Genomic DNA, 55888 nt, shown 5'->3' with positions numbered 1-55888 from the left:
TCACAACCGCCCCGAGAACCCACCGTACACCAACTCTAAGAAAAATAAGGCTCTCTTAAGGTCACGGTAAGGGCAATGTCGTATCCCAAGTGTGTTGCCGAGCGACGCGGCCTAACCTGACCTCATGACTGGCCAACGTGTACCCGGTGGGGTGGTGCATAAGTTGCCCGCGGATATGCGCGAGGCCTTGATCGGCAATGACACGGCACTGGCCGCGTGGAAAGACATCACGCCGCTCGCGCGCAACGAGTTCATCTGCTGGGTCGAGGACGCCAAGCAGCAGGTGACGCGCGAGCGACGGATCCGCCGGACGCAGGAGGAACTGGAGGAAGGCCAGCGGCGACCGTGCTGTTGGCCCGGGTGCAAGCACCGCGAGCGCACCGGCAAGTAAGCCGCTCGGCCGCTACCGGATCGACAGACCGGTGAGCGCGCGGGAGATCACCAGGCGCTGGATTTCGCTGGTGCCCTCGAAGATCGTGAAGATCTTGGCGTCGCGGTGCATCCGCTCGACGGGGTAGTCACGGGTGTAGCCGTTGCCGCCCAGGATCTGGATCGCCTCATCGGTCACGTAGACCGCGGTCTCACTGGCCACGAGCTTGGCCATCGACCCCTCTGCGTTGTCGAACGCCTGGTTGTTGCGTGCCATCCAGCCGGCCCGCCACACCAGCAGCCGGGCCGCGTCGATACGGCTCTTCATGTCGGCGAGCTTGAAAGCGACGGCCTGGAACTCGCCGATCTTGCGGCCGAATTGCTCACGCTGGCAGGCATAGTCGAGGGCGTACTCGTAGGCGGCGCGGGCCACGCCGACCGCCATGGCGCCGACCGAGGGACGAGTGCGCTCGAAGGTCTTCATCGCAGCCTGACCGCCGGCCGAGGCGCCCGACTTCACCCGCGCGATGCGTGACTCGAACTTCTCCCGGCCGCCAAGGATCAGATCCTCGGACAGCCGGACGTTGTCCAGCACGACTTCTGCGGTGTGCGAGGCCCGGATGCCGTGCTTCTTGAACTTCTGGCCCTGGCTCAGGCCGTGGGTTCCGGGCGGGATGATGAACGTGGCCTGCCCGCGGGAGCCGAGTTCGGGATAGACCGAGGCGACGACGATGTGGACGTTGGCGATACCGCCGTTGGTGGCCCAGGTCTTCGTCCCGTTGAGCACCCACTCGTTGGTCGCCTCATCGAAACGCGCGCGGGTGCGGATGGCGCCGACGTCGGAACCGGCATCGGGCTCCGAGGAGCAGAAGGCGCCCAGCTGAGGCTCGCCCGGCGTGCCGAACATCGGTGCCAGCCATGTGCCGATCTGCTCGGGAGTTCCGTTGCCTGCCAGGGCTGCTGCGGCCAGACCGGTACCCAGGATCGACAGTGCGATACCCGCGTCGCCCCAGAACAGCTCTTCGAACACGGTCAGCATGCCGAGTCCGGAGGGCTCGGCGGTCTGCTGCGCGAACAACTCAGGGGAGTAGAGCCCCACCTTGGCGGCCTCCTGGATGACCGGCCAGGGCGTTTCCTCGCGCTCGTCCCATTCGGCGGCGGCGGGACGCACGACGTCGGCGGCGAACTGGTGCACCCAGTCGCGGACTTCGATCACGTCGTCGCTCAGTTGCATGGAGAACGTCACGGTTGGCTCCTGAAATATGTTGGTGGTCAGTGTTTTTGAGAGCGGTGTTGCTTGATCGTGCTGACGGTCTGGATGACCCAGGCCTCGAAGAAACGTTCGTGGTCAACGTTGCCCGGCAAGCGTCCGGTCAGCGCCTGCAGCGTCGCGGCATATGAGAGCCCGGCGATGGCAACCGCCGCGGTGGCCTCCGGGTCGGGGATCTGGGTCCGGCCAGAGCGGTTGGAGGCCGCCAATTCATCGGCGAACCGTTGATAGGCGTTGTCGGTGATGACCTGCCACGTTTTCTCGTCGAGCTCACCGAGCTCATCGGGTTCACGCAGCATGACGCGTAGCAGTTCCTCGCTTTGAGTGAGGTTTGTCCAGATCAACTGCCCGGCACTGCGGACGGCCTCTTCGACAGATTTGGGATTGCCGGCGTCGTACTGCTCCCTCGCGGTCACGATGGCGTCGATGCGGTGCGAGACCGCCGACTCGAGCAGTTCCCGTTTGGAGCCGAAGTGCTTGTAGAGCGCACCCGACCCGGGGGCCAGGCCGGCGGCCTGCTGGATGTGGGCCACCGATGTCGCCGCATACCCCTTGGCGGCAAACAGCTTGAGCGCTGTCGCCAAGAGCCGGTCCCTTCCGGATGACATGGTGAGAGAGTACTCACTCACCAATTTGCGGGCAAACAGCCCCCTCGCGTCCGCCGGAACGATAGGTTCACCTGGACTGTTTCGGTCCGACGGGGGAGGCGTGACGATGGCAATGCTCACACGAAACGACAAGATTTTGTGCGGCACCTATGGGGTGGTGGCGGTGGCAGCCCTGATCGCGACCTGGTGGAACAACATCGGCTTTTTCACCACCGAAAGCACGAGCTTGATCGACTTCTTCCGAAGCGGATACGCCAACTACGGGTCATCCTCACTTACCAACGACCTGCTGCTGATGGGCCTGGCGGCGTTCGTCTTCATGGTTGTCGAGGCGCGCCGGATCGGCATCCCGAAGGTGTGGATCTACATCGTGCTCAGTGCGGTCATCGCGGTGAGCGTGGCGTTTCCGTTGTTTCTGATCCGCCGGCAGTTGGTGTTGGCGAAGCGCCGGGAATCCCCTGCAGGTTCAGTGCCAGCTTGAAGCTCAGCCGCCTTCGTCTTTGTCATCGTCGGGTTCGGTGAGTTCCGGCGCGATCTCTCGCGTGGCCATCCCACCTTCGCGGCCGTGATCCGCGGGGCCCGGGGGTGGTTCCTTGGCGTCGCCGGTCGTCCCGTCATTCGGTTTGTCTGCGCTGGACATGGTCGTTGACTACCCGCGGACACTCATTCCGACCCACCCGACGACTGATTCGAGGGCCGGTTTCGGGGGAACGCTGAGCCGATGGCTATTTATCGAGTTCTCAATCCCAAAGGCGAAGTCGTCGACACCAAGGACATCGAGAGTGCCGACAACGCGCACGCCTGGTTCGTCGACCAGAAGGCCGAGCCCGAGTTGGGCTGGCGTATGGAGGTGCTCTCGGCCGACGGCGACTGGGCGTTCTTCGACGACAGCGAGGGCGACCGCAAATACTGACCGGCTGGTTGACGGTCGCCGCGTTGTCAGTCTGTGAGCCCCAGCATCCGGCGGGTCATCCGGTTCAGCTGGACCCGGAGCGTCTCCCCGTCGATGTCGGCGAGAAGCGGATGCATGACGGCGACGCTGATAGCACTTGAGAGCATCGCGGCGTGGAGCCGGGCCTCGACACCGGCTTCGGTGCCCAGGAGGGCTGCGAAGAGGCGTTCGATGAATCGCTGAAACGGCTCGTACTCGGCCTGCAGGCGAATGATGACTGGATCGAACATCGGGATGCTGAACGCGCCGCGGCGGTCGATGGCTTGCTCGATCATCCGGTCCAGCAGCGCCTCGCGGGCTTTTCTGGGAGAACCCTGGGCCTCAGCCTCCTCGAGCGCTTCCTCGAGGAAGCTCATCTCCCGTTCGGTGATTGCGATGACGATCTCTTCTTTGGTCTTGAACTGCCGGTACACGGCGGCCTTCGTGACACCCATTTCGTCGGCGATCATCTGCAGCGACGTACCGCTGACGCCCTGGTTGGCGATCAGTTTCAGAGCCGCGTCCATCACCCGTGTTTGAGCGGCGGTGCGCCTTATCGCGCCGAAGGTGCGGGCCTCCTGGGTGGACGTCACAGCGTCAACGGTAACCGACGATTGACCGGGCGGTTGCCGATCGGCTACCGTCCAAGTTGCCGATCGGCAACCAACGCCACGCATGAAGAGAGTCCGACCATGAGACGACCTGACGGTGAGCTGATCCTCTTAGGGACGTTGCCCGTGGTGGCGATCATCTGGATCGCCGCGTTTTTTCTGTTCCCCGGCTTCGTACATCCGATGTCCCCCAACATGTCTGCCGACCAGGTCGCGATTTTCTATCAGGACAACACCGCGCGGATCCGCTACAGCATGATCCTGTTCAACTGGTTCGGCGTCGGCCTCATCCCGATCGTGATCCTGTTGGCGATGCAGGTACGCCGAATGGCCCACCGCACGCCGATCCTGTCCTACAGCTTGATCGCCGCGGCCGGAGGCCCGCCGGCACTGTTCCTCATCGCCAACATGTTCTGGCTGCTCGGCTCGTTCCGGCCCGACCGCGCCCCCGAGTTGACCCAGGTGCTCAACGACCTCGCGTGGCTCACCTTCACGCTGTTGGTGCCCTACCTGATCGCGCAATGCCTGCTGCTGGCGCTGGCGATCTACTGGGATCAGCAGGAACGGCCGGTGTTCAAACCGTGGGTGGCTTACTTCAATCTTGGCGTCGCGGGAGCGCTGGTACCCGCTACATTCACCGCACTGTCGTTCGACGGGCCGTTCGCCTGGGACGGGGTGTTGTCCTTCTGGCTCAAGAACATTGCCATCGCGATCTGGATTCTGGTGATGGGAATCGTTCTCGCCCAAGCGATCCAGCAGCAGCGCGCGATGGACAAGGTCCCCGCGTGAGCGGCTCACGGTTGAGCAGGCTCAAGTGGAACCTCCGCCACCATCCCAAACGTGAACTGTGGTTCGCGTGGTACGTGATGGTGTTCTTCTACCAGCTCTACGGTGTGCTGTTCTTCTTCGTCACCCGCGTGCAGCCGCCGCCGAGCCCGGCCTGGGACACCCCGACGGTCGTGCATTGGGTTACCGACCATCGCTTCGGCGTTCTCGCCGGCTTCGGCGTCGTCTTTCTCATCACGGGATTGTGCGCGCCGATGAACGCCCTTCTCGCCTACTCAATGCGACGGATGTCGGTCAGTCCGGTCTTCGCATACTCGTATCTGATCATGTACTCGCTGAGCGCAATTCCGGGCATGCTAGTCATGGCCATCGCGATGACCGCTGCCGCGCTGCGGCCAAGCCGCGACCCCGAGATCATTCACTGGCTCTACGAATTCGCGTTCCTGTCGTTCAGCGGGACCATGGGTGTTTTCCTGATCGGCTCCCTGGTGTGGATGGCCGCGGTCCTGCTCGACAAGAACTCCGTTTTCCCGAAGTGGTTCGGCTACCTCAATCTTTGCAACGCGCTGACCGAGGTGGTCGTCGCTCCGGCATGGATCTTCCAGCGCGGCGCGTTCGCCTGGAACGGCGCGATCGCATGGTGGGTCAACATGGTCGTGTTCGTCACGTACACCGGCGTTTTCATCGTGCTGCTGCGCAGGATGATCGAACGTGAGGACTTCGGTACCGGTCCGCTGCCGGACGTTCCCGACGAAGATACCGGGGACCAGCTCGCGGATTCGGTGGAGGCGGTGCGATGACCGAACAAGTCGACGGTGGACGCGTGAAGTCCGTGCCCGGTCAGCCCGACATGTGGATGTTCGTGCTATTCGAATCCCTGCTGTTCACCGCGTACTTCTCGGTGTACCTGGTAACACGCACCCAGAATCCGGACCTCTTCCTGCAGTCCCAGTCCCATCTGGACCTGCGGATCGGTGTGGTCAATACCATTGCGCTGCTGCTGAGTTCGTGGGCCATTGCCCGCTGCGTCCAGGCCTCGCGTGAGGGAAACTACCGATCGGCGTTGACGAATGTGATCCTGACCATCTCGTTCGGTGTCATCTTCCTGGCAGGCAAGATCATCGAGTGGGTCACGCAGATCCGCATGGGAAACACGTTCACCAGCGACGAGTTCTTTCAGCACTACTTCTTCCTGACCTCGATCCACTGCATCCACGTCCTGATCGGCTTCGTGGTGTTGGGTGTCGTCGTCTACCAGTTGTGGAGTCCACAGCGGCGATCCCAACAGCTCGTCGAAACTGGTGCCACCTACTGGCACACCGTCGATTTCCTATGGGTCCTGATTTTCGCGTTGATCTACGTCGTGAGGTGAGCGGTGCGCACCAAAGTCAACACAAGACTGCTGATCGTCTGGGTGATCTTGACGGCGATGACACTCATCTACGTCTGGCTGGACGAAGCCGTCGACCATAACGGCGCGCTGAAGGCCAGTACGGTCGTCACCGTCGGCGCCATCGTCATCGCACTCATCAAGGTGCGCATCATTTTCCGGGAGTTCATGGAGGTGCGCGACGCGCCGGCGTTGCTCTGTCGCCTCACCGACGGGTGGGTCATTCTCATCGGTATCTGTCTGCTCGGCAGCTACTTCGTCGGCTCAGCGGTCTCCGGCTAGGTGCCGTAAAGGTGCAGCGCCCGAGCCGTCACCGTGGCGATGTCGCCGCTCAGCTTCGCGATCGGCGGGCCGCCGCGTTGATGGATGACGTTCGCCAGGACGGCGACATAGGTGTCTGATCCCGGATCCATCCACAGCGTCACGCCGGTGAACCCGGTGTGGCCGAAGCTCCCGACGGGAAAGACCAGCCCGCGCGGTCTCGAATGGGCGGTATCGATGTCCCAGCCGAAGCCGCGCAGATCCTGTCCGTCGATCGCCGGATAGTTCGGCGCCAGTAGGGGATCGGTGGTGTTGGGGGTGTTCTCGACGGCCTGGCGGGTGGCGTTGTCGGCCGCCTCGACCTGCGCGGCGGTGTGTCCGGGCTGCTGCGGTGTCGCCATCAACTCGGCGGTCGCTTGCTTCAGCGGAAACGTGCTGGGACGGCCGGCGAGACGATCGAGCAGGGCTTGGGCGAATCGGCCGACATCGTTGACGGTGGAGAACACCCCGGCGCTCCCGGCCACCCCGCCCATGCGGCGTGCCGTCGGATCGTGCACGGTCCCGCGCAGTGGACGTCCATAGTCGGGGTTGAGGCCCGGGGTGTCTTCGTCGAGCGCCGTCGGTGCGATGCGTGGCAAGAGGTCGGTGCTCCAGGTACCGTCCGGGCAGTCGGTCACCTTGGGGGCGTGGGGGTCGAAAGTGATCGCCGTTCCCCGGACCTCATGTGGGCCACAGGCTTTGGCTGCCGGAAGGTAGCGCGTTTCTGACAAGCCAAGCGGCGCAAAGACATTGTCCTGCACGTACTGATCCAAGGGCTGGCCGGTGATTCGCTCGATGATCGTGCCGACCAGGATGAAGTTGATGTCGGAGTAGTGGAAAAGCTGCCCGGGTTCGTACACCACCCACGCGCCGAGCGCCCGGTGAATGCCTTCTGCTTTGTCTGCTTTGTCGAGCCCCCACGGACCGTCCAGACTCAGATCTCCCGCTATGCCCGAGGTGTGGGTGAGCAACATGCGGACCGTCACCTGCGCGCGGCGTGGGTCGTTAGTGGGGTTGAAGTCCGGCAGGTAGGTCTGCACCGGGTCGTCGAACGTGACCTTGCCCTGCTCGTAGAGCTGCATGAAGGCCGTCGTCGTCGCGATGCTCTTCGACAACGAGGCCAGGTCGAAGATCGTGTCCTCGGTCATCGGCTCGGCGGGCGCGGGCGCCCCGTCCAGCCCCGGTTCGCCGTCGAGTTTGCGTGAGCCGTAGGCCTGGCGGAAGACGACGTTGCCTGCGTGCCCGACCTGGACCACCGCGCCGGGCAGCCGATTCGCCGCAATCGAATCGTTGACCAGTTTCGAGACCGGAGTGAAGTCACCCGTGGGAACGACGGCGGCCAAGGTCGGCACGGGGACGATGGGTGCCGGCGCGGTTGTGGTCTGCCTGGGGCTGCTGGCCACCGGTGGTGGTGCTGGTTGGGCGCATGACGTGATGGCGGCGAGTGTGGACACGACGATTCCGGCGACGCAGAGCCGGGTTGGAAGTGATCGCGACACTGTCACCAGATCGACGGTAGCCGTGGCGAATGCACCCACCGCCTTTGGACCTCGAACCGGCCGTTCCAGGCCGCGGCGCAGGTATAGGCTGCCAGACAATCGCAAGTAGTTGAGATTGCAGATGAGGGCAGGCGCAATGACCACGGTGCAGCATCCCGAGATCGACTTCGCGAGCCCATGGGCACCGCACCGGCTGCGGATCTACACAGGCACCGGTTTGTTCGTCGGCATCATGTTCGTCCTGCTGACCATCGCGGTCAGCGTTCACGTCATTCCGCCGACGTTCACCGTCGATGTCGTGGCCAACCTGGTCTTCGGCATCCCGGTGATGCTGCTGCCGTTCGTGATCCTGTGGGACGCGCCCGGGGAGCACCGCACCCGCGTCGGCAAGGCGGCTGAACTCACGCTTTTCTACATCCCGTTCACCGCGGGCAGCCAGATCGGGTACGAGCTGATGTTCTTGATCGGGCACCCACTGGGGCTGTGGGCACCGACCGATGACCCCGGCTGGAAGTGGCTCTGGTGGCAGTACGGTTTGGCCGACACCCGCTACGTCAGCGGCAACCCGTGGGTCTTCGCCCTGGAGATCGTGGGCGTGTGCACCGGGGCGACGGTGTTCGTGATGTGGACCAAGCTGATCCGGTCCAACTTGCCCACCGAGTCGAGGATCCGGTGTCTGTGGGTGGCGTTCGCCGGCATCGCGGTGCTGATGAGTAGTACCGCCGTCTACTTCTTGAGCGAGGTCGGGGCCGGGTTCGACGACATCGGACAGGGCGCGTTCGGGTTCTGGTTCAAATTCATCGGCGAGAACGTGCCGTTCATCGTCTTGCCGCCACTTGTCCTCTACGCGATCTACCTACAGATCGACTACCTCACCCGCCGCGCCGGTGTGGACGCCGGTGGGCGGACCACCGCCACGCTCTGACGGAAGACGACGTTGCTGCCGTGCCCGAGGGCGTTGTCGGTGGACGGGAGCAGCGTGCTGCAGAACACGTGGATCGGGCGAGCGACCACGATTGCGCCTAGGATTGTGGTCAATATCAAGCAGTAATCCTAGACCTAGTGCTCCGTCGCTTCGTGCGAAGGCGTCCGCGGCTCAAGGTGTTTCGCCCACCCCGATGCGCAGACCGCGGTGCAGATGACCGCCAACACGCCGACCGCGGTCAGCATCACCGGGTAACTGAACCAGTGCGCGAGCGCGGCCAGCGCCGCGGGCAACAGGAACCCGAGATAGGCAAGGGAGTAGTAGACCCCCGAGATTCCGGCGAGTTCGTCGGGCGGCGAAATGCGTTGGATTTCAAGCAGACCCGACACGATCGCGATGCCATAGGCACTGCCCAGCAGCATCGCCACCAGCGGGGCGACGAGCGCGGAGCGGGTGACCGCGGTGGCCACCGCGGCGAAGATGCCCAGCGCCATCAAGGCCATCGACACCACCACGGCCCGGGAGCTCGACACATCGTCGAGGCGTCGCGCGACCGGTTGGATCAACACCCCGCAACCCAGTGTCAGCACCGTCAGGCCGACGGTGTAGAGCAACGCCCACGATCCGAGTTGATCGGCGACCAACGACGGCACCACTGCGTAGGCAATCCCCGCCGAACCAAAGATCCACGGCGCCATGGGAACAACGACATGCAGGAACCGGCGGTGCCCGGCCGCGGGCACCCTGAGCCCATCCAAGAAGGGCCGGGAAGTCATGCGCTCACGCGTCTCGGCAGTCCGGTTCCACACCGCCCACAGCACCGGCACGCACAGGGCCGCGTGGACCAGATAGGTCAGCACCAACGGCAGCGGCGCGTACACGGTGAGCAGGCCCGCAGCCAACGGTCCGACCCCGAAGCCCAACGACAGGCAGATCGAGGCGCGTCGCGCACCGGCGCCGGCCGACGCGTCGTCGAAGGGCGGCCGGGACAGCTCGGCGATCCAGGCCGATCCGACTGCCATCGCGATACCGACGGCCACCCCGCTGAAGAGCCGGCCCGCGAACAGAGCTGGGAAGCCCCAGTAGTCGCCGATCGCCAGGACGAGACTGCCCAGCGCCGCACTGATCACACCGGCGGCCATGACGTTGCGCCGACCGTGGCGGTCGGACAGTGTCGAGGCGATCAGCAGGCCCGGGATCAGGCCGAGTACGTAGGCGCCCAACAGGATGTCGACGTCCACCCGGGTGTAATCGGAGTGCTGGGCGTAGGCGATCAGCAGTGGGGTGAATTGGTTGCCGCCCCAACCGATGAAGAAGACGGCGATGGCCACCGCGAGCCAGGGCTGTAGGCGGTGCCGGGCCTGATCCGGCGCCTCGCGGGAATCAAAGGCGACAGCGGTCATGCCAGCACCACCCGGTAGGTCGCTTCCAGATGTGCCAGGAGCGCGGCCTCAAAGCCGGCCACGTCGCGTCGGCCGATGGCGTCTGCCAGTTCGGCGTGCTCGCCGATCAACTCGGTCAGCCGGGCGGAGTCCGAGCGGGCCGCATCGGCCATCATGCGGCGCTGCCGATCACTGAGTGACCCGTAGAAGCGTCCGGCGATCGTGTTACCGGCGACCTCCACGATCCGGCGGTGAAAAGCGTCGTCGGCAGCGGCGAACTGATCGGCATCGCCGATCGCCGCGCCATGGCGCTGCCGCTCCACCAACTCGGTCAGTTCGCCGAACAGCGTGTCGATGGAATCGGCTGACCGGCACAGCCGGCGCACCGCCGCGGTCTCGAGCGCCAGGCGCATCTCCAGCAGATCGGTGGCCTCCTGCGCGGACACCGGGACGACGATGGCGCCGCGCCTCGGCACCAGATCCAGGAAGTCCTCCGCGGCCAAACGCAGAAACGCCTCGTGTACGGGCGTGCGGCTGACGCCGAGTTGCGTCGCCACTTCGACCTCGCTGAGCAGCTGCCCGCCGCGGAACTCACCGGAGAGGATCTGGTCCTTGGTCATCCGGTACACGCGTTGGCTGTTGCTCGCCTTCTCGTCCGTGTCCACGAAACACCACGATACCCCTTGCATGCAAGCTTGCATGCAAGGGGTCTAACCAGGGGATGTTCTAGAAGGGGCTGCTGTTGGACTGGTACTTGGACGATTCCGGACGCGGTCCGAACCGCCGGATGTAGTCTTCGTGCTTCTGCTGGTCCTTCTTGTACTGGATCTCGTCGACCAGGTTGGGATCCAGGCCGTGCTGTGCCAGCCGGTGCCGCCGCCAGATCTTGTTGAGCGCCAGCGCCATCAAAATGGCCCAGACGTAGATCGGCACGGTCATCTCGATGTGCACATACAGCGAGGCGGGCAGCAGCCACAGCGGCGCCAGCACGAACAACGGCGGGATCGCCATTCGGATCAGGTGCCGGCGCACGGCGCCGTGGTCGGCCAGGTCATGGGCGACCCAATCGCGCATCGAATCGGGCAGCCGCTTGCCGTAGCAGTAGGCAATGTACTGAAAGGGGTTGGGACGGTCTTTGGTTTTCTGGCCGGCCATGGCGGACTCCTCGGGTCAGTCGGTGAGTGAATTGGCCGCCAGCGCGGCCGAGTTGATTCGGGTGAGGACCCGGTGCAGCTCTTCGAGCTCGCCGATGTCGACCCCTAGCCGTTCGACCACCGCGGGTGGAATGGCCACCGCCCGCTCACGCAGCGCGATTCCGGCCTCGGTCAGTTCGACATCGGTCGCGCGCTCGTCGCCGGCACGGCGGCTGCGGGTGAGTAGGCCCAGGGCTTCCAGTCGTTTCAACATCGGCGAGAGTGTCGCCGAATCGAGTTGCAGGGCGGCGGCAATCTGCTTGACCGAGAGCGGAGGGATGCCGTCCGAACCGGACCGTTGGTGATCCCACAACGCCAGCATCACGAGGTACTGCGGATGGGTGAGGCCCAACGGCTCCAGCAGTGGTCGGTAGACGGCGAGCACAGCACGGTTGGTGACGGCCAGCGCGAAACAGACCTGCCGTTCCAGGGCCAATGGATCGGAACTGAGCTGAGGCGCTTCGGATACTGCGGACACAAAATAAACGTACCCTAATAGTTAGGGTACTAACAATGTTCCAGTGGTCACATGGCCGCACGTCAGTGCGCGCGTTTGGCCAATCGTTCGGCGTTGTCGATCAGGATGCTCCGGCCCTGTACACGGATCCAGCCGCGCTGGGCGAAGTCCGACAGCGCCTTGTTGACGGTCTCGCGAGACGAGCCCACAAGCTGGGCGATCTCTTCCTGGGTCAGCTCGTGATCGACGCGCAGTGCGGTGCCGTCGCGGCTGCCGAACCGTTGCGCCAGGTAGAGCAGCTGCTTGGCCACGCGGCCCGGCACATCGGTGAAGATCAGATCCGACAGATTGTCGTTGGTGCGGCGCAACCGCCTGGCCAGCACACGCAGGAGTTGTTCGGCGATCTCGGGCCGATCGGCGATCCAGCTCCGCAGCACGGTGCGGCTCATCACAACCGTTTTCAGCTCGGTCAGGGCGGTCACCGTCGAGGTCCGCGGACCCGGATCGAAGATGGCGAGTTCACCGAACATGTCTGACGGACCCATCAGGGTGATCAGGCTGTCCCGGCCGTCCACTGACTTGCGGCCGATTTTCACCTTGCCCGCAGTGATGATGAACAGTGTGTCGCCGGGCTCGCCCTCGGCGAAGACCACCTCGCCGCGGCGGAAGGTCACCGGCTCCAACTGCCGGACCAGTGCAGCCACGGCGTCGGGCGACACACCCTGGAAGATGCCGGCCCGCGCCAGCACTTCATTCATGTTTACCCCTTGATATGTGCCGAATTCGGCTGCTCGAAGCGTTTGCGCAGGTCACACAGAAAATGCGACTGCGCTTCCACTTTACAAGGAATGTGGGCTACGTCATGGCGGGCCCCGTGCGGACTCCGGGTACCGGATCGCTGTCTGGTGGCGATCCTGTCGACTCGATCGATCTCAAATGGTCGAGCAACAGATCCGCTGGGCTTCTCTGACGGAGTCGGCCAGGGCCTGGCGCGTATTGATCAAGTGGGCGTCGGGCCATTCTGCGCCGCCGGCGGCCAGTCCTTCGGCGATCTGTGGGGTGGCATCCGAGTTGGTGACCTTTCGTTGGGTGATGCGTTCCTTGGCGTCGTCGATAGGCACTGTGCACGCCAGTTCCACTGTGGGGCAGTGCTGTTCGGACGCCACATCCCGCGCGCGTTGCCGGAGGTGCGGATCGCGCCAGGTGCCGTCGAGGACCACCGAACTGCCTCCGGCCAGAGCCTGCCGGGCCCGCTGAAGTACCGCGTCATACACGGCGGCGACATTGGCACTGCTGTAGAGGCCCTCGTTCAAGATCCCCGCTGCGCCGCCGAGCCGGCCGTGGGCCTGCAACTCGCGGCGCACATCGTCGGTGGAGATGACCTGCGCGGACAGCTGTTGGGCGAGCGCGTGCGCGAGTGTCGTCTTGCCGGTGCCCGGACCGCCGCCGATCAGGATCAGCCGCACCGTTCCCTTGCGAAGGTGATCGAGGGCAATGTCGAGATGATGTCGCGCGTCGGCGGCGGCGCTCGGGCTGCCCTGATCGATCCTGATGCAGTCGACCTTGGCCCGGACCCCGGCGCGGTAGGCGATGTAGAAGTCGACCAGCGCGGTCGGTGCGGTATCCCCGGAGATGCGTTGGTATTCAGCGATGAAGAAGTCGGCCAGGTCTTTGCGGCCCAGGAACTCCAGGTCCATCGCCAGGAATGCCACATCGTCCGTGCAATCGACGTGGCGCAGTCCGTCATCGAACTCGAGACAGTCGAGGATCGCCGGACCGTCCGGCATGCAGAAGATGTCGCCGGTCAGCAGGTCGCCGTGGCCGTCGATGATTCGGTGATCGCTGATCCGAGCGGCGAACACTGCTTCGCGGCCTTCGATGAACTGGCCGGCCAGCCGGCTGACGTCAGCCAGCGATTCCGGGCTGAGCACAGTTCCTGCGTATCGGCGCAGTTCGGCGAGATTGTCCTGCCACCGGCGGGTAACAGCGGGAACTTTGGCGGCGGTATCGATGTCTTCTGACCGATCGGCCCGCGCATGGAAGCGCGCCAGCACGTCGGCGATCGCCGACAGATGCGGCAGCACCAGCTCGCCACCGACAACGATCGACGTCAGCCGGCGCGCGTCGGGGTATCTCCGCATCACGATCACCGGCTCGGGCGGGCCGCCCTGAGGGCCGCTGAGGTGGGCGACCCCGAGGTAGCTATCGGGCGCCAATCGCTGGTTCAGAAGGACCTCACGCCGGCACACCTCATCTCGGCGCTCGACCGAGCGGAAATCCAGAAAGTCCGTGACGACGGGTTTCTTGACCTTGTACGCCCTGTTGCCGACCAGAGCGACGATCCCGGTGTGTGTCTCGTGAATCTCCGCTGCGATGTTGCCCTCCGCGGACTCAGCGGTCTGCGACGAAGTCGGCGGTGCCGATGTGTCCATAGCCCCATGTTCGCTCAGCGCGGGCGTCTGACGGTAGTGCCCTTCGTCCGCTTTTTGGGGCCGAAAGTCCTTCTCCCCACGGCACAAAGGCTCTCTCGGGTGCACACCCCGGATTACTGGGGCGAGACGAGTCCGGTGTCGTACGCGTGGATGATCGCGGCGGCGCGGTCGCGAAGGTCGAGCTTGACGAAGATGTGGCCGATATGGCTCTTGACGGTGAGCCCCGAGATGCTGAGTTCATCGGCGATCTCGGCGTTGGAGTGGCCTTTGGCGATCAGCGTGAGCACATCGAGTTCCCGCGCGGTGAGGTCACCGACCGCGGCCGCGCGCCGCGGTTCGGCCGACTTGCGGTACGTGGTGAGCACTCTCGACGTCACCGCCGGATCGAGATAGCTGTCGCCCTGCGCCACCGCGCGCACCGCCCGGATCAGTTCCTCTGCCGAGGAATCCTTGAGCACGAATCCGCTGGCGCCGGCACGCAGCGCACCTGAGAGCAATTCGTCGTCGTTGAACGTCGTCAGCGCCAGCACCGGAGGCCCGTCGGCCTCCGTGACCCGGCGCGTGGCCTCGATCCCGTCGACCCGTTTCATCCGCAGATCCATCACCACCACGTCCGGGCGGGAGCGGGTGACGGCATCGGGAACCTCGTCGCCGTCGGCGCATTCGGCGACGATGGTGAAACCGTCCTTGCGGCGCAGAATGCGTCGCAGCCCGGAGCGCACCAGATCCTGATCGTCGACGAGGAGGACCGCGACCTCGGAGGCGGGATCCGTCATGACACCACGGGGCACCATCGGGGCGCCCGATCGGTGTCGTCCAGTGGGATGTTCGTGCGGACCGCCCATCCTTCGTCGGCGGGACCCACACTGATGATGCCGCCGAGCAACTCGACGCGTTGACGCATGCCGCGTACACCGTTGCCGTCGACGTTCTGGCTGTTGTGGCCGTTCTTGCCGTTGTGACCGTCGCACCGCGAATGAACGGCCACCGGCAGCCAGTTGGTCACGGTCAACGTCGCCGACGTACGTGAAATCCTCAGCAACACAGACGATTCTGCTTCGGGAGCGTGTTTCGCGATGTTGGCCAGGGACTCCTGGGCGATGCGATAGAGCGCCAGACCCACGGCCGCCGAGACCACATCGGTGCGGCCGGTGGCGTCGTAGTGGACGTTCAGGCCCGCACGCACGAAATCGACCACGAGACAATGGATGTCATCTACGCCGGGCTCGGGCGCCAGGCTCATCGGGGCACCGTCGAGCAATCCGACAGTGCGGCGGATATCGGCCATGGCCTGACGGCCCAGGTGTTCGGCCTGCTCCAGTGCCTCGACCGCGTCGTCGACGTCGCGGTCCTGCTGCAGGCCGCGCCGTGCCCCCGTCACGTGCAGCAGGGTCACGCTCAACGAATGCGCGATGACGTCGTGCACCTCGCGGGCGATCCGCCGCCGCTCGTCGGCCGCCGCATGCCGGGCCTGTGCGGCCTGCGCCTCCTGCTGCTGGCGCATCAGTTGTTGCTGCGTATGTACCAGATACCCGACCAGCCAGCCCATTCCGAGAATCCCCAGATACAGCGGCAATGCATCGAGGCGGTGCTGCGCGGCGGCGGTCAAGAGCAGCGCGGCCCCTGACAGGGCCGCCAAAAATCCACCCCACACCCCGGTCAGTGACGCGACCTCGCCGACCATCAGTACCGCGATCAGTGGAGCGAAGTCGTTGGCGATCGGTGTGCCCGTCGCGAACAACAACACGGCGGTCCCGGTGCACCAGGTGGCCCAGACGATCGGTGCCTTGAAATCGACGCCGGACAGATAGAACAACGCGAAAGGGGCGGTACAGACGACGAGTGCGAGCAGGCCCGCCGGAAGATCGGAGGAAGGGCGTTGCAACACGGCAACCGCGCCCGCGCCGATCACGGTGGCATCGAACGCCAGCACGATGGCCCAGTTGTAGCCCACCGGGAGGGCGTAGCCCCGCCGGCGCGCGTGCGCACGGATGCCGCGCGCGATGCCACCGAGCATGTTGTGATCGTAGAAGGTGAAGCCCGCGCTGCGCCTCCTACTACGGCAGGATTTTGCGGGACCGGACGTTGTCGGGGCGGATCTCAACAAGTCACAAGCGCCACATCTCGCGTGCCATCGCGGCGTCCTCGACAAATTTTTCACGCACCGGCGGGTAGTAGGGCTGCTTCAGGTCGGGCCGGGGAATGGCGGCCAGTGCGGTGCGAACCGCGGTGATGGCGCGCCGCCACAGACCGCCCTCTTGCTGGGCCGGGCGCGGTGGCGCCGGCGGAGCAATGGTCGGCGGCGTGGTGAGGGAGTCTCGCGCCGTCCATCCACGGGCGACGCCTGTCACTGAATTCGCTATCGAGATAGCTGGGGAACGCTGTGCTCGTGTCATGCCTCGACGCTATGAAGAATGCAGGTCAGCCCACATCGCGCTGGTGTCCGATCTTGACCTACGACCGTGGTAGGACAACCGCACCGACCGCAGGACGATCAGCGCGGGAGTGGCTAGGCTCATGCCGTGGTCTCGAGTTCGACCCGTAGACGCGGTCCCCGGCGTGATGTCGACACCCGAGCACTGATCATCGATACCGCCGAGCGCATGTTCGCCGAGACGTCGATCGGTGCGGTGGCCTCACGCGCGGTGGCCCGCGAGGCCGGCGTCGCGAGTCGTGCCGTGGCCTATCACTTCCCGGCCAAACGAGACCTGGTCTCGGAGGTGGCACGGCGGCGCGCCCCGACGGTGTTCGAGGCGGTCGTGCAGGAACTCGTGCGGGTGGCTCAGTCGGGGAACGAGATTGGTGTCTGCGATGTTGTCGAGGCGCTGATCGCGCCCTACGTCCGGCTGCTCGACGAGGATCCGGTCGGTGGATTGCGCTGGCTGAAGGTGATGAATCAGCTTGCCCTCGACGAAGACCAGATCTGGCTCGACCAGTTGGCCGGCACACCCAGCTTGCCCGAGTTGTTCTTCGCCGCGGCGGGGCGTGCGGTCCCGGACATTCAGACCAGAGAAGGACAGCAGCGCAGCACGATTGCCGTACTTTCCATGATCGGCGCGCTGGCCAGTTCTGACCTTGCGCTCTACGGACGGCCGTTGGGGCCAGGCGGCTTGGACCGTGGGTGGGTCGACCAGCTCGTCCGGTTCACCGGCAATGGTTTGCGCGGCAACGAGGGTTTGCCCGACTAGGATCGGTGCGTGCAGATCGACGGCCAGCAACTCGCTGCCTTCGCCGCGGTGGTCGAGCTCGGCAGCTTCGACGCGGCCGCGCAGCGTCTGCATGTGACTCCGTCGGCGATCAGCCAGCGCATCAAGGCACTCGAGCAACGTGTTGGCCAGGTACTAGTTGTCCGCGAAAAGCCGTGCACGGCAACGTCTGCCGGTGTCCCGCTGCGGAGGCTGGCGGCACAGACCGCATTGCTGGAGTCGGAGACCCTGGCGGAGATGGGTAGTGGCACCGCGCAGCGCACCAGGATCGCGGTGGCGGTGAACGCCGACTCGATGGCAACGTGGTTCACGGGTGTGTTCGCCCAGGCATCCGAGTTCCTGTTCGACATCAGGATCGAGGATCAGGACCTCTCGGCGCGGCTGTTGCGTGAGGGCGTGGTGATGGGAGTGGTCACCACCGAGCGCCGCCCGGTGCCGGGCTGCCGGGTACATCCGCTCGGGGCGATGCGTTACGTGCCGGTGGCCGGCGCGGGGTATGTGCAGCGTTATCTGCCCGATGGATTCACCCGAGATGCCGCCCAGGTGGCGCCGTCATTGGCCTGGAATCGCGACGATGCATTGCAGGATCAATTGGTGCGCAAGGTATTCCGCAAGGATGTCAGCCGGCCTACGCATTACATCCCCACCGCCGAGGGGTTCGGAGCCGCGGTGCGGGCCGGGCTGGGGTGGGGCATGTACCCCGAGGAACTGGTGGACGACGACTTCGTGCGGATCACCGATCAGTACCTGGACGTGCCGTTGTACTGGCAGTGCTGGAAACTCGACAGCCCCATGGTCGCCACCATCACGGCTGCGGTCACCGACGCCGCGGGGACCCTGCGGGGACGCGAGCAATGAGGCCGGCCGCGGCTATCGCACGAGCGGGGCGAGATGCCGGCGCGCATAGTCGCGGACCGCTTCGTCGTCGTTGACGTCCAAGATCGACGTCGGCATCTGGGCCAGCGAGCACGCCAGCCGGATGTGCAGTTCGGCCACGGCGAGCAGATCGTCGTCGGGCATGGTCGCGCCCGCCGCGCGCAGCGCCTTGGCCATGGCGGACGAGGCGTGGTGCAGGAAGGCCGGGGCCTGGTCGTAGGCGCCGGCGACCGCGGTGAAGTCGGTGTCCAGGCGCAGAAATCTGCGCATCACGGGCTCGGTGGTCAACAGCCGCACACCTTCGCAGAACGCCGCCACCGCGGCCTCGTTGGGGCCGGAATCGATTGCGACGGTATGCAGACGGTGCATCGCACTGTCGAAGGTGCGCCGTCCGAGTTCGGTGATGAGCGCGTCACGCGTCGGAAAGCGGCGGTAGAGCGTGCGGCGGCTGACACCGGCCTGCTTGGCTATCACATCCAGGCTGGCTCGGCCGAGCCCGACGAGCGCCACCTCCTCGGCAGTGGCCTTGAGGATGGCGTCTTCCTGTTCGGATTGGCTGGCGTTGCTACGTGGCATCGCTACCAGTGTCTCAGCCCGCTGCCGGGCACCCCAGCGGTGCGAACGAATCCAGCGCCACGGACCGGTGCAGGCGGACCAGCTTCTCGTACTGCAGCCGGTTGTAGGCCAGCGGCACCAGCAACAACCGGTCCGGCAACGTCCGCCACGCCAGCTGAAGCAACCGGGTGTACATGGCGAACTCGCGGTCGTGCCGGGATTGCCACCGGAACCCGGTCAGCTCCCGCACTCCGGGATGCATGATGCCGAACGAGCAGACCTTGATCACACGTCCGGCGACCGGTCGAACCACCAACCACGGCGGGGTCAGCGCCAACCGCACCGGACTGGGCAGCAACAGATTGGGCAGCGGCAGCCGGGTCAGGCCGGCCGTCACGCGGCTCAGGAACTCGTTGCCCCGCAACTCGTTTGCCACCATGTCGTCGTAGTAGCGGGACGCCTCGGCATACGTTTCGGGAAGTTTCGCCGACGCGCCCGGCAGCTCGATCGAACGGAAGGCCTCGAGTAGTTGTCCGTAGGCCGCCTCCTGCTCGGCGGCGTTCATCGTGAGCCCGGTCGCCGGGGTGAACGAGTGCAGGACGACGAAGATCCCACTGATGGCGATCCAGTTCCACAGCTGCGGGTTCAGCGCGCTGTAGCGGACCTCGGCGAAGTGATCCTTGCCGTGCCCGCGGACGTCGCGGTGCATGGTCTGCAGGCGGCGCCCCTCCGCCTCGCGGTCCGTGGCGTCACCCCAGATCGCCAGGAACGCCGAAAATCCGCTGCGCACGCCGCGATCGAGAAAGTTGCGTTCGAACCGGCCGGTGCGGTCGACGGCCGCGGCCACCGGGACCAGGGCCACTTCATCGAACGCCGCGGCCCCGAATGCGCCGCCCAGGATGCTGCCCGAGTGCCTGCGGAAATCCCGCAGCACTGCCGGCCGTACCGCGTTCTCATCCACCTTGCTGACAGTAGGCATGACACAAAGGCTAGCAATTTGTGCCAATGTGTCAATGGTGGCCGCGGCGCGGTCGGCGCCGATTGGTACGTTCGCGTGCATGGCCAACCGGACGCACCGATACGAGGTCGAGGTGACCTGGACCGGCAACACCGGCTCGGGTACCAGTGGTTACCGCGACTATGCGCGCGATCACGACGTGACCGCCGTCGATACGCCGGGCAAGCCGGTGATCCCAGGCAGCGCCGATCCCGCTTTCCGGGGCGATTCCCAGCGGTGGAACCCCGAGGAGCTGCTCGTCGTGAGCCTGTCCCAATGTCACATGCTCTGGTATCTGGCGTTGTGCGCCCGTGTGGGGATCACCGTCACTGCCTACACTGATCGGCCGGAAGGCACGATGAGCGAGAATGCCGAGGGCAGTGGCGTTTTCACCGACGTGACGTTACGGCCGCAGGTGACCATCGCCGAGCCGGGCCGGACCGGCGAGGCCACGGAACTGCATCACGAAGCCCACCGCATGTGCTTCATCGCCAACTCGGTCAACTTCCCGGTGAACGCTACGCCAACCGTGACAGCACCGAAGCAGGAATGAACGACGCCGCGACGGGGATGAATTGACCCAGTTCCCACGATGATTCGTCCCGCTGGGCACCGGAGTCGAGGACCACTGCGGTGGCGTTCCCGCGGTCGCCGTCGATGTCGATGGCATCACCCGGGTCGCCATAGATGCCGTTGCAGTCGGTCAGACACCGGCCGGTGGCGGGATCGATGTTGCCCTCGAACATGTCGTTGACCCACCCGGCCATCAGCCACTGCACGGCCGGGGGGTTCTGCGGCTGCGGAATGCCGGCGACCAGGTAGGCCGCGAATTGGATCAGCGGGTTCCCGCCGAGCATGGAATCCATGTGGACACCACCGTCGACGACGACTCCGTTGAACTTCCCGGGCCTGGCGGTCGCGAGATCGCCGTTGACCGTGCTCGTCGAATTGAACGCGTTCGCTGGAGCGCCGAGCTCATAGACCGGCACATAGTCGGCGGGGTCGTTGCCATTGCTGGCCTCCAGTTGTGCCAGCCGGTCCAGCGCACTGGTCAGGGTGCCCGACGGGGGAACACCGTCGAGCAGGATCACCCCGGCCAGTTCGTTGGGGGCGTCCTGACCGTCGGCGCGGCGGGCCACCAGGCCCTCGGCGTAATAGCCGGCCACCCCCGGGGCGAAGCCACCGCCGAGGGAGTGCCCGACGAGCACGAAACGCTGCGGAACGGCGAAGGTCTCCTGCCCCGCCTTGAGCGTCGCGGTAGACATGCTGGCATTCAAGGCTTCTCGGTCGGGATCGAGGAAAAGCTGTGCGACGGCCTTGTGCATGTTGTCCCCGCCGAGCCACATGCCGTCCTCGGCGTACGGGTTGGATGTCACGGTGGTGACCACGACCACGCTGTTGGTGCGCTCGGCCAGATAGGACGCGGTGTAGCTGTACATCGGACCGCTGGCCAAAAATCCGTGCTGCAGGTAGATCATTCGCTGCGGTTCGCCCTGCGTGGGAAAGTACCAGTCGGCGGGAACCTCGTTGCCCGGGGAGACGACCAGCGTCGAACTACTCACCCGGACCGAATCGCGAAGCCCGGGAGGCACAACCGGTGGGCCGTCGGCCGCCTGGATCAGTCCACCGATCGCATTGAAGACGGCCGAGCCGACCGCCCGGACCAACGGCGAACCCTCAGCGCCGAACTGTCCCAAAAGGGAACGCGTTTGCGGCGGTGTCTCACTCGCCGTCGCCTCGGTAGCCTCGCCCGCCGGCAACGCCTTCGTGGGGCGTGGAGTCACGGCCTTCGCGTGTGCAGTGTCGGCCAGAGGAGTCAGACGCTCGCGCACCTGCCGGCGCATCTCGCCCCGCAGCGTGGCCGAGCTGCGAGTCGGCACCGACCTCGTAGCGACACGTGGGGTGGCCACCGCGGTCTCGACCGCGCCGCGCAGACGAGCCACCGCAGAACGGTGTCGCGGATCAGCCTGCGCGAGGCTCGGTTTGGCTCGCCGCTGCGCGACAGGAGTCGAGCTTCGTGACTTCTCGCCGCCGGCTGATGCCGCCTTCGCCGGGCCGGGATCCGAGCCGCCGCCGGTCTCGGCATCGGCCACACCGGTACCGGCGAGCAAGGCCGCCGACACCCCGGCGGTAAGGAGGCCTGCGCCCACCCATCCTGACCACTGCACCATGCATTCCCCCGGGTAGCCGATCCGCGAATGGCTGGATGCTATCCCGCTGAATCGGCCGCCCGACGGGGTTTCGGCGCCTTGCCTCTAGCTCATCGATGCAGTCGGCGCAGCTGTGCGGTGGCCACCGACAACGCCGCCAAGTCAGGCTCGTCGGTGTCCAGGAACTCGCCCAATGTGCGCTTGGCCCGGTCCAGCCGCGGCCGGTTGTAGGCCTCGAAGTCGCTCACGCTGCAGGCCGCTTCGTCATCGGTGCCGAACTTGGTCACGTCGATCGTGAGATCGCGCAACGATCGGTACAGATCCTCGCGCAGTGCGAGCCTGGCCAGCGCATGCCAGCGGCCACCTCGCGGTAGTGAGGAGACGGCCAACAGCAACCGGTCGACCCCGAGCCGGTCGGACAACTCGAAGTAGATGTTCGCGAGCCGGCCGGCGTCCTCATCGTGAACGTGAGCCGCCTCGATGATGTCCAGAAGGCTGAACGCGTAGAGGGATTCGCTGACCCGTCCGGCGATGTTGCTCGGCACACTACGCGCGACCATGTCGTCGTGGGCCCCGGTGACGGTTTCCAGTTCCTGCCCACGCAGCATCGATCCCAGCTGTCCCCGCAACTTCGCCACTTGATTGCTGAACCGCATGATCTCCATGTCGACATCGAGAGGATGCGGCCGGTTGAGCACGAACCAACGGGCAGCCCGGTCGAGCAGTCGGCGCCCCTCGATGATCATGCCGTTGGTCAACGCGGGCGAGAGATCGGCGGCGTAGATGTCATCCCACAGGGTGTCCAGGTCGAATGCCTCGGACACCACGGCGTGAGCCCGGACGATATCGGTTGCGGTGGCACCGGTTTCCTCGGCCAGGCGGAACGCGAAGGTCAGCCCCGAGGTCGCGAGGACCCGGTTGACGATCGAGGTGGCGATGATCTCCCGGCGCAGCGGGTGTTCGGGCAGCGGCTCGCCGAGGCGGCGCCGCAACGTCGGCGGGAAGTAACGGGTCAACAGCGCAGCGAAATACGGATCGTCGAAGCTCTCACAGTCGAGCAGTTCCGCCTTCAGGTCGAGTTTGACGTGTGCCATCAGGGTCGCCAACTGTGGAGCGGTGAGGCCGCGACCATCCTTGGCCAGCTCGGCGAATTCCCCCGTGCTGGGCATGTTCTCGCGAACACGGTGCAACCCGCGTCGGGCCTCGAGATCGGTCGTCATCCGTGCGTGCACATCGACCATCTGGGCGGCGTTGGAGCGGGCGTCGGCGAGCAGACGGTTGTGCGACTGGTTGTTGGCCAGGACGAGTTGTGCCACCTCGTCGGTCATGTCGACCAGCAATCGATTGCGCGCGTTGCCGGTGATCAGGCCGGAGCGCGCGGCCGAGTCCAGCAGGATCTTGATGTTGACCTCGTGGTCCGAGCAGTCCACTCCAGCGGCGTTGTCGATGGCGTCGGTGTTCACCAAGCCGCCCCGGCGGGCATAGGCGATGCGGGCGCGTTGGGACAACCCGAGATTGCCGCCCTCCACGATCACCCGGGCCAGGACCTCCTCGGCGTTCACCCGCACCGGATCGTTCACCTTGTCGGCGATGTCGGAGTGCTGCTCGTCGGCCGCCTTGATGTAGGTGCCGATTCCGCCGTTGAACAACACGTCCACGGGAGCGCACAGGATGCGGCTGATCAGCTCGGTGGGAGTCAGCCGGGTCTCGTGGTCGTCGATGCCGAGTGCGGTGCGCATCTCCGGCGTGATGGCAATGGTTTTCGCGGTTCGGGGCCACACGCCCCCGCCCCGGCTGATCGAGGAACGGTCGTAGTCGTCCCACGACGACTGCGGTAGCTCGAACAGCCGTTGCCGCTCCCTTCGGGCCGGCACAGTGTCAGGCTGCGGGTCGACGAAGATGTGCCGGTGGTCGAATGCGGCCACCAGTCGCAGGCCGGGACGCAGCAGCATTCCATTGCCGAAGACATCCCCGCTCATGTCGCCGATGCCGACGGCGGAGAACTCGTCGGAGTCGGAATCGATGCCCAGTTCGGCGAGGTGGGTGTCGCCGCTGACCCAGGCGCCGCGGGCGGTGATGCCCATCGCCTTGTGGTCGTAACCCGCAGACCCTCCGGAAGCGAACGCGTCACCCATCCAGTAGCCCCGGTCGAGTGCCACCGCGTTGGCGGAATCCGAGAATGTGGCCGTGCCTTTGTCCGCGGCCACCACCAGGTAGGGGTCGGGTCCGTCGTGGCACACCACGCCGCCGAAGCGGGGCCGATCATCGGAACTCGAAGGGGCGGTCTTGTCCACGACATCGAGCAGCGCGGCGATGAACTGCCGGTAGCTCCGCAGACCCTGCACGCGGGGAGATTCGCCCGCCGCGGGCCGGGCCTTGACGACGAACACGCCCTTGGCGCCGACGGGCACGATCATCGCGTTCTTGACCGCCTGTGCTTTCACCAGTCCCAGGACTTCGGTGCGGTAGTCGTCGTGGCGGTCCGACCAGCGCAGCCCGCCGCGGGCCACCAGCCCGAAGCGGAGATGCAGGCCTTCGAATTGTGGTGAGTACACGAAGATTTCGGAAAGCGGACGGGGCTGCGGCAGCTCGTCGATGGATTGCGCGTCGAGCTTGTGAACCAGATAGGGCGCCCAGACCGTGAGGGCATCGGGCGCGAATGCGTTGGTGCGCAGGGTGGCATTGATCAGGTTGTGGTACGAGCGCAGAATCCGGTCGGCGTCGATGTGCAGCACGTGATCGATCTCGGCGGCGACTCGCTGCTCGGCCTCGGTGATACGGGCGACGCGATGGGGGCTGTCAGCGGGTTGCTCGGTGCGGTCGAACCGGGCCTCGAACAGATCGAGCAGTGCGCGGGCGGCCGCCGGATTGTCCAGCAGGACCCGTTGGATGCGCGTCTGGCCGTAGGGCAATGGCAGCTGCCGCAGGTAGCGGCTGTAGCTGCGCAACACCGTGACCTGGCGCCAATTCAACGAGGCCCGCAGGATCAGCGCGTTGAACCCGTCGGAGTCGGCCCGCCCCGTCCATATCGCCTGAAATGTCTCGCGGATGCGGTCGGCGGTGTCGTCCTGGGGCTGGGCCAGGGCGGCGATCACGTCGGGACCGGGCTGCAACAGCAGGTGATAGATGTGGCAGACCCGCCCGTCCGGTCTGGTCCAGGTCCCGGCCTGCTCCTCGAGGACTTCGAGGTCCATGCTCTGCAGCGCGGGCAGCATCCGGCGCAACGGAACCGGGTCGAGCGCGGCGAGTGCGAAGTTCAGCCGGCCGTTTCCGGCGCCGGCCCAGTCCAGGTTCACCGCGACCGCGTCGCCCATCAGATCGTTGAGCGCATTGGCGTCCAGCAGCCGACCGGGTACCACAACCCCGGCCTGCTGATCCTGCATTTCTGGCGCAATGGGGTTGGCGCGCAACGAATCCACGGTTGGGTCTCCTCAATCGTCGTTGATCGATGCCGTCGGTTGCGTCGACGGACGGACCAATCCTGTGGTGTGGAGCACGCCTTCGGGGGCTGCAAAGTGTCAGCGATCTGTCGATGACCATTACATTGTGTAGCCCGAGGTGTGGTGGCTGAGCGCAGCCACAGGAACGCCGATCGGATCGAGGAGTGCCTTCTAGCCCGTCGGCACCACTCCGCGCGGCAGGATCAGCGGGAGATCGTTGTAGGTGACGATGCCGGGTGCGGCGTTGATCACCGCGGGAATCGCGTTGATCGGGGGAGTGGCGGTCATGATGTGGCCCAGCACCATGAACTCCTCCAGGGTGGTGGCCTCGAAGTCCGGCGGCGGCAGGAAGCCGACCTTCATCGTCACGGTCGGACGGCCGGCCACCTCGATCACCCAGCCGTCCTGATCGATCTGCCAATCCGGTTGCAGTGTCTGGCCTTTGCGCCACCGCAAAGTGAGCTCCACCCGAGTGGTGTCACCGATGATGCCTTTCCAGCTGACGAACACCCCGGCCACGCAGCCGGCCGGGATGGTCCATGAGCCGAGATCGAGATCCTCTGTGGTCTGGGCGTATTCGGCGTCGCAGCGCACCTCGTCGAACTCGATACCGAGCGCGTCACCGATCATCCGGACTGCCTCGCCGAACACTCCGGTGCCGTGCGCGGTCATGGCCTGCAGGTCCGGATGATCGATGGGCTGGCCGAACCCGACCGGCTTCTCGGTTTCGGGCGAATCGTAGAACGTGGTGTCGGCGGCTTCGTTGACGGTGATCTTGTCCACCCGATCGCAGATGCCGGCCGCCACGACCGCCAACTGGTTCACGTAGCCGGGGCTGATGCCCGATCCGAACATGGTGGAGCCACCCTTGCGGCACGCCTCGGCGATGCGTGCGCGGCCCTCGCCCTGGTTGTGACCGGTGATGAATGACGCGGTCGCGACGACGTTGACTCCGGCGGAAAGGATTTCGACGAGTTCGTCGACGTCGATCCACATCGGGTTGTACACGACAACGTCCGGCTTGAGGGCCAGGAGCGCCTGCACGTCATTGGTGGCGGCGACGCCGAGCGGCTCGAGACCGACGAGTTCTCCCACATCCTTGCCGGCCTTGTCCGGCGACCAGGCATAGCAGCCGACCAATTCCAGCGTGGGGTTTCGGGCGATGGCCGCCACGGAACTTTTCCCGACGTTTCCCGTCGTCCATTGGACAACCCGGTATGGCGAAGTGTGTGACACCGCAGCGGCTCCCTTTCTCGGTTTCGCGCAGTTTTCCACGACCGTGAGAAAAAAGGAAGAGCGGCCCGACGGCGACGGTCTCAGCAACTAGAGTTGCGCGTGTGACCACCGGAAACGCGCCGCGCCGGGGGCGTGGACGCCCCCCGCGCATCGATCAGAAGCAGATCGTCGCCGCGGCGCGCGCGATCGCGCCGGGCGCGTTGACGATGCAGGCGGTGGCCGACGCTCTCGGGGTCGACCGCACGACGCTGCACTACTACGTCGGTGACCGTGACGGCCTGCTGGAGTTGGTGGTGGCCGATCTGTTCGACACCGAGCTGCGTTCGCTCGAGTTGCCCGAAAACGCGAGCTGGCAAGAGGTTCTGCGGGCCTACGGCAGCGCCATCCGCCAGGGCGTGCTCAAGCTCGGTGTGACGACGACGAGTTTCCGGTTGCGCGGGACGAGCGGGGCGGCCAGCCTCGCCCTGGCCGAGCAGGTCCTGCGGGCCCTGACCGCAGGCGGATTCGGCACCGACGACGCCGGGCGGGTGCTCACCCTGGTGTCGGGGCTGGCGATGTCGGCCGCCCACGATGTGCTGGGCTCGGCGGAGTCTCGGTTGCACCATCAGACGCCCGAGGTGGTGCGTGCTTTGGAAGACCTTCCGCCCAGTGATTTTCCACTGCTCAGCGGTGTGGTGGCCGACCGCGGCGTCGCGGCGACCGCCGCCGAGGACTTCGAATTCAACCTCGACATCGTGATCGCCGGCCTCGAACGGTTCCTGGCCGGATAGGTACCGGTCGTCGCAACAAGCCGGCTCGGGTACAGTACCCAGCATCCTCTTAGACGGAACTTGAGTTCCGTCTGGGTAAATTTTCGAGTGTCACAATCGGGGAGGCGCAACGGTGTTCAAGTTGCTCAAGAAGGCGTGGATACCGCTGCTTTTGGTGGTCGTCGTCGCGTTGGGCGCATACGCGATCCTTCGAATTCGCGGCTCTGACCGTCACGAACCGAATTTGGCCGAGGGCTCCGGAATTACCGAGAACTTCAACCCCAAGCACATCAAGTACGAGGTCACCGGGTCCGGGGGAACCGTGAACATCAACTATCTCGACGAGAACGGTCAGCCCAATCTCATCGAAAACGCCCCGCTGCCTTGGTCGTTCACCATCGTGACGACACTGCCGTCCATGTCGGCCAACATCATGGCCCAGGGTGATCGCGATGTCAGTGGCCTTGGCTGCCGGGTGACCGTCGACGACGAGGTGCGTGACGACCGGGCGAGCACCGACACGTTCAAACCGTTCATCTACTGCTTGGTGAAATCCGTATGAGCACTCACTCGAAGCCCCATCGACCGTTCATCGGTCACATGGTCCGGATCTTCTCGCTGCCGATCATCCTCTTCTGGGTGCTGGTGGTGGTCGCACTCGGTGCACTCGTTCCGTCACTCGACGAGGTCGCGGCATCCCGGTCGGTGCCGCTGAGTCCCACGAATGCGCCGTCGTATCAAGCGATGCTGAACATCGGCAAGGTGTTTCAGCAGTACGACTCTGACTCCACGGCGATGGTCGTTCTGGAAAGCGATGAGCCGGTCGGTGCGGAGGCGCACAAGTACTACGACGAGATCGTTGCCAAACTGAAGGCCGATCCAGAGCACGTCCAGAACGTCCAGGACTTCTGGAGCGATCCGATGACGGCGGCGGGATCTCAGAGTGTGGACGGGAAGTCCGCCTATGTGCAGATCTTCCTCGCCGGAGACCAGGGCACCAGTAAGAGTTACGCATCGGTGGCCGCCGTGCGTGACATCGTGGCCTCGGTACCCGCACCGCCGGGTATCCAGGCCCACGTCGCCGGAAACAGCGTGCTCAATGCCGACACCCAGGTGGCCGGGCATCAGAGCATGGCGACCATGGAGTTGGTGTCGGTCGGCGTCATCATCGTCATGCTGCTGGCCATCTACCGCTCCATAGTCACGATGCTCGTGTCGATGGTCATCATCGGCCTGGAACTCTTTGCCGCACAGGGCATCACCGCCGGTGCGGGACACGTGAACATCATCGGTCTCACCCCGTACGCGGTGAGCATGGTGACCATGCTGTCCCTGGCGGCCGGAACCGACTATGTGATCTTCCTCCTCGGCCGATATCACGAGGAGAGATCGAAAGGCGTGGATCGGGAAGACGCCTTCTATATCGCCTACAGCGGCGTATCGCACGTCATCCTGGGTTCCGGATTGACCATCGTCGGTGCGTGTCTGTGCCTGACCATGACCACGCTGCCCTACTTCCAGACCATGGGTCTGCCCTGCGCGATCGCCGTTCTGGTGATCATCATTGCGGCCCTGACGCTGGCGCCTGCGGTCCTGACGGTGGCGTCGAAGTTCGGCCTGCTCGACCCCAAACACAAGATCGCGTCGCCGGGTTGGCGCAAGGTCGGTACCTCGGTGGTTCGCTGGCCCATCCCGATCGTCTTCGTGACCTGTGTGATCGCTGTCATCGGCTTCGTCGCGCTGATGACCTATGTGCCGCAATACAACGACCAGAAGTTCACCCCCGCCGATATGCCTGCGAACCAGGCCATGGGTGTCGCGGACCGCCACTTCTCCCAGGCCCGGATGAACCCCGAACTGCTGATGCTCGAGGCCGATCACGACTTGCGTACGCCCTCGGACATGCTCGTCATCGAAAAGGTTGCCAAGAACGTCGCTCACATGCGGGGTATCGAACGGGTGCAGACCATCACCCGCCCGCTGGGCTCGCCGATCGAGCACAGCTCCATCCCGTTCCTGCTCGGCGCGAACAACGCCAGCACACTGCAGACCGCGAAGTTCAACAACGACAGCTCGGCTCAGATGCTCGAACAGGCCGATGAGCTGAGCAAAACCGTCGCCAGCATGGAACGCATGTACACCCTCATGACCGAGCTCACCGCCACCACACACAGCATGGTGGGCAACACTCACGAGATGGTGGATGCCACCAAGGAGATGCGCGACAATCTGGCCAATTTCGACGATTTCTTCCGGCCGCTGCGCAACTACCTGTACTGGGAGCCGCACTGCTTCGACATCCCGGTCTGCCAGTCGATGCGGTCCATCTTCGACACTCTGGACGGCATCGACACGCTCACCGACAAGATGCAGACGCTCACCACCGACATGGACCGCATGGACCAGTTGATGCCGCAGATGCTGCCGGAGTTGCGGTCGACCATCGACTCGATGAAGAGGATGCGCGACTTCATGATCGCGACCCACAGCACCCAGGCCGGCACCCAGGCGGCGCAGCAGGAAGCGGCCAAGGGCGCCACCGAGATCGGCCTGTACTTCGATCAGGCCAAGAACGACGACATGTTCTACCTGCCGCCGGATGTGTTCGAAAACCCGGACTTCAACCGTGCGGTCAAGATGTTCATGTCGCCCGATGGCAAGGCGGTCAGAATGATCGTCACCCACCAGGGGGACCCCGCCTCGGTGGACGGCATCGCACATGTCCAAGATCTCAAAGGTGTTGTCGCAGACGCACTCAAGGGCACCCCGTTGTCCAACGCGAAGGTTTCGCTCGCCGGCACGGCGTCGCTTTACAGCGATATGCAGAACGGCGTCAAAACCGACCTGATGATCGTGGTCATCGCCGCGATGATCCTGATTTTCGCGATCATGTTGTTGATCACGCGCAGTGTGGTGGCCGCCATGGTGATCGTCGGCACCGTGGCCGCATCCCTGGGCACCGCGTGTGGTTTGTCGGTGCTGCTGTGGCAGGACATCCTCGGCCTGGGCGTGCAGTGGATCGTCATCCCACTGTCGATGGTGATCCTGCTGGCAGTGGGTTCGGATTACAACCTTCTGGTGGTCTCACGCTTCAAAGAAGAGATACACGCGGGACTCAACACCGGCATCATCCGCGGAATCGGCGCCACCGGACGGGTGGTCACCGCGGCTGGGCTGGTGTTCGCCTTCACCATGATGTCGATGATCGTGTCGGACCTGCGGGTGGTCGGCCAGCTCGGTATGACGATCGGGATCGGCCTGGTCGTCGACACGTTGATTGTGCGGGCTTTCATGACGCCGTCGATCGCCGCGGCGCTGGGGCGCTGGTTCTGGTGGCCGCTCAACACCTTTGAGATCACCAGGCAGGGCCGTCTCGAGCGCGAACGCAAGAAGGCCGGCGAGGGCGACGACAGCACCGCGCCCATCCCGACGACGACGGCGTGAAAGTGATGAGCGGCCGGGACAATCCGCCGGATGCAGAGTCAAAGCTGCGCCGGCGCACCGACGGTCGCCTGGACCGGTCCCGTGATGCGGCCATCCTCAACGCGGCGTTGGCGGCGTTGTCCGAGAACGGCTATGTCAACACCAACATGAACGACATCGCCGCGCGAGCCGGCGTCGGCAAGGCGGCCATCTACCGTCGCTGGTCGTCGAAGGCGGCATTGATCACCGATGCGCTCGTGTACTGGCGGCCCGATCTGATGGACGAGGATGCGCCCGACACCGGCAGTCTGGAAGGTGATTTCGACGAGATCGTGCGCCGTGCAGAGCGTATCGATGATGAGCCGTTCTCGTACGCCCTTGTGCTGCAGGTCGCCGTCGAGTCCACCCACGATCCGCACCTCGCGTCGGCCCTCGACGATCTGATGCTGCTCAAGGGCAGACGGGTGATGACGGCGATCCTGCAGCAGGCTGCCGCCCGTGGCGAAGTGCCGGCCGACCGGGACTGGTCACTGATCGCCGATGTGATGACCGGGATGGGCCTGATGCGGGTGGTCAGCGGACAGAGTCTCGACGCGAAATTCATCCGCGAAGTCATCGACACATTGATCCTTCCCGCGGTGCGGGCCCGCTGACGCGCAACCGTCTTCCAGGTGCTCGACGTCGGGTCAGCGTTCATCGGGTGTAGATTTGTGATAGGCCGGACGCATTGGTAGTCCGTCAGCCGGGGATTAACCATCGCCCGGTTCCCATTACATGTGCGGTAGTCCCGCACCTCTCAAGGGCACTCTCATGGAATCGTCCGAACTTTTTTCACATCCTGAGCAGCAAGAACCCATGCCGGATGTCGACGGCTCGACGGAGCCGACTCCGGAGCTGATTTTCTCCGACCGGTCTTCGTCGCAGCCTCGTCGTTCAGATGCGCAGTCGTCGTGAATGGCCTCACCGGGGCACGGCGGCTGGCCAGTCCTGTCCGGCTGACCCTCGCCCGGCAGTTGGGCTCTGATATCGACGGCGCCTGGTGGCCGCACACCGCTTCGGTGGCGAGCGAACTGCCCGAACTCGTCGAGGTCCTACATCCGGCGCTGGGCGAAGTGGTTGACATCCGCGTCAACTGGTCCGCCGCACAGGGGCAGCTCGACCTGGACTCGATTGTGACGGGAACTCGTGGGCCGACCGGAATCAAGCTGAGTCGGCCTCGTCTGATGATGGTGGTGGGCAGACTGGAATCCGTGAAACTGCTTGTCGTGCCGTGCAGGACGTCGGTATCGCTCGGCTCGCTGGTGATGCGTTGTGCCGCTGCGATGGCCGTAGAGGACACGGAGCGTCGTACCTCCGCTTACGAGACCGCAGACCGTGTGCTGCGCGTTGCTCAGCTCGAATCTGCGCGCTGGTTGGGACGCCTACAAGACCCGACCGAAGCATCTGTGTGAAACACCAAAATGGGCTGGTACGGAAATAAATCCGTACCAGCCCATTTTCAGGTTTTAGAGCGGTTTAGACCGCAGTAACTCCTACTGCCTGGGGGCCCTTGGCTCCCTGGGTGATCTCGAACTCGACGCGCTGGTTCTCTTCGAGCGACCGGAAACCACCGCCGGTGATCTCGGAGTAGTGGACGAAGACGTCGGGTGCGCCGCCATCAGGGGCGATGAAGCCGAAGCCCTTTTCGCCGTTGAACCATTTCACAGTTCCCTGTGCCATATTTTTGCTTCTCTCATTGTTCAAACTGGACGTACGAAACGCGTCCGCGTCCAGTATGGCACGTCGAAACGGATTGGACCTAACAAGAATTTGCCCCGGGGTATTTTCCGACGCAAGCAGATTCGGATCTGCGGCAGCGGGCGCGCGCCCCCGGTGTCGGCTTGAGGGCCGCTCGTACGGTGAGTCTTCAAGCCTTGCAACAGAAGTCGGTGTGCAGCGAAGCCTCACGCAGAGGCTTCGTGCTCGTCCTTCTTGCCGAATGGCAGCACTTGGACGATCCCCACCACCACTGTGCCGACCACCAAACCGATGACGGCCGACGCGGCGGTGTTGGTCAGCCAGGCCAGCAATCCGCCGAACGTGGTGCCCACCGCGTGGCGTACGGCCTCCTCAGCATGGTGGACCAGGCCATACAGCGTGTGCCAGCCCAATGTGTCGGTACCGACCAGTAGAATGTGTCCACCGACCCAGAGCATCGCGACCGTGCCGATCGTCGAAAGCGCCGTGAGCAGCTTGGGCATCCCGGCGACCAAGCCGCGGCCGATCTTCTGCGCCGCCCGAGACGAGCGCTGGGTGAGCAGCAGGCCGATGTCGTCCATCTTCACGATGCCGGCCACCACGCCGTAGACCGCCGCGGTGATCACGAGCGCGACGATCACCAGGATGATCAGACGTGGCCAGAAAGACTGATCGGCCACCTCGTTCAGCGCGATCACCATGATCTCGGCCGAGAGGATGAAGTCGGTGCGGATGGCGCCGGTGATCATGTATTTCTCGGTGTCGCCGCCCACCGTCGTAGTCGGCTGGTCGGGCGCGCCGTGCCCGTCGTGGCCGAGGAACCGTCCCCACACCTTCTCGGCGCCCTCGAAACAGAGGTAGGTCGCACCCACCATCAGGATCGGCGTCAGCAAGAACGGGGCGAACTGACTGAGCAGCAACGCCGCGGGCAGGATGAACAGGATCTTGTTGCGCAGGGAGCCGATCGCGATGCGTTTGATGACCGGTAGCTCGCGGTCGGCGGTGATGCCGTGGACGTACTGCGGTGTCACCGCGGTGTCATCGATCACGACGCCTGCGGCTTTGGCCGTTGCCTTGCCGGTCGCCGCGCCGATGTCATCGATCGATGCCGCCGCCAGCCGTGCCAGCGCGGCGATGTCGTCGAGCAAACCGAAAAGGCCAGCGCTCACTGTTGTCTCTCTTCGCGCAAGCGGCTCATCGCTGCTTTCTCTCTTCGCGCAAGCGGCTCATCGGCACATTCGTCCCCATGCCCCAGAAGGCTACCGGCCCTCACATGCCGATGAGCGACTCGATCCAGCCGCGGGCGAAGTACAGGATGAAGCCGGCCGCCACAATCCACAGCAGGGGGCTGACCTCGCGAGCTTTACCTGCCGCCGACCGCAGTACCGCCCACGCCACGAAGCCGACACCGATCCCGTTCGCGATCGAATAGCTGAACGCCATGGTCGCCACGGTGAGCACCACGGGCAGGGCCACCGAGAACTCCGACAGGTCGATGTGGCGCAACTGCGACACCATCATGGCGCCGACGATCACCAGGGCCGCGGCCGCCACTTCGGTCGGCACGATCGAGGCCAGCGGGGCCACGAACATGGCCGCCAGGAACAGCGCGCCGGTGATGAGGTTGGCGAACCCCGTGCGCGACCCTTCCTCGATACCGGCGCCCGATTCGATGAAGACGGTGTTCGACGACGCCGACGAGGATCCGCCGACGACGGCACCGGCGCCCTCGACGATCAACGCTGACTTCAGCCGCGGGAAGTTGCCCTGGGAATCGGACAACCCCGCTTCCCGGGACAGCCCGGTCATCGTGCCCATGGCGTCGAAGAAGTTGGCGAACACCAACGTGAAGACCAGCATGATCGCGGCGAGCGCGCCGATCCGGCTGAAGCTGCCGAGGCTGACCTCGCCGACCAGGGACAGATCGGGCAGTGCGAAAGGTGAACCCGACAGCGTCGGCACCGACAGGCCCCAACCGCCGGACTTTTCCTGGGCGGATCCGAGGTGCCAGATCGCCTCGACGATCACGGCCACCACGGTGCCGGTGACCAGGCCGATCAGGATGCCGCCGCGGACTTTGCGGGCCACCAGCACGCCGGTGACCAACAACGTGAATACGAAGACCACGGTCGGCACGGTGTTGATCGAGCCGACGCCGCCCGTGCCGAGACCGACCGGGGGCGACGGCAGGCCGGTCGAGCCGACGAATCCGGCGTCGACCAGACCGATGAAGAGAATGAACAATCCGATGCCCGCGGTGATCGCGAGTTTGAGCTGCATGGGAACCGCGTCGAAAACCAGGCGACGGAATCCGCTGGCCGCCAGGGCGACGATGATGAGGCCGTCGATCACCACCAGGCCCATCGCCTCGGGCCAGGTGACCGTGCCCACCACCGTGGTGGCGAGAAATGAGTTGATGCCCAGCCCCGCGGCGAACGCGAACGGCAACCGGGCGATGATCCCGAACAGGATGGTCATCACGCCTGCCGCCAGACATGTGGTGGCAGAGACTTGTGCGAACTCGAGCTTGTTGCCCGCGACATCCGCGGAACCGGAGAGCACGACCGGGTTCAGCACGATGATGTAGGCCATCGCGATGAAGGTGACCACGCCTCCGCGGATCTCGGAGGAGACCGTCGAGCCACGGGTCGAGATCTCGAAGAAGCGATCGAGTCGATTCATAACCGATGAGCCTAGGGCGGGAACGGCCCAGTTTCCTGGCGTATTGCCCATGATCTGCGTCGGTTCATGGGGTGAAGGCCGGCACGCTCCGGTCGCGGGAGCAACCCCGCCGCACCATTCGGAGTCATGGCCGTCTGTCGTGTGGTCAATATCGAGATGCTGAACGGCAACAGGCGCAAAGAGTTTGGTGCCGGAAAATCGTTTGACCTCAACTTGGGTTGAGGTGTCATGCTGCCTACATGACAGTGCGGCGCGCCCGGTGTGGTGTGGAAAACCGCGCCGAACCTGGGGGTAATCCCCCTGGGGGTGGGGTGCGTCGCCAGATAGCTTCGAGTGGCGAAGTGTCTGAGGCCGAGATGAGCAGTGGCAGGAGCGGGGGCCGAGCCGATGAGCACAGATATGCACGTGAGCGTTGACGATCGCGCGGAACGATTCGAGCGCGATGCACTGCCGTTGGTGGACCAGCTCTATGCGGCCGCGCGTCGCTACACGCGCAATGCGGCCGACGCCGAAGACCTCGTTCAGGAGACAATGGTCAAGGCCTACAGCAGCTTTCACACCTACCGCGACGGCTCGAACATCCGCGCCTGGCTGTACCGGATTCTGACCAACACCTGGATCAACACGTATCGCACGGCGCAGCGCCGCCCGCAGGAGGTCTTCGCCGACGAACTCTCGGACGTGCAGCTGGCGGAGGTGGCGCAGCGATTCCCGCTCGGCGTGGTCTCGGCGGAACTGGCGGCCCTCGAGTCGATGGGTGACGACGACGTGCGCGAGGCCATGCGGGCATTGCCGGAGTCGCAGGGCGTCGTCGTGTACTACGCCGACGTTGCGGGGTTCCGGTACAAGGAGATTGCCGACATCCTGCAGATTCCGGTGGGGACAGTGATGTCGCGGTTGCATCGGGGGCGACGCGCGCTGCGTTCCCGGCTGGTCGAAATGGCAGTCGCCCGAGGCTATCTGGAATCGCCGTCGCGCAACGGCACGGCGGCTTAGTTTGATTGCCGAACGTCGGTCACTCAGTTCACCGCCCGGAATGTTTCGATGAACGCGGCAGCCGGGCGGGTGAGCTTGGTGCCCGCGGGCGTCACGGCATTGATCGCAAGTCCTGGATGGTCGCCTTGCAGTGGCCGCGTGATGAATCGGCGGCCCTCGTAGCTCATCGAGATCCTGGTGCGCTGGCTGAGGATGGAGTAGCCGAGGCGGCGAGCGACGAGTGAGCGGACGAGTTCAAAATTCGTGGCGCGGTATCGAACTCGTGGCTCCAGGCCTTCGGACTTGAACAAGGACAGGAAGTAGTCTCCTCCGGGAGGGAGGCTGAACAGGATCATCGGCTGATCGACCAGTTGTCGCAGTGCCACGGCGTCCTGCTCGCCCAGCGGATGATCTTCGGCCAGTAACACGTACGGCGGTGCGGCAACAACTGTTTCGGTCTCCAGGTCATCGCGGTGAGCCGACAGATCCGAGCCGTAGTCGTAGAGCAACGCCAGATCCAGGGTTCCGTTGCGCAGATTCTCGATCAGAACGTCGTGTGGGCCCTCGGTGAAGGTGAGGTCCACTCTGGGGAACCGCACAACGTACTCGCTGAGGACCGGCGGCAGCACCATCGGGGAAAGGGTGCTGTAGCAGCCCACCATCAGCTTTCCGGTCAGTCCGAACTGACTCTCGCGCGCGGAGGTCTGCAGGTCTACGAGATCGACCAGGAGCCGGCGTGCGTCTACCAGTACCTGTTCCCCGATCCTCGTCGGCCGCACGCCGCGGCGATGCCGAACAAGCACTTGCACGCCGAGGGCGCGCTCCAGCTCGCCGAGTGCCATCGACAGCGCCGATTGCGACAGGTGCAAGCGCTGTGCTGCTGCGGTGACCGAACCCTCCTCGACAGCTGCGATGAAGTACTCGAGCTGCCGGAGTGTGGCATCTGGCATCAGTAAAACCGATCACTAGCTTCAAATAGTTCGACTGTTCATGGTAGGTGACTGGCGTCATAGTCAGACGGACAAGTGGTCCAGATGGCAGGAGTTCCCATGAACCAGCACGGCGGAGCGGCGCCACAGTCGACACAGTCGACGGCGCCGGCCTCAGTGCCCGACGCAGACGAGGGCGCATCGTCGCAGAGCGGACTGCGGCGCAGCCTGGAGAACCGGCACATCGTGATGATCGCGCTGGGCGGGATCATCGGGGCCGGGCTGTTCGTCGGGAGCGGCGCGGTGATCAACCGGACCGGGCCTGCTGCGGTGTTGAGTTACGCACTGTCCGGCGTGCTGATGATCCTGGTCATCCGCGCGATCGGTGAAATGGCGGTGGCACGGCCGTCATCCGGTTCGGTGGCCAATTTCTCCCGCGATGGGCTGGGCAACTGGGCGGGGTTCAGCGTCGGCTGGCTGTATTGGTACTTCTGGGTGGTCGTCGCGGCGATCGAGGCGGTGGCCGGAGCGGGGATCCTGGCCAACTACCTACCGGGAGTGCCCGCATGGCTGTTGTGTCTCGGCCTGGTGCTCGTGCTGACGGCGATCAACCTGCTTTCGGTCAAGGCCTATGGCGAGGCCGAGTTCTGGTTCGCCTCCATCAAAGTCATCGCGATCATCTTCTTCGTCTGCGTCACCGGACTGTTCCTGCTCGGATTGGTGGGCAAGCCGGAAAGTCCGGGACTGACCAATCTCTTCTCTCACGGGGGCATGTTCCCGTACGGCGTCGTGGCGGCGCTCGTGGGCAGCGTGACGGTGCTGTTCTCGATGGGTGGCGCCGAGATCGCCACCATTGCGGCAGCCGAATCCAAGAAGCCTGTCGAGTACGCGGCCAAGGCGACCAAACAGGTGATGGCCCGGGTTTTCGTCTTCTACGTGCTCTCGATCCTGTTGATCGTCGCGGCGGTGCCGTGGGATACCCCGTTCACCGGCGAAAGTATCCGGAGCCCATTTGCCGTGGTGCTCGAACACATCGGTATCCCCGGCATGTCGGTGGTGATGGAAGCCATCGTCCTCACCGCTGTGCTCAGTTCATTGAACTCTTGTCTCTACATCACCTCGCGAATGTTGTTCGCGCTGGCCGAAAAAGGGGACGCCCCCAAGTCGTTGGTCAAGATCAACAGTCGGGGAGTGCCGGTGCGAGCCATCCTGGCCGGCACGTCGATGGGCTACGCCGCCGTGGTCGCGAACTACTTCTTCCCTGAACAGGTCTTCATCTTCCTGATCAATTCATCAGGGGCGATTCAGCTCATCTACTACATCATCCTCGTCGGTGCGGAAATCCGTTTACGGCGTCGGCTCGAAGCCACCGATCGCGGCGCGCTGCGCATGAAGATGTGGTGCTTCCCGTATCTGTCCTGGTTCTCGATTGCCTGGATGGTCGTCGTCCTCGGACTCATGGCGGTGATCGAGGAGACCCGGTCGCAGTTGTTGTTGAGCCTCATCGCTTTCGGGGTGATCCTGCTCGCCTACCGCATCCGCGCTGCCCGCGGTACCCAACCGGCCATCGGACCCACCATCGGCGCCTGAGCGGCGCTCACGAAGAGAAGGAACAGCAATGATCAGAACCGGAGAGGATTACCGGGAATCGATCCGTGACGGACGCAATGTCTGGATCGACGGGGAACGCGTCGACGACGTGACCACGCATCCCGCGTTCCAGCCGATCATCGACATCCGCGCCCGCATCTACGATCTCGGTCATGACGAGTTGACCAGGGACACCATGACATACGTCGACGACCAGAGCGGCGAGGTCTGCGCGATCGGATCCAAACCGCCGTTGACCAAGGAGGATTGGCACGCCAAGCGGCGAGGCGTCGACACGATCCTCGACCATGCCGGCGGGGTCGTAACTCGCGTGGGGGACGAAACCGTCGGGGAGATGTGGTCGCTGGCCGATGGCCAGGATGTGCTGAACAAGATCAACCCGGCGTTCTCCGAGAACATCGTCCGGCACGTCAGAAATGCCACGCTGACCGATCCGTTCCACGTGTCGGCGAACACCGACCCCAAGGGCGACCGGTCGAAGTGGCCGCAGGAACAGGATCCGGACGTCCTGCTGCGTGTCGTGAGCGAGAACGATCGTGGAATCGTAGTGCGCGGAGCGAAATTCGAGACCGCAGCAGCATACTCCAACCAGGCCTTTGTCAAGCCGACCATCGGTGACTGGAACAGCCAGACCCACTCGGAGTACGCCGTCGGCTTTCTCGCCGACATGGGGCATCCGAACATCAAACACATCTGCCGGTCCGGATTCCGGGGGATGCGATCGGCGGAGGACTACCCGCTCACCAATCGGGTGGACGAGATCGATACCATGATCGTCTTCGACGATGTGGAAATCCCTTGGGACGACGTGTTTTTCTACCGACACACGGAGGCGGCCAGCTTTATCCGCGCCACGTTGCACCGGTACAGCATCTTCCCGTTTGTGCAGCGTCACCTGCGTTGGGCGGATCTGCTCCTGGGCTTCGCGCACGCCAGTGCACGGCAGACGGGCGTCAAGATGCACCAGGGCGTGCGAGAGAAGATTGCGGAAGTGGCGGCCTACCGCGAGGGGATCAACGCATTCCTCACCGCTGCAATCGAACTCGCTGAGCCCAGCCCGAGCGGCCTGCTCATGCCGCATCAGGCGACGATGTATTCGGGTCGGGTTTTCGCGTGCAGCAACCTGCCGAGGATCGTGCATCTGGTTCGTGATCTCGCCGGCTGTCAGATCAGTCTGACCCCGAGTGCGGCCACCTTCGCAAACGAGGAGACGGCAGGCTGGCTGGCGAAGTACTTCGCGGTCGGGGACGTCGAGGCCGAAGAACGTCGCAGGCTATTGGCCTACGGGCGCGACTTGCTCAACTCCGACTACGCCAACCATCGGCTGACCTTCCAGCTGTTTGCGCAGTCTCCGCCCTTCTCGCACCTGCTCGCGGTCTACAACAACTATGACTTCGAACCGGCCACTGAACTCATGTGTCAATCGGCAGGCATCAAAACAATCGACGGGAGAAACCGATGACAGAATCCATTGTGGCGGGCGGACATCGCCGAATCCGGCCGTTCAACACCGCCGACACCTACCCCGAACAGAACCTGTCCAACGACCTCTGTCAAGCCGTGGTGGCTGGGAACACCGTCTACCTGCGCGGCCAAGTGGCCCAGGATCTCGACACTCGCGAATGCGTGGCGGTGGGTGATCCGGCCGGACAGGCGCACAAGACGGTCGACAACATCGAGCTGCTGCTCGCGGAGGCGGGTGCGTCACTCGAGCACATCGTCTCGTGCGACGTCTATCTGACCGACGTGCGCTACCGCGAAGACGTCTACCGGGTCCTCGGTGAGCGCCTCAAGGGCGTCTTCTATGCCTCGACCGGCCTGGTGGTGGACGCACTGGCACGCCCGGAATGGGTGGTCGAAGTGACTGCGACGGCGGTGATTCCGTGACGTTCTCGCTGGCCGGCCGATGCGCCCGTACCGGGATGTTCGGTGCGGTGGTCACCTCGTCGAGTCCCTCCGTGGCGTCCCGATGCGTGTGGGCGCGATCCGGTGTGGGAGTGGCCTGCACTCAGAATGTCACCGACCCCACGCTCGGCCCGAAGCTGTTGGACCGACTTGCGGACGGCCTGGCGGCGCAGGCCGCGATGGACCACGTAGTGGCCCATGCGGCGTACCCGGAGTACCGCCAGCTCACCGTCGTCGACGCGACTGGTGCCGTCGCATCCCATTCCGGCGTACGCACATTGGGTACCTACATCGTCGCTACTGGGGTCGACGCGGTCGCCGCCGGCAATCTGCTGAACTCGGAGAAGGTACCTCAGGCGATGGTCGAGGCATTCGTAGCCGACCCGGAGCGTCACCTCGCCGACCGGCTGCTTGCCGGGCTCCGCGCCGGCGAGGAGGCCGGAGGCGAGGAGGGGCCCGTGCATTCCTGCGGCTTGCTGGTGGTCGCCGATGCCGAATGGCCACTGACCGACCTGCGGGTGGATTGGGCCGATGACCCGATTTCCCGGCTCGAGGAGATCTGGCAGGTGTGGCAACCCCAAGCGGAGGACTACACACTGCGGGCCCGCAGACCTGACCTGGCGCCGTCATACGGAGTTCCGGGTGACGAATGACCACAGGGGCCTGGCGAAATCCGCAGTGGAGGAAGCGTTTCCGTCGCTGGTCGCGCTGTCGGAAAAGTTGCATGCCCATCCTGAGACAGCCTGGACCGAACATCAAGCCGCCGCGTGGGTGAGCGGGCGGCTGGCCGAAGACGGATTCGAGGTGACGGCGCCCTACTTGGGCTTGGACACTGCCTTCCATGCCCGGTACGGCAACGGGCCGGTGCGCGTAGGACTGTGCGCGGAGTACGACGCCTTACCGGGGCTCGGCCATGCCTGCGGGCATAATCTGATTGCGGCCATATCGGTCGGTGCCGCACTGGGGCTGGCCCGCGTTGCCCACGAGGTGGGGCTGACGGTGGAGGTGTTCGGTACCCCGGCCGAGGAGGGCGGCGGCGGCAAGATCGAGATGTTGGAGCGCGGCGCGTTTCGCGGCCTCGACCTGGTCATGATGGCCCACCCGGCGCCGGTCGATGTGGCAGAGGCGCAACCATTCGCCGTCTCGCACTCCGAGATCACCTTCACCGGCAAGGCCGCGCATGCCGCCGCCTATCCCGAACATGGCCGTAATGCCGCCGATGCCTTCACTATTGCGCAGGTTGCGCTCGGCCTGCTGCGTCAGCAGCTCCCAGCGACTGTGCGGGTGCACGGCGTGATGACCGACGGCGGGGAGGCACCCAATGCGATACCCGAGCGGACCCGCGGCAGATGGTATGTCCGAGCCGAATCTCTGGCCGAACTCGCCGACCTGGAGCCGCGGGTATGGCGCTGTTTCGAAGCAGGAGCACTGGCCAGCGGATGCGAACTGTCGGTGCGTCCGGAAAGCAAGCCATACGCCGAGTTCCGCACTGATGAAAAAGCTTTGGCGGCCTACCGACGCAACGCCGAGGCGCTGGGCCGCAGCTTCGCCTCCGACGAACAGGCCAGCCGGATGAACCGTGCATCCACGGACATGGGCAACGTCTCGCAGGTTGTCCCAGCGATCCACCCCTACATCGGGATCGGTTCGCTGCCGGCATTGAACCATCAGCGGGAATTCGCCGACCACTGCGTCGGACGGCAAGCCGAGCGCGCGATCAATGACGGTGCCGTCGCGCTGGCCTGGACCGCGCTCGATCTATTCGACGTACGGCCACATCGATGAAATCCGACGTGCGGACAGAGCACGATCTCCTGGGGGCGCGCAGTATTCCGGCCACAGCGTACTGGGGCGTGCATACGGCCCGCGCCGTCGAGAATTTTCAGGTCAGCGGCATCACGCTGGCGATCCACCGGCCGCTGATCGCGGCGTTGGGAGCGGTCAAGCAGGCGGCCGCACGCGCGAACCTCGACCTCGGGGTGCTCGACTCCGAACGGGCGGACGCCATCGACCGCGCTTGCCAGGACGTCATCGACGGGTGCCTCGACGATGAGTTCGTCGTCGACGTGGTGCAAGGTGGGGCCGGCACCTCGACGAACATGAACGCCAATGAGGTCATCGCCAACCGGGCGCTGGAACTGCTCGGATTTCCGCTGGGCAGTTACGACCATCTGCACCCCAATGATCATGTCAACCGGGGGCAATCGACCAACGATGTCTATCCGACGGCAGTCAAACTGGCTCTGGTGACGGAGCTCGATGGGCTGTCTGCGGCGGTCGAGGAATTGTCAGACGCATTCGGCGCCAAGGCCGCCGAGTTCGCCGGCGTCTCGAAGATCGGGCGGACGCAATTGCAGGACGCCGTACCGATGACCGTGGGGCAGGAATTCGGCGCCTGGCGATCGACCCTGGCCGAGGAGCTCGCGCGGATCGCCGATGCGCGGGAGCTGCTCTGTGAGACCAACTTGGGAGCAACAGCCATCGGAACGGGCATCGCGAGCGTACCCGGCTACCCGGAAGCCGTGGTCCGTCATCTGCGGTTGATCAGCGGTGTGCCGGTGAAGACAGCGACCGACCTCGTGGAGGCCACTTCGGATACCGGCTCGTTTCTCAATCTCTCCGGAGTGCTCAAACGCACTGCGGTCAAGGTATCCAAGATCTGCAATGACTTGCGGCTACTGGGGTCGGGGCCTCAGGCCGGCCTGGGCGAATTGCGTTTGCCGACAAGGCAAGCCGGATCCAGCCTTATGCCGGGAAAGGTCAACCCGGTGATCCCGGAGATGGTCAACCAGGTCGCGTTCGCGGTGATCGGCACCGACGTCACCGTCACCATGGCCGCTGAAGCGGGGCAGCTTCAGCTCAACGCGTTCGAGCCGGTGATCTGTCACGGTCTGCTGCAGTCGATCGGCTGGATGCGACGGGCTTTCGATACGCTACGCACTCATTGCGTTGACGGTATCGAGGTCAACCGGGAACACCTGCGGGCAGTCACAGCGCGTAATGCCGGCATCGTCACCGCACTGATTCCACTCCTGGGTTATCGCCGTGCCAGTGAGGTCGTGACGGCCGTTCTGGACGGCAGGGGCGACGTTCGGGAACTGGCATTGGCTACCGGGTCGATCACGGTCGAGGATTTGGACCGCCTGCTGGGGCACGCACGAGACCTCGATCCCTTGCCACATCATTGAGCAACTCCCGCAGGCGCTTTCGGCCACGGGCCAGCCGCGACATCACGGTGCCGATGGGAGTTCCCATGAGAGAAGCTATTTCGCGGTACGGGTAGCCCTCCACGTCGGCGAGGTACACCGTCACCCGGTTGACGGCGGGAATCGCCCGAAGGGCGTCGGCGATCTCGTCGTCGCGCATCGCTTCGAGTGCTTCCACTTCTGCCGAGCGAAGGCCGACCGAGGTGTGGCGCGCCTCGGCTGACAACTGCCAATCCGTGAAGTCTTCGCACAGTTGCTCGCTCACCCCGCGCTGGCGCGTGCGGTACATGTTGACCCAGTTGTTGTACATGATCCGGAACAGCCAGGCCCGGGCATTGGAGCCCGGCTCGAAGGTGTGAAAGCCGCTGAAGGCTTTGAGCAGTGTCTCCTGCATCAGGTCGTCCGCGTCGTACCTACTGGTGGTCAGCCGTTGTGCGCGACCCCGGATCTGCTCGATGCAGGGCAGTACGGTGTCGACGAACACGCTGTTGTCCCTGCGGTCGGACAGCGGTTCCACATCGATGCTCAACAGGTACCCGCCTCCCGACTTATGTATAGAAAACCTATGTATAATAATAGCGCAATGGACTGGGCGAGCGCCAATCGGCATGGCGGAGTGCGGCTCTCGCCAGTCTCGCGACGCCGTGGTCATCGGTCGCGGGAAAGCCGCAGTACAGCCCTCTCAGGTAATTCACAGGAATGCATCGCGACTGCGATGGGTTGTCAACGGGTGTAATGTTTCACCGCGCAATGCATAGTTATTCGAACTAATTCGCCGATCGGCGGCAATCGCGGTTGACGGGTTCGAATAATCGTCGGGAGGTATCGGTGAGTCCTGGTCGGGGTGCTCGGCTGATGAAGAATGCCTGGATTCCGTTGGTTCTGGTGGTCGTGCTCGCGGTGTCGGGACTGGTGGTCTCGCGCCTGCATCGGATGTTCGGTTCCGAAGATCTCAATGCGAACGCGGGCGCAGGCATCGAGATCGTCCAGTTCAATCCGAAGATCCTCGTCTACGACGTGTACGGGCCGCCGGGGGCATCCGCCCAGATCAGCTATTTCGACCCGGACGCGAAGGTGCATCAGATCACCGCCACGCTGCCCTGGTCGGTCAGCTTGTCGACAACGTTGCCCACGGTCAGCGCCAATCTCATGGCGCTGGGCGACGGCAGCGAAATCGGTTGCCGTGTCACCGTGAACGGCATTGTCCGTGAGGAGCAATCAGCCAATGGGATCAAACCCCAGACCTACTGCTTGGTGAAGTCCGCATGACGTCTTCCACAGCCGCCCACGCCAAGAACGATCGGGGCCACCGTCCCTACTTCGCGCACGCACTGCGAATCCTCTCGATTCCGGTCGTGCTGTTCTGGATCGCCTTTGCCGTCGTCGTGAACGTCATCGCACCGCAGCTAGAGGTGGTCGGCGAACTCCACTCGGCGCCGATGGCGCCCGAAGACGCGCCGTCGATGATCGCGATGAAGCGAATGGGCGCCAACTTCGGTGAGTTCGACTCCAACAGCACAGTGATGATCGTCGTCGAGGGGCAGCAAGCGCTGGGCCCTGACGCGCACAAGTACTACGACGAGATCATCCGCAAACTGCGCGAGGATCCCGAGCACATTCAGCACATCCAAGACTTCTGGGGTGACACGCTCACCGCGGCCGGCGCGCAGAGCGCCGATGGCAAAGCGTCCTACGTGATGCTGAACCTGGCCGGCGAGCAGGGCCAGACGCTCGCCAACGAAGGCGTGGAGAAGGTCCGCGACGTCATCAAGGAAACCCCGGCCCCGCCGGGCGTCCAGGCCTACGTCGCCGGTCCGGCCGCGCTGACCGACGACCTGCATGTCATAGGCAACGCGAGCTTGGCCACCATCACCCTGTACACGTTGATCGCCATCGCTGTGATGCTGCTGATCGTCTACCGGTCGATCCGTACCACGTTGGTGCAGCTGTTGTTAACCGGTGTGGGGCTGCTGTCGTCGCGCGGTTTGGTCTCGGTCCTGGCCACCCACGACGTGTTCGGGCTGACCACCTTCGCGGGCAACATCCTCACGATGCTGGCCATCGCCGCCGCGACCGACTACGGCATCTTCATCTTCGGCCGCTACCGCGAGGACCGAAGCCAGGGGCTGGACCGAGAAGACGCCTACTACGCCACGTTCAAGTCCGTCGCGCCGGTCATCATCGGATCGGGCCTGACGATCGCCGGCGCCACCTATTGCCTGAGCTTCGCCCGGCTTCCCTACTTCAGCACCATGGGTGCGCCCGTGGCGATCGGGATGATCGTGGTGGTCGCGTCCGCGGTCACGATGGGGCCCGCGGTCCTCTACCTGGGCGCCAAGATCGGTCTGTACGAGCCGAAAAAGACGGCGAAGGGCCGGTTCTGGTACAAGGTCGGCACCACGGTGGTCCGCTGGCCGGCACCGGTCCTGGTGGCCAGCGCGTTCGTGGTACTGATCGGTGTGGTGGCCGTGCCCGGCTATAAACCTGCTTACAACGACCGGTGGTACCTGCCGACCGATGCGCCAGTGAACGTCGGATTCGCCTCTGCCGACCGGCATTTCACCCAGGCCCGGATGAATCCGGACATCCTGATGGTCGAATCCACGCACGACATGCGCAACCCGGCCGACATGCTGGTGCTGGACCGGGTCGCCAAGAACGTGCTGCGTACCGAGGGCATCGCGATGGTGCAGAGCATCACGCGTCCATTGGGTATCCCGATCCAGCACAGCTCGATTCCGTTCCAGACCGCCATCCAAGGGCAGACCAGCAATCTGAACCTGCCCTTCCAGCGGGAGCAGTTGGCCAATCAGCTGAGAATGGTTGACGCCACCAATGTTTCGATCTCGATCCTGGAAGAGCAGTATCGACTCTCGCTGCGGCAGACCCAGCTCACGCAGGACTCGGCGGCCAAGTCGCAGGAGCTGCTCGAGGTCACCAAGAAGATGCGGGACAACATCGCCAACTTCGACGATCAATTCCGGCCGATGCGCAACTACTTCTACTGGGAACCGCACTGCTTCGACATCCCCATGTGCGCCGCGGTGAGATCCGTCTTCGACGCCTTGGACGGGATTGACGAACTGACCGACAAGACGAGTTCGGTGCAGGTCAACACCGACCAGCTGGCGGACCTGGCACCGAAGTTGACTGCGCTGCTGCCGCAGACCATCGCGTCGATGAAAACCAGCCGGGACCTGTCACTGGCCTCGTACAACTCGCAGAAGGCCCTGATCGACCAGATGCAGGCGATGAACGACACCGCCTTGGCGATGGGGCAGAGTTTCGACGACGCCAAGAACGACGACCTGTTCTATCTGCCGCCGGAGGCGTTCACCAACCCCGACTTCGAGCGCGGTCTGAAGATGTTCCTCTCGCCCGACGGGAAGTCGGCGCGGATGTTCATCACCCATCAGACCGATCCGGCGACGCCGGAGGGCATCGCACGGGTCAACGCCGAGCGCACCGCCGCGCAGGAGGGCCTGAAGATGTCCTCGTTGTCGGACGCCAAGATCTATCTCGGCGGCGTCGCGGCGACCTACAAGGACATGAGCGACGGCGCTCGCTACGACCTGATGATCGCGGTCGTGTCGGCTTTGACGTTGATCTTCATCATCATGCTGATCATCACCCGCAGCATGGTGGCGGCCGCTGTGATCGTCGGCACCGCCGCCAGTTCGATCGCGGCATCGTTCGGCATCTCGGTGTTGTTGTGGCAGGACCTGTTCGGCATCCACGTCCACTGGCTGGTGATGCTGATGTCGGTGATCATCCTGCTGGCGGTCGGATCGGACTACAACCTGCTGTTGGTCTCCCGGTTCAAGGAGGAGATCCACGCGGGCCTCAAGACCGGCATCATCCGCTCGATGGGCGGCACCGGCGGCGTGGTGACGTCGGCGGGCATGGTGTTCGCCGCGACCATGGCGGCCATGCTGGGCAGCGACCTCGTCGTGCTGGCCCAGATGGGGTCGACCATCGCGATCGGCCTGCTGCTGGACACGTTGATCGTGCGGTCACTGCTGATGCCGTCGATCGCGACCCTGCTGGGCCGGTGGTTCTGGTGGCCGCAAGTGGTTTATCCCCGCGGGGACAACCATTTTCGGAAGCCGGCGTCACGACGGGTACCGCGTGAGGGTGACGACGACACCGCGGCCCTGCCGGTGCCTACGGGTTAGTCCGCTTCCACCGCCGATAGGCATCGGGTAGGCAGACGGCGCAGGGTCGATAACCGGCCGATGCAGCTGTCTGCGTGTCGGCGAAGAACACCCGGTGGCTGACGTAGCCGCCGGCGGTGATGGCGCGCAGCGCCGAGGGGCAGTCGAGCCGGCCGTATATCTTGCTACGGCGGTGTCCCCCAATGGTTCCCGGGATGGTGCTGCGATGAGGTCGACCGTCGGCGCCGATCAGGACATAGCGCTTCACGCGGCGTCGTGGAAGACCAGGCCCAGGGTGAACCGGGTCCCGGAGCGGACGGTGGAGACACCGTGCCGGATGGGTGCCGCCGACCACCCCCGCACCGACTTGGCCGGGCGGTCGCGGGTGGTGAACACCAGCCCGTGCCCATGAGGGATGACGGTGGCGGTGCCGCGCGATTGCGCGCGAGGGCGCTGTTCGTAGAGCAGGAACTCGCCTCCGGTGTAGTCGACGTCCGGGTCGGTCAGATTGATCACGACCTGGAGCGGGAAGATCAACTCGCCGTAGAGGTCGCGGTGCAACGCATTCCAGTCCCCGGCACCGTATTTCAGCAGGATCGCCGTCGACTTGGTCTGACCGGCCGCGTGGCACATCTGGAGCCAGTCGTCGAAGTCATCGGGCCACGGTGCTTCCCGGCCGAGCCGATCCCACCAGGTGCGGGCGATCGGCAGCAGGTGTGGATACAGCGCTTTCTTCAGCGCTGTCACGGCCGGCGGGTAGGGCTGCCGGAAGTAGCGGTACTGACCTTCGCCGAATCGGTAGCGGGCCATGTCGATCGTCGAGCGGAACCGGGACACATCGGTATACAGCGCCACGATGTCGGTGGCATCCGCCGGAGTCAGCAAGGGTCCCGTCAACGCGCATCCCGTGTTGTCGAGTTCATCGCTGACAACGCTCCAGTCGGTGGCGTCCACCCGTTGCTGCCAGGAGGTCGTACTGCTCATGCCGCGGCCTCCAGGTCGAGCAGCAGGCGCTTGGCCTCCGTGCCACCGAGGTAGCCACCCATCGCGCCGTCACTGCGGACCACGCGGTGACAGGGAACCACCACGGGCAGCGGGTTTCTCGCGCAAGCGGTCCCCACGGCGCGCACCGCTTTGGGGCTGCCGGCCAGCGTCGCGACCGCGGCGTAGCTGGCGGTTTGCCCGTAGCTGATCTCGGCCAGGTGATGCAGCACTGTGCCGCGGAAGCCGGCAGCGAGCCGCCAGTCCAGCGGCAGGTCGAAGCTGCGCCGCGTCCCGGCGAAGTACTCGTCGAGTTCACGGGCTGCGGTGTCGAGGCGCGCCGGCGCGTTCAGGATGCGTGGGCTCACCGCATCGGCGAGGTGCTGCAGCACGGCGTCGTGGTCTTCGCGAGCGTAGGCAACACGGATCAGTCCCTGCTCGGTGGCCGCCAGCAACAGTGGGCCGACCGGGCTGTCGACGGTGCGGTAGGCGATGTCGAGGAGACCGTCGCGCTGGGCTGCGGCCGCCAGGCGGTTGTGCAGTTCGGTCAGCTTGCCATTGCCCGGCTGGGTGATTCGGGCCAGGTCGCCGACGATGCCGTCGTTACTCATGGGCCTCTCCTTTGAGATAGATGCGTCGTAGCGTGGCGATGCCGTCGCTGGAGGCGCGGCGTGCGGCCGCTGCGGTGCCGCCGAGAATCGCGGCGATTTCGTCGTAGGGCAGACCGGCCAGATAGTGATAGGCCACGGCGTGTTTCTGCTTGTGCGGAAGCTGGTCGACCGCGGCGGTCAGATCGTCGAAGCTCTCCCCGCTGCGGGGGCCGGGTGTTTCGGGGACGACGTCGGTCGGCATGGGTTGGCGCGTCCGGGTCCGGGTGAGGTCGATGGCTTTGCGATGCGCGACGGTCACCAGCCAGGCCTCGAAATTGGTGCCGTCGGGCAGATCGGGGTAAGCCTTCAGTGCCGCCAGGAACGTCTCCGACCAGGCGTCGTCGGCGTCGCCCGCGCCGACGATCGCGCAGCAGACCCGAAAGACGGTGGGGCCGTGGTCGCGAACCACGGTCTCAAACGGCGGTTTGGCTTTCACACCCTGTAGACGCTCCCAGTCCGAGTTTTGTGAGGTCTCCATGGTGAGTGAAATTCGCCCGCCGCGTCGAGGAAGGTTCCGACAGGGCCGTTACCTTTACAAATGAGTCCACAAGTGTCACGGTGTCCTGATGGACTTCTCCCATGTCGAGCTCTCCGAGGAGGACCTGGCTTTTCGCGACGAACTGCGGGCGTTCCTGGCCCGCATCGTCACCGATGAGGTGATCGAGCGCGATCGTCAGACCGGCGAGAACTTCGATGAGACAGTGCATCTGGCCCTGGGGGAGGCCGGATACCTGGCCGGTGACTACCAGGCAGAGGCCGACGGTGGATTCAGCGCGGTCCGGCGCCGGATCTGGGAGTTGGAGATCGGCCGGGCCCACACGCCATGGTTCCACTGGGGAACGACCGCGATGGTCGCGCACACGGTGGAGAAGTTCGCGTCGGCCGAGCTTATGGATGATGTGCTGCCAGGTGTCCTGGACGGAAGCCTGCGGCTGTGCCTGGGCTTCACCGAGCCCGAGGGCGGATCCGACGTCGCCACCTGCAAGACCCGTGCGGTACGGGAAGCGGATGGATCGAGCTGGGTTGTCAACGGCTCCAAGATGTTCACCTCGAATGCGCACAACGCCCGATACGTGTTCCTGTTGACCAACACCGACCCGGCCGCGCCCAAGCACAAGAGCCTGACCATGTTCCTGGTGCCGCTGGATTCACCCGGGGTCGAGATCCAGCCGATCCGCACCGTCGACGGCGACCGCACCAACATCACTTATTACAGCGATGTCCGGGTCAGCGATCGCTACCGCATCGGCGAGGTGAACGGTGGCTGGACGGTGCTGCGCGGTGCGCTCGAACTCGAACACGGCACGTTCGAACGCGAGACCCGCGGCCTGCAGAAGCTCGCCACCATGACCGAGCACATCAACTTGATGGCCGAAGCGGTGGACCGGGTGGCAGCGGTGGCTCCCGAGGACGCGGCAGCGCGCTACCGGCTGGGCCGTGGCATCGCCCGGTTGGAGGCCGCGTTGAGCAGCCCGGGCATGTACGGGCGGGTGGCCATTGCCCAGACCATGCGCGATGTCTCCCCGGATCTCATGGACATTCTCGGATCGGCGGGCGCGCTGCCGGTCGGCACGGCCGGGGCCGCCGACGACGGTGGCGCCGAGTACATCTTCCGGTTGGCCGGGCCGACCGGTATCTACGGCGGAACCCTCGAGGTGTTCCGCAACATGATCGCGCAGCAGGCGCTGGGGCTGGGTCGGCCCCGGACGCCTTCGCGGTGACATGGCCGTGGACAGAGGTCCCGCTGTGGAACACTCGGTCCACACAGTCCTGTCGCGACCTCTAGTCCGCCGAGCGTGAAAGTGGGGATGACGACGTGGGGACCGGTCCCCGTGCAGCCGATGACGGCGCCGGCGAGGCGCAGCCGGTCCACGATGCCCGCTGGTCTGAACACAATTCCGCCAGGCGTGCACGTCTTGTCGAGGCCGCTGCGGCGCTGTTGGACGAGCACCCGGTCGGCCGCGAGGCCAGCGTAGAGGAGATAGCCAATCGGGCAGGCCTGGCCAGGTCGGTGTTCTACCGGCAGTTTGACAGTCGGGAAGCTTTCGATCGTCGTGTCCGGACTTTCATCCTCGACGAGTGCTTCGAGATGTATGAGATGAACTTGGATTTCTCGACCGGATCGATCGACGAGATCGTCACCAGAACCGCTGGCTCCCTGCTTGGTTGGCGGGTCGACCACCCTGCGTGGTACGCCTTTCTCGGCACCGGCCCGACCGATGATGACACTGCGGACGTGGACGCGGTACAGCGCCTCAGCCGTCGCTTCGAGACGCTCATCGACGGCCTGCTGTCGGAGATCGCGGGGAAGGTCGGCGTCGATTACGAGCCGTTGCGGACGCTGCCCTGGGCGGTGGTGACGATGGTCGATGGCACCTTCACGCGGTGGTTGTCGGATCCGTCGCCGGTGCGCAGCAGTGCCCAGATCGTGCGTGACGTTGCCGACTACGCGTGGTACCTGCTCGAGGGTGCGGCTCGGCGCAGCGGATTGTGCGTGGGTCGAGACCAGACGGTCGGAGACGTGATCGAGGGCGTGGCCCGCCCGGCAGATCCTGCTCGGTGAGCCAACCCTTCGCGGTAGGTGCTTCGAGGTAGGACCGCCAACCCTTGACAATCGTATGGGACATGGAGTCCCATACGTAGGGGAGTGGGACTCGCGGTCCCGGTAGATAGAGCCCGAGACGCACAGGGGAGAGAGCGCCATGCCAGTGACGAAGGCGGTCCGTCGGTGGCGGGACCGGATGGAGGTCGGCGACGACGCGGATTACTGCGCGAGGCTGGAGACCCTGTCCGCGGGATCCGTGCACCGTAATTTCAACCCATACCTGGACATCCCGTGGGATTCGCCGGAGTTCACGGTGACCGCGAACGACCCGCGCTGGGTGCTGTCCAAAAGTGACCCCATGGGCGGGAACCCGTGGTACCAGGCGCAGCCGCTGGAAAAGCAGATCGCGATCGGCATGTGGCGTCAGGCGAATGTCGCGAGGGCCGGCCTGCAATTCGAGAGCATGCTGATCCGGGGCATCCTGAACTACACGTTCTGGGTTCCCAACGGCAGCCCCGAATACCGGTACTGCCTGCACGAGGCGGTGGAAGAGTGCAACCACACCCTGATGTTCCAGGAACTGGTGAACCACACAGGCGTGGACGCCCCGGGTTTGGTGCGATGGCTCAGATGGATCCACTGGCTGCCCCCGCTGTTCGCGAGTCCGATGCCGGTGTTCTTCTTCATGATGGTGTTGTGTGGCGAGGAGCCGATCGACCACCTGCAGAAATCCATCCTGCGCGAGGGCGGCAACGTCCACCCGATCATGGAGCGCGTGATGGCGATCCACGTCGCGGAGGAAGCTCGCCATATTTCATTCGCTCACGAGTTTCTGCGCAGGCGAATCCCGGAGATGCGGCGGTTCAACCGATTTGGGCTGTCGATCATGTATCCGCTGAGCTTCCGTCTGGCCGCCAAGCTCATCGCCAAACCTCCGCGCTCCTTCTGGCGTGAGTTCGACATTCCGCGGTCGGTCAAGAAGGACATCTACTGGCGGTCGCCCAATTCCAGGGCGCTGCTGCGCGAGATCTACGGCGATGTGAGGATGCTTGCCGAGGACACGGGTCTGATGAACCCGATCGCCAAGGTGCTGTGGCGGATTCTGCGAATCGACGGCCCCGCGTCGCGTTACCGCAGTGAACCGGTGCGCCAAGCGGTCAACGTGGCTTGAGCGGAGTGGCATTCGGCAGCGTGGGTACTGTGGCCGGGTGCATCCCTTCGACAAGGCCCTGGAACTCGAACCGTCCGGCGACGATCGCTGGCGCGGCCGCACAATCCCGGAGTGGGCCAACATGGTGGGCCCGTTCGGCGGCGTCACCGCGGCCACCATCGTGCGGGCGGTCGAGCTGCATCCGCAGTGCCATGGCCAGCCCATCGCGCTGACCGTCAACTACCTGGCCCCGATCTCCGACGGCGAGTTCGACATCGCGACCAGGGCCGTCAAGACCAACCGGTCCAATCAGCACTGGATCGTCGAGCTCAGCCAGGACGGCGACGCCAAGACCACCGCGACGGCCATCTTCGGATTGCGGCGCGACACCTGGGCTGACACCGAGGTGGCACCGCCGGCAGCCCCGGCACCCGAGGAGATCGTCCGGTCGGTCCCGCCGTTCGGCGTGGTGTGGTTCGACAACTACGACTTGCGTTTCGTCGACGGCGGCATGCCTGAGGAGGGTGCGGCATCCGGCTCGTCGACCACGACGTTGTGGGTGCGCAACAATCCGCCCAGGGCAATGGATTTCGCGGCGCTGGCCTCTGTGAGCGACATCTTCTACCCCCGGGTTTTCCTGCGGCAGGGCCAGTTCGTGCCCGCCGGTACGGTGTCGATCACGACGTACTTCCATGCCGACGACGAACAAATCGCGGCTCAGGGTGATGACTTCGTGCTCGCCACCGCACGGGCGCAACGATTTTCGCGCGGTTACTTCGACCAGACAGCGCACCTGTGGGGCCGTGACACGACTTTGCTGGCCACGAGCCACCAGATCGTCTACTTCAAGGGCTGAGTATTTTCCGGGGTCGACTGCAGAGCGATCCACGCGCTCACGCGAGTCTGCGGATCGTCGAGCTTGCCGGGCAGCGCGGCCTCGATGGCCGCGAGCCGGTTGCGCACGGTGTTGCGGTGCAGGCCGAGCTCTTCGGCCACCTTGAGCCGCGAACCGTGGTGGCGAAGAAAACACCGCAGCGTCTCGCGTTGCTCGGAATCGAGCCCGTGCAACCAGGATTCGGCGAATGCCGTGGCTTTCTCGGGGTCGATCAGGCCGAGGGGACCGTGGTCGATCACCCGATCCCACATCACCGGTCCCGACACCTCGGTGGCCTGGGCGAGCGCCAGCCCAGCGGTGCGGTAGCCGGCTGCCCCGTCGCCGGGCGACACCGTGTTGCCGACGCCGACCTGCAGCCCGTCGCCGGCCAGCAGGGCACCGGTCGCCTCTGTGCGTGAGGGTTCGGCGACCGCGCACAGCTCACCCGCGTAGATCCCGGCGAGGATGCCGCGCCGCTCCAGCATGGCTGCCGCGACTTCGATGGCGGAGTCGTCCCCCGCGGCCCGCAGGAAGCGGATACGCTTCGGCAGTTCGGAACCCGGCTGGTCGACCTCCAATACCAATTGCGCTGTGTGGTAATCACTTTCGGTGAGAAGCTCGAGCGCGCGGCTGCGCAGGTGCTGTCGGGTTGTCGCTCGGCTGCGGTGCTGCTCGTCGATGAGCCCCAGCAGGGCCACCGCCGTCGTCACGGCCTGGCGTTGTCCTTCCGATGCCCGAGCCGGCATCAGCGCGGCCAGGTAGGCCGACGCCCGGCCGCGCAGTCCGATGGGCTGGACCGACACGGAGTGCGTCGGATTGGACTGTGCCGCAGCCGAACGCAATCCGTGAGCCTGCAATCGCTTGACGTCATCGGCGACCTCGTCGAGCGGCAGCTCACCGCGACGGCTGCCGACCGGACCCGTCAGGACCCGGCCGTCGGGATTCATCAGGCACGTCGCCCCGTCGATGGCCGCGGCCAGGGCCGTGATGACGGCAACGGCGGGATCCGGTTTGGCCGCGGCCGAGATGAGCTTGCGCTGCGTCTTGAGCGAGTCGCGTGTCTCGGCCGATTCCTGCTCCTCCAGCAGGTGCGCGACGTGCCGGCTGACTGCGACGAACGTGGTGGGCCCAGGAACCTCCAACAGGTTGACCTGGTACCGGCGGCATGCGTCGGCGAGGGCAGTCGGAATTTCCTCGTGGGTGAGCCCCACGCCGAAGCCCACTGCAGCCACGCCGGCGTCGGCAAGCCTGCGCACGTAGCCGTCCCACTCGTCACGCCAGGCGCCGGTTTCCAGCCCAGTGGTCAGCAGGATCTCGCCGCCCTCCAGGAACGGGCCCGGGTCGGCGAGTTCACTCGTCGCGACCCAGCGGACCGCGGCCTCGGGACGGGACACCTCGACTGCGCGCAAGCCGAGCACGCGCACATCCAGGACGTCGCTGACCAGAACCATATGGCATTTTTGCACATCGCGTGAGTGGCGCAATGTGCATTTCAGACCTGCCTGGAACGTTCGTCGTTCCCTAGCGTGAGGGCAACTACCGCCAGCTGCAGGAGGAACACGTGACCATCGCTGAGATCGCGGGTGCGGCCGTCACCCAGGAACGCCGGCTCGTCACCGCCATTCCGGGCCCCATCTCGCAGGAGATGCAGGCACGGAAGACTGCCGCGGTCGCGGGCGGCGTCGGGACCACACTGCCCGTCTA

The 55888-nt window shown here is 64.9% G+C and carries 59 protein-coding genes (1 of these 59 only partly in view); 30 read left to right on the top strand and 29 right to left on the bottom strand.

What is annotated here, in order from left to right; all coding sequences use genetic code 11:
- Nucleotides 1-124 precede the first annotated feature (124 nt).
- Complete coding sequence (locus H977_RS0101355) at nucleotides 125-391, top strand: YdeI/OmpD-associated family protein (protein ID WP_029106180.1); 267 nt, start codon at nucleotides 125-127, stop codon at nucleotides 389-391.
- A gap of 12 nt (nucleotides 392-403) precedes the next feature.
- Here H977_RS0101355 and H977_RS0101350 read toward each other — a convergent pair whose 3' ends face one another.
- Together H977_RS0101350 and H977_RS0101345 are read right to left on the bottom strand one after the other, a co-directional pair.
- A complete protein-coding gene (locus H977_RS0101350) occupies nucleotides 404-1615 on the bottom strand; it encodes an acyl-CoA dehydrogenase family protein (RefSeq protein WP_029106179.1) in 1212 nt (403 codons plus the stop codon).
- A 26-nt stretch (nucleotides 1616-1641) separates the two neighbouring features.
- A complete protein-coding gene (locus H977_RS0101345; protein ID WP_029106178.1) occupies nucleotides 1642-2247 on the bottom strand; it encodes a TetR/AcrR family transcriptional regulator in 606 nt (201 codons plus the stop codon).
- A gap of 106 nt (nucleotides 2248-2353) precedes the next feature.
- On the opposite strand from H977_RS0101345, the gene H977_RS0101340 reads away from it, so the two are divergent.
- Nucleotides 2354-2728 carry a DUF2834 domain-containing protein gene (locus tag H977_RS0101340; protein WP_081681566.1) on the top strand — a complete coding sequence of 125 codons (375 nt, stop codon included), beginning with the start codon at nucleotides 2354-2356 and terminating at the stop codon, nucleotides 2726-2728.
- Nucleotides 2729-2731: 3 nt separating this feature from the next.
- Here H977_RS0101340 and H977_RS35545 read toward each other — a convergent pair whose 3' ends face one another.
- Nucleotides 2732-2887, bottom strand: coding sequence for a hypothetical protein (locus H977_RS35545; protein ID WP_196808146.1), 156 nt, complete (start codon nucleotides 2885-2887; stop codon nucleotides 2732-2734).
- 81 nt (nucleotides 2888-2968) lie between these two features.
- On the opposite strand from H977_RS35545, the gene H977_RS0101330 reads away from it, so the two are divergent.
- The gene (locus H977_RS0101330; protein WP_029106176.1) at nucleotides 2969-3160 is read left to right on the top strand and encodes a hypothetical protein; all 192 of its coding nucleotides are present in this window, start codon (nucleotides 2969-2971) and stop codon (nucleotides 3158-3160) included.
- 26 nt (nucleotides 3161-3186) lie between these two features.
- On the opposite strand, the gene H977_RS0101325 is transcribed toward H977_RS0101330, so the two are convergent.
- Complete coding sequence (locus tag H977_RS0101325; RefSeq protein WP_051288513.1) at nucleotides 3187-3705, bottom strand: TetR/AcrR family transcriptional regulator; 519 nt, start codon at nucleotides 3703-3705, stop codon at nucleotides 3187-3189.
- A gap of 165 nt (nucleotides 3706-3870) precedes the next feature.
- On the opposite strand from H977_RS0101325, the gene H977_RS0101320 reads away from it, so the two are divergent.
- The 4 genes from H977_RS0101320 to H977_RS0101305 are packed head-to-tail and all read left to right on the top strand — an operon-like array spanning nucleotide 3871 to nucleotide 6247.
- Nucleotides 3871-4578 (top strand): hypothetical protein, encoded by a 708-nt coding sequence (locus tag H977_RS0101320; protein ID WP_029106174.1) that lies wholly within the window; start codon nucleotides 3871-3873, stop codon nucleotides 4576-4578.
- Entirely contained in the window at nucleotides 4575-5375 is an 801-nt protein-coding gene (locus H977_RS0101315; RefSeq protein ID WP_029106173.1) for a hypothetical protein, read from the top strand. The genes H977_RS0101320 and H977_RS0101315 overlap by 4 nt, the downstream gene beginning before the upstream one ends.
- Nucleotides 5372-5947 (top strand): cytochrome c oxidase subunit 3, encoded by a 576-nt coding sequence (locus tag H977_RS0101310; RefSeq protein WP_029106172.1) that lies wholly within the window; start codon nucleotides 5372-5374, stop codon nucleotides 5945-5947. Before H977_RS0101315 ends, H977_RS0101310 begins: the two co-directional genes overlap by 4 nt.
- A gap of 3 nt (nucleotides 5948-5950) precedes the next feature.
- Nucleotides 5951-6247: a cytochrome C oxidase subunit IV family protein gene (locus tag H977_RS0101305; RefSeq protein ID WP_029106171.1), complete on the top strand. Its 297-nt coding sequence runs from the start codon at nucleotides 5951-5953 to the stop codon at nucleotides 6245-6247.
- Here the strand turns inward: H977_RS0101305 and H977_RS0101300 are convergent.
- Nucleotides 6244-7773, bottom strand: a complete 1530-nt coding sequence (locus tag H977_RS0101300; RefSeq protein ID WP_502691128.1) for a serine hydrolase domain-containing protein — start codon at nucleotides 7771-7773, stop codon at nucleotides 6244-6246. The two genes, H977_RS0101305 and H977_RS0101300, sit on opposite strands and share 4 nt — an antisense overlap.
- Before the next feature lie 127 nt (nucleotides 7774-7900).
- Between H977_RS0101300 and H977_RS0101295 the strand changes: the two genes are divergently transcribed.
- Nucleotides 7901-8689 (top strand): emopamil-binding protein, encoded by a 789-nt coding sequence (locus H977_RS0101295; RefSeq protein ID WP_036474758.1) that lies wholly within the window; start codon nucleotides 7901-7903, stop codon nucleotides 8687-8689.
- Between the two features lie 134 nt (nucleotides 8690-8823).
- Here the strand turns inward: H977_RS0101295 and H977_RS0101290 are convergent, their stop codons facing one another.
- From H977_RS0101290 to H977_RS0101250, 9 genes are all read right to left on the bottom strand, one after another.
- Nucleotides 8824-10092, bottom strand: coding sequence for an MFS transporter (locus H977_RS0101290; protein ID WP_029106168.1), 1269 nt, complete (start codon nucleotides 10090-10092; stop codon nucleotides 8824-8826).
- Nucleotides 10089-10736, bottom strand: a complete 648-nt coding sequence (locus H977_RS0101285; RefSeq protein ID WP_029106167.1) for a GntR family transcriptional regulator — start codon at nucleotides 10734-10736, stop codon at nucleotides 10089-10091. The genes H977_RS0101290 and H977_RS0101285 overlap by 4 nt, the downstream gene beginning before the upstream one ends.
- 61 nt (nucleotides 10737-10797) lie before the next feature.
- A complete protein-coding gene (locus H977_RS0101280; protein WP_029106166.1) occupies nucleotides 10798-11226 on the bottom strand; it encodes a DUF5313 domain-containing protein in 429 nt (142 codons plus the stop codon).
- 15 nt (nucleotides 11227-11241) lie between these two features.
- Nucleotides 11242-11742 (bottom strand): MarR family winged helix-turn-helix transcriptional regulator, encoded by a 501-nt coding sequence (locus H977_RS0101275; RefSeq protein WP_036474756.1) that lies wholly within the window; start codon nucleotides 11740-11742, stop codon nucleotides 11242-11244.
- A 62-nt stretch (nucleotides 11743-11804) separates the two neighbouring features.
- The gene (crp, locus tag H977_RS0101270) at nucleotides 11805-12479 is read right to left on the bottom strand and encodes a cAMP-activated global transcriptional regulator CRP (RefSeq protein ID WP_029106164.1); all 675 of its coding nucleotides are present in this window, start codon (nucleotides 12477-12479) and stop codon (nucleotides 11805-11807) included.
- A 174-nt stretch (nucleotides 12480-12653) separates the two neighbouring features.
- Nucleotides 12654-14153 carry a bifunctional aminoglycoside phosphotransferase/ATP-binding protein gene (locus H977_RS32225; protein WP_036474754.1) on the bottom strand — a complete coding sequence of 500 codons (1500 nt, stop codon included), beginning with the start codon at nucleotides 14151-14153 and terminating at the stop codon, nucleotides 12654-12656.
- 113 nt (nucleotides 14154-14266) lie between these two features.
- Nucleotides 14267-14929, bottom strand: coding sequence for a response regulator transcription factor (locus H977_RS0101260; RefSeq protein WP_029106163.1), 663 nt, complete (start codon nucleotides 14927-14929; stop codon nucleotides 14267-14269).
- The gene (locus H977_RS0101255; protein ID WP_029106162.1) at nucleotides 14926-16170 is read right to left on the bottom strand and encodes a sensor histidine kinase; all 1245 of its coding nucleotides are present in this window, start codon (nucleotides 16168-16170) and stop codon (nucleotides 14926-14928) included. Before H977_RS0101255 ends, H977_RS0101260 begins: the two co-directional genes overlap by 4 nt.
- Nucleotides 16171-16261: 91 nt before the next feature.
- Nucleotides 16262-16549, bottom strand: coding sequence for a hypothetical protein (locus H977_RS0101250; protein WP_155946456.1), 288 nt, complete (start codon nucleotides 16547-16549; stop codon nucleotides 16262-16264).
- 126 nt (nucleotides 16550-16675) lie between these two features.
- On the opposite strand from H977_RS0101250, the gene H977_RS0101245 reads away from it, so the two are divergent.
- Nucleotides 16676-17341 (top strand): TetR/AcrR family transcriptional regulator, encoded by a 666-nt coding sequence (locus tag H977_RS0101245; protein WP_155946455.1) that lies wholly within the window; start codon nucleotides 16676-16678, stop codon nucleotides 17339-17341.
- A 9-nt stretch (nucleotides 17342-17350) separates the two neighbouring features.
- Nucleotides 17351-18217: a LysR family transcriptional regulator ArgP gene (locus H977_RS0101240; RefSeq protein WP_029106159.1), complete on the top strand. Its 867-nt coding sequence runs from the start codon at nucleotides 17351-17353 to the stop codon at nucleotides 18215-18217.
- Between the two features lie 12 nt (nucleotides 18218-18229).
- Here the strand turns inward: H977_RS0101240 and H977_RS0101235 are convergent, their stop codons facing one another.
- The gene (locus tag H977_RS0101235) at nucleotides 18230-18811 is read right to left on the bottom strand and encodes a TetR/AcrR family transcriptional regulator (RefSeq protein ID WP_029106158.1); all 582 of its coding nucleotides are present in this window, start codon (nucleotides 18809-18811) and stop codon (nucleotides 18230-18232) included.
- Nucleotides 18812-18824: 13 nt separating this feature from the next.
- Entirely contained in the window at nucleotides 18825-19769 is a 945-nt protein-coding gene (locus H977_RS0101230) for an oxygenase MpaB family protein (RefSeq protein ID WP_029106157.1), read from the bottom strand.
- Nucleotides 19770-19848: 79 nt separating this feature from the next.
- Here H977_RS0101230 and H977_RS0101225 point away from each other — a divergent pair, with 79 nt between their 5' ends.
- Nucleotides 19849-20340 (top strand): OsmC family protein, encoded by a 492-nt coding sequence (locus H977_RS0101225; RefSeq protein WP_029106156.1) that lies wholly within the window; start codon nucleotides 19849-19851, stop codon nucleotides 20338-20340.
- Here H977_RS0101225 and H977_RS32220 read toward each other — a convergent pair.
- From H977_RS32220 to H977_RS0101210, 3 genes are all read right to left on the bottom strand, one after another.
- Nucleotides 20306-21958, bottom strand: coding sequence for a hypothetical protein (locus H977_RS32220; RefSeq protein ID WP_051288511.1), 1653 nt, complete (start codon nucleotides 21956-21958; stop codon nucleotides 20306-20308). The two genes, H977_RS0101225 and H977_RS32220, sit on opposite strands and share 35 nt — an antisense overlap.
- An 89-nt stretch (nucleotides 21959-22047) precedes the next feature.
- On the bottom strand, nucleotides 22048-25320 hold the full coding sequence (locus H977_RS0101215) for an NAD-glutamate dehydrogenase domain-containing protein (protein ID WP_051288509.1): 3273 nt from the start codon (nucleotides 25318-25320) through the stop codon (nucleotides 22048-22050).
- A gap of 228 nt (nucleotides 25321-25548) precedes the next feature.
- A complete protein-coding gene (locus H977_RS0101210; RefSeq protein ID WP_029106154.1) occupies nucleotides 25549-26613 on the bottom strand; it encodes an NAD(P)H-dependent amine dehydrogenase family protein in 1065 nt (354 codons plus the stop codon).
- Between the two features lie 101 nt (nucleotides 26614-26714).
- Between H977_RS0101210 and H977_RS0101205 the strand changes: the two genes are divergently transcribed.
- The 5 genes from H977_RS0101205 (at nucleotide 26715) to H977_RS0101185 (ending at nucleotide 32236) form a co-directional block, all read left to right on the top strand.
- Nucleotides 26715-27383 carry a TetR/AcrR family transcriptional regulator C-terminal domain-containing protein gene (locus H977_RS0101205; protein WP_029106153.1) on the top strand — a complete coding sequence of 223 codons (669 nt, stop codon included), beginning with the start codon at nucleotides 26715-26717 and terminating at the stop codon, nucleotides 27381-27383.
- Between the two features lie 121 nt (nucleotides 27384-27504).
- Entirely contained in the window at nucleotides 27505-27924 is a 420-nt protein-coding gene (locus H977_RS0101200; protein WP_502691127.1) for an MmpS family transport accessory protein, read from the top strand.
- Nucleotides 27921-30806 carry an MMPL/RND family transporter gene (locus H977_RS32215; protein ID WP_051288508.1) on the top strand — a complete coding sequence of 962 codons (2886 nt, stop codon included), beginning with the start codon at nucleotides 27921-27923 and terminating at the stop codon, nucleotides 30804-30806. Before H977_RS0101200 ends, H977_RS32215 begins: the two co-directional genes overlap by 4 nt.
- Nucleotides 30807-30811: 5 nt before the next feature.
- Nucleotides 30812-31438 carry a TetR/AcrR family transcriptional regulator gene (locus H977_RS0101190; RefSeq protein WP_029106151.1) on the top strand — a complete coding sequence of 209 codons (627 nt, stop codon included), beginning with the start codon at nucleotides 30812-30814 and terminating at the stop codon, nucleotides 31436-31438.
- A gap of 297 nt (nucleotides 31439-31735) precedes the next feature.
- A complete protein-coding gene (locus tag H977_RS0101185; protein ID WP_029106150.1) occupies nucleotides 31736-32236 on the top strand; it encodes a DUF5994 family protein in 501 nt (166 codons plus the stop codon).
- 64 nt (nucleotides 32237-32300) lie between these two features.
- Here the strand turns inward: H977_RS0101185 and H977_RS0101180 are convergent, their stop codons facing one another.
- The 3 genes from H977_RS0101180 to H977_RS0101170 all read right to left on the bottom strand — a co-directional run bounded on the left by H977_RS0101180 (nucleotide 32301) and on the right by H977_RS0101170 (nucleotide 35204).
- The gene (locus H977_RS0101180; RefSeq protein ID WP_029106149.1) at nucleotides 32301-32504 is read right to left on the bottom strand and encodes a cold-shock protein; all 204 of its coding nucleotides are present in this window, start codon (nucleotides 32502-32504) and stop codon (nucleotides 32301-32303) included.
- A gap of 224 nt (nucleotides 32505-32728) precedes the next feature.
- Nucleotides 32729-33691, bottom strand: coding sequence for a DUF808 domain-containing protein (locus tag H977_RS0101175; protein WP_029106148.1), 963 nt, complete (start codon nucleotides 33689-33691; stop codon nucleotides 32729-32731).
- A 100-nt stretch (nucleotides 33692-33791) separates the two neighbouring features.
- Nucleotides 33792-35204 carry an NCS2 family permease gene (locus tag H977_RS0101170; RefSeq protein WP_029106147.1) on the bottom strand — a complete coding sequence of 471 codons (1413 nt, stop codon included), beginning with the start codon at nucleotides 35202-35204 and terminating at the stop codon, nucleotides 33792-33794.
- A 399-nt stretch (nucleotides 35205-35603) separates the two neighbouring features.
- Between H977_RS0101170 and H977_RS0101165 the strand changes: the two genes are divergently transcribed.
- A complete protein-coding gene (locus H977_RS0101165) occupies nucleotides 35604-36200 on the top strand; it encodes a sigma-70 family RNA polymerase sigma factor (protein ID WP_029106146.1) in 597 nt (198 codons plus the stop codon).
- 23 nt (nucleotides 36201-36223) lie between these two features.
- Here the strand turns inward: H977_RS0101165 and H977_RS0101160 are convergent, their stop codons facing one another.
- The gene (locus tag H977_RS0101160) at nucleotides 36224-37129 is read right to left on the bottom strand and encodes a LysR family transcriptional regulator (RefSeq protein WP_029106145.1); all 906 of its coding nucleotides are present in this window, start codon (nucleotides 37127-37129) and stop codon (nucleotides 36224-36226) included.
- A 99-nt stretch (nucleotides 37130-37228) separates the two neighbouring features.
- On the opposite strand from H977_RS0101160, the gene H977_RS0101155 reads away from it, so the two are divergent.
- Genes H977_RS0101155 through H977_RS32205 form a run of 6 tightly spaced genes read left to right on the top strand, consistent with a single transcriptional unit; the run spans nucleotide 37229 to nucleotide 43812 of the window.
- Nucleotides 37229-38698, top strand: coding sequence for an amino acid permease (locus H977_RS0101155; protein WP_081681563.1), 1470 nt, complete (start codon nucleotides 37229-37231; stop codon nucleotides 38696-38698).
- A 28-nt stretch (nucleotides 38699-38726) separates the two neighbouring features.
- Nucleotides 38727-40181: a 4-hydroxyphenylacetate 3-hydroxylase family protein gene (locus tag H977_RS0101150; RefSeq protein WP_029106143.1), complete on the top strand. Its 1455-nt coding sequence runs from the start codon at nucleotides 38727-38729 to the stop codon at nucleotides 40179-40181.
- Complete coding sequence (locus H977_RS0101145) at nucleotides 40178-40606, top strand: RidA family protein (protein WP_029106142.1); 429 nt, start codon at nucleotides 40178-40180, stop codon at nucleotides 40604-40606. The genes H977_RS0101150 and H977_RS0101145 overlap by 4 nt, the downstream gene beginning before the upstream one ends.
- Nucleotides 40603-41277 carry a DUF1028 domain-containing protein gene (locus tag H977_RS0101140; RefSeq protein WP_029106141.1) on the top strand — a complete coding sequence of 225 codons (675 nt, stop codon included), beginning with the start codon at nucleotides 40603-40605 and terminating at the stop codon, nucleotides 41275-41277. The genes H977_RS0101145 and H977_RS0101140 overlap by 4 nt, the downstream gene beginning before the upstream one ends.
- Nucleotides 41267-42409: a M20 family metallopeptidase gene (locus H977_RS32210; protein ID WP_036474750.1), complete on the top strand. Its 1143-nt coding sequence runs from the start codon at nucleotides 41267-41269 to the stop codon at nucleotides 42407-42409. The genes H977_RS0101140 and H977_RS32210 overlap by 11 nt, the downstream gene beginning before the upstream one ends.
- Nucleotides 42406-43812, top strand: a complete 1407-nt coding sequence (locus tag H977_RS32205) for an aspartate ammonia-lyase (RefSeq protein WP_051288504.1) — start codon at nucleotides 42406-42408, stop codon at nucleotides 43810-43812. The genes H977_RS32210 and H977_RS32205 overlap by 4 nt, the downstream gene beginning before the upstream one ends.
- Here H977_RS32205 and H977_RS0101125 read toward each other — a convergent pair.
- Complete coding sequence (locus H977_RS0101125; protein WP_029106140.1) at nucleotides 43745-44359, bottom strand: sigma-70 family RNA polymerase sigma factor; 615 nt, start codon at nucleotides 44357-44359, stop codon at nucleotides 43745-43747. The two genes, H977_RS32205 and H977_RS0101125, sit on opposite strands and share 68 nt — an antisense overlap.
- A 326-nt stretch (nucleotides 44360-44685) precedes the next feature.
- Here H977_RS0101125 and H977_RS0101120 point away from each other — a divergent pair, with 326 nt between their 5' ends.
- Together H977_RS0101120 and H977_RS0101115 are read left to right on the top strand one after the other, a co-directional pair.
- On the top strand, nucleotides 44686-45099 hold the full coding sequence (locus H977_RS0101120) for an MmpS family transport accessory protein (protein WP_036474748.1): 414 nt from the start codon (nucleotides 44686-44688) through the stop codon (nucleotides 45097-45099).
- Nucleotides 45096-48005 (top strand): MMPL/RND family transporter, encoded by a 2910-nt coding sequence (locus tag H977_RS0101115; RefSeq protein WP_029106138.1) that lies wholly within the window; start codon nucleotides 45096-45098, stop codon nucleotides 48003-48005. The genes H977_RS0101120 and H977_RS0101115 overlap by 4 nt, the downstream gene beginning before the upstream one ends.
- Here the strand turns inward: H977_RS0101115 and H977_RS34620 are convergent.
- From H977_RS34620 to H977_RS0101100, 4 genes are read right to left on the bottom strand one after another with little or no spacing between them, the layout of a single operon-like run.
- Nucleotides 47995-48252 carry an Ada metal-binding domain-containing protein gene (locus tag H977_RS34620; RefSeq protein WP_081681561.1) on the bottom strand — a complete coding sequence of 86 codons (258 nt, stop codon included), beginning with the start codon at nucleotides 48250-48252 and terminating at the stop codon, nucleotides 47995-47997. The two genes, H977_RS0101115 and H977_RS34620, sit on opposite strands and share 11 nt — an antisense overlap.
- Nucleotides 48249-48968 carry a 2OG-Fe(II) oxygenase gene (locus tag H977_RS0101110; RefSeq protein WP_029106137.1) on the bottom strand — a complete coding sequence of 240 codons (720 nt, stop codon included), beginning with the start codon at nucleotides 48966-48968 and terminating at the stop codon, nucleotides 48249-48251. Before H977_RS0101110 ends, H977_RS34620 begins: the two co-directional genes overlap by 4 nt.
- Nucleotides 48965-49576, bottom strand: a complete 612-nt coding sequence (locus H977_RS0101105; protein WP_029106136.1) for a methylated-DNA--[protein]-cysteine S-methyltransferase — start codon at nucleotides 49574-49576, stop codon at nucleotides 48965-48967. Before H977_RS0101105 ends, H977_RS0101110 begins: the two co-directional genes overlap by 4 nt.
- Complete coding sequence (locus H977_RS0101100) at nucleotides 49569-50093, bottom strand: RNA polymerase sigma factor (protein WP_029106135.1); 525 nt, start codon at nucleotides 50091-50093, stop codon at nucleotides 49569-49571. The genes H977_RS0101105 and H977_RS0101100 overlap by 8 nt, the downstream gene beginning before the upstream one ends.
- A gap of 88 nt (nucleotides 50094-50181) precedes the next feature.
- On the opposite strand from H977_RS0101100, the gene H977_RS0101095 reads away from it, so the two are divergent.
- The 4 genes from H977_RS0101095 to H977_RS0101080 all read left to right on the top strand — a co-directional run bounded on the left by H977_RS0101095 (nucleotide 50182) and on the right by H977_RS0101080 (nucleotide 54166).
- Nucleotides 50182-51336, top strand: a complete 1155-nt coding sequence (locus H977_RS0101095) for an acyl-CoA dehydrogenase family protein (protein ID WP_029106134.1) — start codon at nucleotides 50182-50184, stop codon at nucleotides 51334-51336.
- Between the two features lie 95 nt (nucleotides 51337-51431).
- On the top strand, nucleotides 51432-52178 hold the full coding sequence (locus H977_RS32200; RefSeq protein ID WP_051288502.1) for a TetR/AcrR family transcriptional regulator: 747 nt from the start codon (nucleotides 51432-51434) through the stop codon (nucleotides 52176-52178).
- 139 nt (nucleotides 52179-52317) lie between these two features.
- Nucleotides 52318-53331 carry an AurF N-oxygenase family protein gene (locus tag H977_RS0101085; RefSeq protein ID WP_029106133.1) on the top strand — a complete coding sequence of 338 codons (1014 nt, stop codon included), beginning with the start codon at nucleotides 52318-52320 and terminating at the stop codon, nucleotides 53329-53331.
- A gap of 37 nt (nucleotides 53332-53368) precedes the next feature.
- The gene (locus H977_RS0101080) at nucleotides 53369-54166 is read left to right on the top strand and encodes an acyl-CoA thioesterase (RefSeq protein WP_029106132.1); all 798 of its coding nucleotides are present in this window, start codon (nucleotides 53369-53371) and stop codon (nucleotides 54164-54166) included.
- Here the strand turns inward: H977_RS0101080 and H977_RS0101075 are convergent.
- On the bottom strand, nucleotides 54151-55635 hold the full coding sequence (locus H977_RS0101075) for a PucR family transcriptional regulator (RefSeq protein ID WP_029106131.1): 1485 nt from the start codon (nucleotides 55633-55635) through the stop codon (nucleotides 54151-54153). The genes H977_RS0101080 and H977_RS0101075 overlap by 16 nt on opposite strands.
- A gap of 110 nt (nucleotides 55636-55745) precedes the next feature.
- On the opposite strand from H977_RS0101075, the gene gabT reads away from it, so the two are divergent.
- On the top strand, nucleotides 55746-55888 hold the beginning of the coding sequence (gabT, locus tag H977_RS0101070; protein ID WP_029106130.1) for a 4-aminobutyrate--2-oxoglutarate transaminase. The gene runs 1204 nt beyond the window's last position; the window shows 143 of its 1347 coding nt (coding positions 1-143); it begins with the start codon at nucleotides 55746-55748; its stop codon lies off the right edge, out of view.

The sequence above is a fragment of the Mycobacterium sp. URHD0025 genome (assembly GCF_000426065.1).
In the GTDB taxonomy this organism is placed as follows: Bacteria; Actinomycetota; Actinomycetes; order Mycobacteriales; family Mycobacteriaceae; genus Mycobacterium.
The sequence above is the reverse complement of the archived record's forward strand: the minus strand, read 5'-3'. Positions and strand labels throughout refer to the sequence as shown.

Bases quoted from the DNA above. Each gene is read 5' to 3' on its own strand.
- H977_RS0101260 (WP_029106163.1), bottom strand. From the start codon at position 14,929: ATGACGGATCCCGCCTCCGAGGTCGCGGTCCTCCTCGTCGACGATCAG.
- H977_RS0101120 (WP_036474748.1), top strand. From the start codon at position 44,686: ATGAAGAATGCCTGGATTCCGTTGGTTCTGGTGGTCGTGCTCGCGGTG.
- H977_RS0101255 (WP_029106162.1), bottom strand. From the start codon at position 16,170: ATGCTCGGTGGCATCGCGCGCGGCATCCGTGCGCACGCGCGCCGGCGG.
- crp (WP_029106164.1), bottom strand. From the start codon at position 12,479: ATGAATGAAGTGCTGGCGCGGGCCGGCATCTTCCAGGGTGTGTCGCCC.
- H977_RS0101345 (WP_029106178.1), bottom strand. From the start codon at position 2,247: ATGTCATCCGGAAGGGACCGGCTCTTGGCGACAGCGCTCAAGCTGTTT.
- H977_RS0101105 (WP_029106136.1), bottom strand. From the start codon at position 49,576: ATGAGTAACGACGGCATCGTCGGCGACCTGGCCCGAATCACCCAGCCG.
- H977_RS35545 (WP_196808146.1), bottom strand. From the start codon at position 2,887: ATGTCCAGCGCAGACAAACCGAATGACGGGACGACCGGCGACGCCAAG.
- H977_RS0101340 (WP_081681566.1), top strand. From the start codon at position 2,354: ATGGCAATGCTCACACGAAACGACAAGATTTTGTGCGGCACCTATGGG.
- H977_RS0101095 (WP_029106134.1), top strand. From the start codon at position 50,182: ATGGACTTCTCCCATGTCGAGCTCTCCGAGGAGGACCTGGCTTTTCGC.
- H977_RS0101230 (WP_029106157.1), bottom strand. From the start codon at position 19,769: ATGCCTACTGTCAGCAAGGTGGATGAGAACGCGGTACGGCCGGCAGTG.
- H977_RS32205 (WP_051288504.1), top strand. From the start codon at position 42,406: ATGAAATCCGACGTGCGGACAGAGCACGATCTCCTGGGGGCGCGCAGT.
- H977_RS0101075 (WP_029106131.1), bottom strand. From the start codon at position 55,635: ATGGTTCTGGTCAGCGACGTCCTGGATGTGCGCGTGCTCGGCTTGCGC.
- H977_RS0101320 (WP_029106174.1), top strand. From the start codon at position 3,871: ATGAGACGACCTGACGGTGAGCTGATCCTCTTAGGGACGTTGCCCGTG.
- H977_RS0101295 (WP_036474758.1), top strand. From the start codon at position 7,901: ATGACCACGGTGCAGCATCCCGAGATCGACTTCGCGAGCCCATGGGCA.
- H977_RS0101155 (WP_081681563.1), top strand. From the start codon at position 37,229: ATGAACCAGCACGGCGGAGCGGCGCCACAGTCGACACAGTCGACGGCG.
- H977_RS0101150 (WP_029106143.1), top strand. From the start codon at position 38,727: ATGATCAGAACCGGAGAGGATTACCGGGAATCGATCCGTGACGGACGC.
- H977_RS0101330 (WP_029106176.1), top strand. From the start codon at position 2,969: ATGGCTATTTATCGAGTTCTCAATCCCAAAGGCGAAGTCGTCGACACC.
- H977_RS0101110 (WP_029106137.1), bottom strand. From the start codon at position 48,968: ATGAGCAGTACGACCTCCTGGCAGCAACGGGTGGACGCCACCGACTGG.
- H977_RS0101085 (WP_029106133.1), top strand. From the start codon at position 52,318: ATGCCAGTGACGAAGGCGGTCCGTCGGTGGCGGGACCGGATGGAGGTC.
- H977_RS0101160 (WP_029106145.1), bottom strand. From the start codon at position 37,129: ATGCCAGATGCCACACTCCGGCAGCTCGAGTACTTCATCGCAGCTGTC.
- H977_RS0101290 (WP_029106168.1), bottom strand. From the start codon at position 10,092: ATGACCGCTGTCGCCTTTGATTCCCGCGAGGCGCCGGATCAGGCCCGG.
- H977_RS0101250 (WP_155946456.1), bottom strand. From the start codon at position 16,549: ATGACACGAGCACAGCGTTCCCCAGCTATCTCGATAGCGAATTCAGTG.
- H977_RS0101115 (WP_029106138.1), top strand. From the start codon at position 45,096: ATGACGTCTTCCACAGCCGCCCACGCCAAGAACGATCGGGGCCACCGT.
- H977_RS0101165 (WP_029106146.1), top strand. From the start codon at position 35,604: ATGCACGTGAGCGTTGACGATCGCGCGGAACGATTCGAGCGCGATGCA.
- H977_RS0101280 (WP_029106166.1), bottom strand. From the start codon at position 11,226: ATGGCCGGCCAGAAAACCAAAGACCGTCCCAACCCCTTTCAGTACATT.
- H977_RS0101225 (WP_029106156.1), top strand. From the start codon at position 19,849: ATGGCCAACCGGACGCACCGATACGAGGTCGAGGTGACCTGGACCGGC.
- H977_RS0101235 (WP_029106158.1), bottom strand. From the start codon at position 18,811: ATGCCACGTAGCAACGCCAGCCAATCCGAACAGGAAGACGCCATCCTC.
- H977_RS0101310 (WP_029106172.1), top strand. From the start codon at position 5,372: ATGACCGAACAAGTCGACGGTGGACGCGTGAAGTCCGTGCCCGGTCAG.
- H977_RS32225 (WP_036474754.1), bottom strand. From the start codon at position 14,153: ATGGACACATCGGCACCGCCGACTTCGTCGCAGACCGCTGAGTCCGCG.
- H977_RS0101355 (WP_029106180.1), top strand. From the start codon at position 125: ATGACTGGCCAACGTGTACCCGGTGGGGTGGTGCATAAGTTGCCCGCG.
- H977_RS32215 (WP_051288508.1), top strand. From the start codon at position 27,921: ATGAGCACTCACTCGAAGCCCCATCGACCGTTCATCGGTCACATGGTC.
- H977_RS0101170 (WP_029106147.1), bottom strand. From the start codon at position 35,204: ATGAATCGACTCGATCGCTTCTTCGAGATCTCGACCCGTGGCTCGACG.
- H977_RS32220 (WP_051288511.1), bottom strand. From the start codon at position 21,958: ATGGTGCAGTGGTCAGGATGGGTGGGCGCAGGCCTCCTTACCGCCGGG.
- H977_RS0101190 (WP_029106151.1), top strand. From the start codon at position 30,812: ATGAGCGGCCGGGACAATCCGCCGGATGCAGAGTCAAAGCTGCGCCGG.
- H977_RS0101180 (WP_029106149.1), bottom strand. From the start codon at position 32,504: ATGGCACAGGGAACTGTGAAATGGTTCAACGGCGAAAAGGGCTTCGGC.
- H977_RS0101215 (WP_051288509.1), bottom strand. From the start codon at position 25,320: ATGCAGGATCAGCAGGCCGGGGTTGTGGTACCCGGTCGGCTGCTGGAC.
- H977_RS0101325 (WP_051288513.1), bottom strand. From the start codon at position 3,705: ATGGACGCGGCTCTGAAACTGATCGCCAACCAGGGCGTCAGCGGTACG.
- H977_RS0101100 (WP_029106135.1), bottom strand. From the start codon at position 50,093: ATGGAGACCTCACAAAACTCGGACTGGGAGCGTCTACAGGGTGTGAAA.
- H977_RS0101145 (WP_029106142.1), top strand. From the start codon at position 40,178: ATGACAGAATCCATTGTGGCGGGCGGACATCGCCGAATCCGGCCGTTC.